The organism is Pseudomonas sp. IT-P2, from assembly GCF_949767575.1.
Taxonomy (GTDB): domain Bacteria; phylum Pseudomonadota; class Gammaproteobacteria; order Pseudomonadales; family Pseudomonadaceae; genus Aquipseudomonas; species Aquipseudomonas pharyngis.
The window spans coordinates 1-57,545 of sequence record NZ_CATKQA010000046.1; the positions used below are offsets into that span (position 1 = coordinate 1).

General features: G+C 60.9%; 48 protein-coding genes (1 of these 48 running past the window's edge). 33 read left to right on the forward strand and 15 right to left on the reverse strand.

The window, feature by feature from the left end:
* The first annotated feature begins 162 nt into the window (after positions 1-162).
* Positions 163-2,055, forward strand: coding sequence for a penicillin-binding protein 2 (gene mrdA / locus ACM6JM_RS24050; RefSeq protein ID WP_103386724.1), 1,893 nt, complete (start codon positions 163-165; stop codon positions 2,053-2,055).
* A gap of 12 nt (positions 2,056-2,067) precedes the next feature.
* Here mrdA and ACM6JM_RS24055 read toward each other — a convergent pair whose 3' ends face one another.
* Positions 2,068-3,027, reverse strand: coding sequence for a LysR family transcriptional regulator (locus ACM6JM_RS24055; RefSeq protein WP_064381145.1), 960 nt, complete (start codon positions 3,025-3,027; stop codon positions 2,068-2,070).
* 144 nt (positions 3,028-3,171) lie between these two features.
* Between ACM6JM_RS24055 and ACM6JM_RS24060 the strand changes: the two genes are divergently transcribed.
* The 3 genes from ACM6JM_RS24060 to ACM6JM_RS24070 are packed head-to-tail and all read left to right on the forward strand — an operon-like array spanning position 3,172 to position 6,151.
* Positions 3,172-4,473 carry an MFS transporter gene (locus tag ACM6JM_RS24060; protein WP_414882623.1) on the forward strand — a complete coding sequence of 434 codons (1,302 nt, stop codon included), beginning with the start codon at positions 3,172-3,174 and terminating at the stop codon, positions 4,471-4,473.
* The gene (locus ACM6JM_RS24065) at positions 4,470-5,225 is read left to right on the forward strand and encodes a class II aldolase/adducin family protein (RefSeq protein WP_039772830.1); all 756 of its coding nucleotides are present in this window, start codon (positions 4,470-4,472) and stop codon (positions 5,223-5,225) included. Before ACM6JM_RS24060 ends, ACM6JM_RS24065 begins: the two co-directional genes overlap by 4 nt.
* Positions 5,222-6,151 carry a 2-hydroxyacid dehydrogenase gene (locus ACM6JM_RS24070; RefSeq protein WP_103386725.1) on the forward strand — a complete coding sequence of 310 codons (930 nt, stop codon included), beginning with the start codon at positions 5,222-5,224 and terminating at the stop codon, positions 6,149-6,151. Before ACM6JM_RS24065 ends, ACM6JM_RS24070 begins: the two co-directional genes overlap by 4 nt.
* On the opposite strand, the gene ACM6JM_RS24075 is transcribed toward ACM6JM_RS24070, so the two are convergent.
* Positions 6,145-7,080 carry a LysR family transcriptional regulator gene (locus tag ACM6JM_RS24075; RefSeq protein WP_103386726.1) on the reverse strand — a complete coding sequence of 312 codons (936 nt, stop codon included), beginning with the start codon at positions 7,078-7,080 and terminating at the stop codon, positions 6,145-6,147. The two genes, ACM6JM_RS24070 and ACM6JM_RS24075, sit on opposite strands and share 7 nt — an antisense overlap.
* 162 nt (positions 7,081-7,242) lie before the next feature.
* Between ACM6JM_RS24075 and ACM6JM_RS24080 the strand changes: the two genes are divergently transcribed.
* The 7 genes from ACM6JM_RS24080 (at position 7,243) to ACM6JM_RS24110 (ending at position 16,670) form a co-directional block, all read left to right on the forward strand.
* Positions 7,243-8,553 (forward strand): MFS transporter, encoded by a 1,311-nt coding sequence (locus ACM6JM_RS24080; protein WP_039772827.1) that lies wholly within the window; start codon positions 7,243-7,245, stop codon positions 8,551-8,553.
* 22 nt (positions 8,554-8,575) lie between these two features.
* Entirely contained in the window at positions 8,576-9,814 is a 1,239-nt protein-coding gene (locus ACM6JM_RS24085) for a Zn-dependent hydrolase (protein WP_039772825.1), read from the forward strand.
* Between the two features lie 3 nt (positions 9,815-9,817).
* Entirely contained in the window at positions 9,818-10,843 is a 1,026-nt protein-coding gene (locus ACM6JM_RS24090; protein ID WP_414882624.1) for a histone deacetylase family protein, read from the forward strand.
* A gap of 245 nt (positions 10,844-11,088) precedes the next feature.
* Positions 11,089-12,993: a sigma-54-dependent Fis family transcriptional regulator gene (locus tag ACM6JM_RS24095; RefSeq protein WP_039772822.1), complete on the forward strand. Its 1,905-nt coding sequence runs from the start codon at positions 11,089-11,091 to the stop codon at positions 12,991-12,993.
* Complete coding sequence (locus ACM6JM_RS24100) at positions 12,993-14,711, forward strand: ABC transporter ATP-binding protein (RefSeq protein WP_039772820.1); 1,719 nt, start codon at positions 12,993-12,995, stop codon at positions 14,709-14,711. The genes ACM6JM_RS24095 and ACM6JM_RS24100 overlap by 1 nt, the downstream gene beginning before the upstream one ends.
* Positions 14,701-15,378, forward strand: a complete 678-nt coding sequence (locus ACM6JM_RS24105) for a S8 family serine peptidase (RefSeq protein WP_039772819.1) — start codon at positions 14,701-14,703, stop codon at positions 15,376-15,378. The genes ACM6JM_RS24100 and ACM6JM_RS24105 overlap by 11 nt, the downstream gene beginning before the upstream one ends.
* A complete protein-coding gene (locus ACM6JM_RS24110) occupies positions 15,375-16,670 on the forward strand; it encodes an FAD-dependent monooxygenase (protein WP_103386728.1) in 1,296 nt (431 codons plus the stop codon). The genes ACM6JM_RS24105 and ACM6JM_RS24110 overlap by 4 nt, the downstream gene beginning before the upstream one ends.
* Before the next feature lie 16 nt (positions 16,671-16,686).
* On the opposite strand, the gene ACM6JM_RS24115 is transcribed toward ACM6JM_RS24110, so the two are convergent.
* Positions 16,687-18,177, reverse strand: a complete 1,491-nt coding sequence (locus tag ACM6JM_RS24115) for an aldehyde dehydrogenase family protein (protein WP_039772817.1) — start codon at positions 18,175-18,177, stop codon at positions 16,687-16,689.
* Between the two features lie 319 nt (positions 18,178-18,496).
* On the opposite strand from ACM6JM_RS24115, the gene ACM6JM_RS24120 reads away from it, so the two are divergent.
* From ACM6JM_RS24120 to peaD, 5 genes are all read left to right on the forward strand, one after another.
* Entirely contained in the window at positions 18,497-18,730 is a 234-nt protein-coding gene (locus ACM6JM_RS24120) for a hypothetical protein (RefSeq protein ID WP_414882625.1), read from the forward strand.
* 604 nt (positions 18,731-19,334) lie between these two features.
* Positions 19,335-20,915 (forward strand): quinohemoprotein amine dehydrogenase subunit alpha, encoded by a 1,581-nt coding sequence (gene peaA, locus ACM6JM_RS24125; RefSeq protein WP_039772813.1) that lies wholly within the window; start codon positions 19,335-19,337, stop codon positions 20,913-20,915.
* Between the two features lie 82 nt (positions 20,916-20,997).
* On the forward strand, positions 20,998-22,428 hold the full coding sequence (peaB, locus tag ACM6JM_RS24130; protein WP_039772812.1) for a quinohemoprotein amine dehydrogenase maturation protein: 1,431 nt from the start codon (positions 20,998-21,000) through the stop codon (positions 22,426-22,428).
* A 1-nt stretch (position 22,429) separates the two neighbouring features.
* Complete coding sequence (gene qhpC / locus ACM6JM_RS24135; RefSeq protein ID WP_008016081.1) at positions 22,430-22,753, forward strand: quinohemoprotein amine dehydrogenase subunit gamma; 324 nt, start codon at positions 22,430-22,432, stop codon at positions 22,751-22,753.
* Between the two features lie 23 nt (positions 22,754-22,776).
* Positions 22,777-23,895 carry a quinohemoprotein amine dehydrogenase subunit beta gene (gene peaD / locus ACM6JM_RS24140; protein WP_039772811.1) on the forward strand — a complete coding sequence of 373 codons (1,119 nt, stop codon included), beginning with the start codon at positions 22,777-22,779 and terminating at the stop codon, positions 23,893-23,895.
* A 67-nt stretch (positions 23,896-23,962) separates the two neighbouring features.
* Here the strand turns inward: peaD and ACM6JM_RS24145 are convergent, their stop codons facing one another.
* Positions 23,963-24,367, reverse strand: a complete 405-nt coding sequence (locus ACM6JM_RS24145) for a lysozyme inhibitor LprI family protein (protein WP_103386731.1) — start codon at positions 24,365-24,367, stop codon at positions 23,963-23,965.
* 55 nt (positions 24,368-24,422) lie between these two features.
* Entirely contained in the window at positions 24,423-25,343 is a 921-nt protein-coding gene (locus ACM6JM_RS24150; RefSeq protein ID WP_074689268.1) for an ADP-ribosylglycohydrolase family protein, read from the reverse strand.
* A 196-nt stretch (positions 25,344-25,539) separates the two neighbouring features.
* Between ACM6JM_RS24150 and ACM6JM_RS24155 the strand changes: the two genes are divergently transcribed.
* Both ACM6JM_RS24155 and ACM6JM_RS24160 read left to right on the forward strand, forming a co-directional pair.
* Positions 25,540-26,028 (forward strand): SRPBCC family protein, encoded by a 489-nt coding sequence (locus tag ACM6JM_RS24155; protein WP_414882626.1) that lies wholly within the window; start codon positions 25,540-25,542, stop codon positions 26,026-26,028.
* Entirely contained in the window at positions 26,021-26,836 is an 816-nt protein-coding gene (locus tag ACM6JM_RS24160) for an aminoglycoside phosphotransferase family protein (RefSeq protein WP_080770672.1), read from the forward strand. Before ACM6JM_RS24155 ends, ACM6JM_RS24160 begins: the two co-directional genes overlap by 8 nt.
* 290 nt (positions 26,837-27,126) lie before the next feature.
* Here ACM6JM_RS24160 and acnA read toward each other — a convergent pair whose 3' ends face one another.
* Entirely contained in the window at positions 27,127-29,868 is a 2,742-nt protein-coding gene (gene acnA, locus ACM6JM_RS24165) for an aconitate hydratase AcnA (RefSeq protein ID WP_414882627.1), read from the reverse strand.
* Positions 29,869-30,089: 221 nt separating this feature from the next.
* Between acnA and rlmM the strand changes: the two genes are divergently transcribed.
* Together rlmM and tusA are read left to right on the forward strand one after the other, a co-directional pair.
* Positions 30,090-31,163: a 23S rRNA (cytidine(2498)-2'-O)-methyltransferase RlmM gene (rlmM, locus tag ACM6JM_RS24170; protein WP_103386734.1), complete on the forward strand. Its 1,074-nt coding sequence runs from the start codon at positions 30,090-30,092 to the stop codon at positions 31,161-31,163.
* A 65-nt stretch (positions 31,164-31,228) separates the two neighbouring features.
* The gene (tusA, locus tag ACM6JM_RS24175; protein WP_007953079.1) at positions 31,229-31,480 is read left to right on the forward strand and encodes a sulfurtransferase TusA; all 252 of its coding nucleotides are present in this window, start codon (positions 31,229-31,231) and stop codon (positions 31,478-31,480) included.
* Between the two features lie 50 nt (positions 31,481-31,530).
* Here tusA and ACM6JM_RS24180 read toward each other — a convergent pair whose 3' ends face one another.
* Positions 31,531-32,940 (reverse strand): MATE family efflux transporter, encoded by a 1,410-nt coding sequence (locus ACM6JM_RS24180; protein WP_414882628.1) that lies wholly within the window; start codon positions 32,938-32,940, stop codon positions 31,531-31,533.
* 179 nt (positions 32,941-33,119) lie between these two features.
* On the opposite strand from ACM6JM_RS24180, the gene pdxB reads away from it, so the two are divergent.
* On the forward strand, positions 33,120-34,262 hold the full coding sequence (pdxB, locus tag ACM6JM_RS24185) for a 4-phosphoerythronate dehydrogenase PdxB (RefSeq protein WP_414882629.1): 1,143 nt from the start codon (positions 33,120-33,122) through the stop codon (positions 34,260-34,262).
* Between the two features lie 57 nt (positions 34,263-34,319).
* Here the strand turns inward: pdxB and ACM6JM_RS24190 are convergent, their stop codons facing one another.
* Positions 34,320-34,499: a PA1571 family protein gene (locus ACM6JM_RS24190; protein WP_039772803.1), complete on the reverse strand. Its 180-nt coding sequence runs from the start codon at positions 34,497-34,499 to the stop codon at positions 34,320-34,322.
* Between the two features lie 259 nt (positions 34,500-34,758).
* On the opposite strand from ACM6JM_RS24190, the gene ACM6JM_RS24195 reads away from it, so the two are divergent.
* Positions 34,759-36,552, forward strand: coding sequence for an ABC transporter transmembrane domain-containing protein (locus ACM6JM_RS24195; RefSeq protein WP_414882630.1), 1,794 nt, complete (start codon positions 34,759-34,761; stop codon positions 36,550-36,552).
* Positions 36,553-36,645: 93 nt separating this feature from the next.
* Here the strand turns inward: ACM6JM_RS24195 and ACM6JM_RS24200 are convergent, their stop codons facing one another.
* On the reverse strand, positions 36,646-38,574 hold the full coding sequence (locus ACM6JM_RS24200; protein WP_074689255.1) for a transglycosylase SLT domain-containing protein: 1,929 nt from the start codon (positions 38,572-38,574) through the stop codon (positions 36,646-36,648).
* A gap of 214 nt (positions 38,575-38,788) precedes the next feature.
* Between ACM6JM_RS24200 and ACM6JM_RS24205 the strand changes: the two genes are divergently transcribed.
* Complete coding sequence (locus ACM6JM_RS24205; protein WP_103386737.1) at positions 38,789-40,711, forward strand: ATP-binding cassette domain-containing protein; 1,923 nt, start codon at positions 38,789-38,791, stop codon at positions 40,709-40,711.
* 75 nt (positions 40,712-40,786) lie between these two features.
* Here ACM6JM_RS24205 and ACM6JM_RS24210 read toward each other — a convergent pair whose 3' ends face one another.
* Positions 40,787-41,224: a universal stress protein gene (locus tag ACM6JM_RS24210; RefSeq protein WP_011335197.1), complete on the reverse strand. Its 438-nt coding sequence runs from the start codon at positions 41,222-41,224 to the stop codon at positions 40,787-40,789.
* Positions 41,225-41,327: 103 nt separating this feature from the next.
* On the opposite strand from ACM6JM_RS24210, the gene ACM6JM_RS24215 reads away from it, so the two are divergent.
* From ACM6JM_RS24215 to ACM6JM_RS24245, 7 genes are all read left to right on the forward strand, one after another.
* The gene (locus ACM6JM_RS24215; RefSeq protein ID WP_085667447.1) at positions 41,328-41,765 is read left to right on the forward strand and encodes a hypothetical protein; all 438 of its coding nucleotides are present in this window, start codon (positions 41,328-41,330) and stop codon (positions 41,763-41,765) included.
* A gap of 540 nt (positions 41,766-42,305) precedes the next feature.
* Positions 42,306-44,453 (forward strand): fatty acid oxidation complex subunit alpha FadB, encoded by a 2,148-nt coding sequence (gene fadB, locus ACM6JM_RS24220; RefSeq protein WP_074689251.1) that lies wholly within the window; start codon positions 42,306-42,308, stop codon positions 44,451-44,453.
* Between the two features lie 29 nt (positions 44,454-44,482).
* Positions 44,483-45,658, forward strand: a complete 1,176-nt coding sequence (gene fadA, locus ACM6JM_RS24225; RefSeq protein ID WP_007953060.1) for an acetyl-CoA C-acyltransferase FadA — start codon at positions 44,483-44,485, stop codon at positions 45,656-45,658.
* 98 nt (positions 45,659-45,756) lie between these two features.
* Positions 45,757-45,993: a DUF1653 domain-containing protein gene (locus tag ACM6JM_RS24230; RefSeq protein WP_007953059.1), complete on the forward strand. Its 237-nt coding sequence runs from the start codon at positions 45,757-45,759 to the stop codon at positions 45,991-45,993.
* 114 nt (positions 45,994-46,107) lie between these two features.
* Complete coding sequence (gene topA / locus ACM6JM_RS24235; protein ID WP_074689247.1) at positions 46,108-48,738, forward strand: type I DNA topoisomerase; 2,631 nt, start codon at positions 46,108-46,110, stop codon at positions 48,736-48,738.
* Positions 48,739-48,912: 174 nt separating this feature from the next.
* The gene (locus ACM6JM_RS24240; RefSeq protein WP_039772797.1) at positions 48,913-49,437 is read left to right on the forward strand and encodes a DUF6586 family protein; all 525 of its coding nucleotides are present in this window, start codon (positions 48,913-48,915) and stop codon (positions 49,435-49,437) included.
* 106 nt (positions 49,438-49,543) lie between these two features.
* The gene (locus ACM6JM_RS24245) at positions 49,544-49,777 is read left to right on the forward strand and encodes a hypothetical protein (protein ID WP_007953047.1); all 234 of its coding nucleotides are present in this window, start codon (positions 49,544-49,546) and stop codon (positions 49,775-49,777) included.
* An 86-nt stretch (positions 49,778-49,863) separates the two neighbouring features.
* Here the strand turns inward: ACM6JM_RS24245 and sulA are convergent, their stop codons facing one another.
* Positions 49,864-50,337: an SOS-induced cell division inhibitor SulA gene (gene sulA / locus ACM6JM_RS24250; protein ID WP_039772796.1), complete on the reverse strand. Its 474-nt coding sequence runs from the start codon at positions 50,335-50,337 to the stop codon at positions 49,864-49,866.
* Positions 50,338-50,347: 10 nt separating this feature from the next.
* Positions 50,348-50,956 (reverse strand): transcriptional repressor LexA, encoded by a 609-nt coding sequence (lexA, locus tag ACM6JM_RS24255; RefSeq protein WP_414882631.1) that lies wholly within the window; start codon positions 50,954-50,956, stop codon positions 50,348-50,350.
* Positions 50,957-51,186: 230 nt separating this feature from the next.
* Between lexA and ACM6JM_RS24260 the strand changes: the two genes are divergently transcribed.
* From ACM6JM_RS24260 to ACM6JM_RS24270, 3 genes are all read left to right on the forward strand, one after another.
* Positions 51,187-51,894 (forward strand): TetR/AcrR family transcriptional regulator, encoded by a 708-nt coding sequence (locus tag ACM6JM_RS24260; protein ID WP_007953037.1) that lies wholly within the window; start codon positions 51,187-51,189, stop codon positions 51,892-51,894.
* A gap of 158 nt (positions 51,895-52,052) precedes the next feature.
* Complete coding sequence (nagZ, locus tag ACM6JM_RS24265; RefSeq protein ID WP_414882632.1) at positions 52,053-53,063, forward strand: beta-N-acetylhexosaminidase; 1,011 nt, start codon at positions 52,053-52,055, stop codon at positions 53,061-53,063.
* A gap of 12 nt (positions 53,064-53,075) precedes the next feature.
* Positions 53,076-53,813, forward strand: a complete 738-nt coding sequence (locus tag ACM6JM_RS24270; RefSeq protein ID WP_007953033.1) for an S-methyl-5'-thioinosine phosphorylase — start codon at positions 53,076-53,078, stop codon at positions 53,811-53,813.
* Positions 53,814-53,928: 115 nt separating this feature from the next.
* Here the strand turns inward: ACM6JM_RS24270 and ACM6JM_RS24275 are convergent, their stop codons facing one another.
* The 3 genes in view from ACM6JM_RS24275 to mfd are tightly spaced (at most 11 nt apart) and all read right to left on the reverse strand, a layout consistent with a single transcriptional unit that may run on beyond the window.
* Entirely contained in the window at positions 53,929-56,619 is a 2,691-nt protein-coding gene (locus tag ACM6JM_RS24275; protein ID WP_414882633.1) for an SNF2-related protein, read from the reverse strand.
* 11 nt (positions 56,620-56,630) lie between these two features.
* The gene (locus ACM6JM_RS24280) at positions 56,631-57,197 is read right to left on the reverse strand and encodes a CsiV family protein (protein WP_074689243.1); all 567 of its coding nucleotides are present in this window, start codon (positions 57,195-57,197) and stop codon (positions 56,631-56,633) included.
* Between the two features lie 10 nt (positions 57,198-57,207).
* Positions 57,208-57,545, reverse strand: the 3' end of a protein-coding gene (gene mfd, locus ACM6JM_RS24285) for a transcription-repair coupling factor (protein ID WP_074689241.1). Its footprint extends 3,112 nt past the window's final position; 338 of the gene's 3,450 nt are visible here — the last part of the coding sequence; its start codon lies beyond the right edge, outside the window; it ends in the stop codon at positions 57,208-57,210.

Genomic DNA, 57,545 nt, shown 5'->3' on the forward strand with positions numbered 1-57,545 from the left:
GCCTGGAGGAAGCTGAAGCTCCAACCGTTACGATCACAACCATTGGGGAAATCCCTCTGAAATGACCGCCCGGTTTTTGGTATGGTGCAGCTCGTTTTTTAACGGACTGATGTCACGCCCAAGGATCGGCGCTCATTTTTTTGTCAAAGAGTGGCTGCAGAAATGCCCGAACCCATCCCAATCAAAGATCACGAAAAAGAGACGCGGCTGGTCAACAAACGCCTGATCGCCTGTGCCTTGTTTGTGTTCGCCATTAGTTGCGCCCTGGTGGTGCGCCTGTACATCCTGCAAGTCGTCGAGTTCGACTACCACTCGACCATCTCCGAAAACAATCGCGTCCATGTCCTGCCGATCCCGCCGACACGCGGCCTGATCTACGATCGCAATGGTGTGTTGCTGGCCGACAACCGTCCCAGCTACAACCTGACGATCACAAGAGAGCGCGCGACTGACGTCAACCAGGAACTGGATGAAGTCATCAACCTCCTGCACCTGCCCGCCGAAGACCGCACAGTCTTCGATAAGGCCATGAAGCAGTCGCGTCACCCGTTTACACCCGTAACGCTGTTCTATGAGCTGACCGAAGAACAGATCGCCGTGCTGGCAGTTAACGAGTTCCGTCTGCCAGGCCTGGATGTCGAGCCACAATTCGTCCGTAACTACCCTTTGGGTGCGCACTTTGCACACTCGATCGGCTACGTCGGCCGTATAAACGAAAAAGAATCCAAAACCCTCGATTCCGTCGAATACCGTGGTACCCAATCCATCGGCAAGACCGGGATCGAACGCTTTTACGAGCCACAACTGCACGGCCACGTCGGTTACGAGGAAGTAGAGACCAACGCTCAGGGCCGCGTACTGCGCGTGCTGAAACACACCGATCCGATACCAGGCAAAAACATCGTCCTGAGTCTCGACGTCAAACTCCAGGAAGCCGCCGAAGCCGCACTGGGCGACCGTCGCGGCTCAGTGGTTGCGCTGGACCCATCGACCGGCGAAGTGCTGGCCATGGTCAGCAACCCGAGCTTCGACCCCAATCTGTTCGTGACCGGCATCAGCTCCAAGGAATATTCCGCGCTGCGCGATTCCATCGACCGCCCGCTGTTCAACCGCGTTTTGCGCGGTCTGTATGCGCCCGGTTCGACGATCAAGCCAGAGGTGGCGATTGCCGGTCTCGATGCCGGCGTGGTCACGCCTCAGACCCGCGTCTTCGATCCTGGCTACTACCAACTCCCGGACTTCGACCACAAATACCGCAACTGGAACCACAGCGGCGATGGCTGGGTGGACATGGACGCGGCGATCATGCGCTCCAACGACACCTACTTCTACGACCTGGCGCACAAGCTCGGCATCGATCGCCTTCACGACTACATGGCGATGTTCGGCCTTGGCGAGAAAGTCTCGCTCGACATGTTCGAGGAGTCACCGGGCTTGATGCCGTCCCAGGCGTGGAAGCGCGCCACCCGGCGTCAGGCCTGGTTCCCCGGCGAAACCGTGATCCTCGGTATCGGACAGGGCTACATGCAGGTCACGCCGCTGCAACTCGCTCAAGCCACCGCACTGATCGCCAACAAGGGCGTCTGGAACCGTCCGCACCTGGCCAAGACCGTCGACGGTGTGGCCCCGGTTGACGAGCACCCGATGCCAAACATCCTGCTCAAGGATCCGCGTGACTGGGAGCAGGTCAACCACGGCATGCAGATGGTGATGCACGATGCCCGCGGCATTGCTCGTGCGGCAGCGGCCGGTGCGCAATATCGCATCGCCGGCAAGAGTGGTACGGCGCAGGTGGTGGCGATTAAGCAGGGCGAGCGCTACAACCGCGAGAAAACCCTTGAGCGCCATCGCGACAACGCCTTGTTCGTCGGCTTTGCTCCGGCCGAGCATCCGAAGATCGCGATTTCGGTGATGATCGAAAACGGCGAGGCTGGTGGCCGAGTCGCAGGTCCGGTGGTGCGGCAGATCATGGACGCCTGGCTACTCGACCAGGACGGTCACCTCAAGCCGCAATACGCGGCGCCGACCAAAGCGCCGGGCGATCCTCACGTGTAACCCGCTAAAGCTTCACAGCACAGGCTCACGCAAGCTGAGCATGTGCTGGAAGCTGTCGAGGAATACCGTTTCCGCCTGAGTCATCTTCTGCTCGCGGTTCCACAGCAGCTGAATATCGAAATCCACCACCCCATCCTCCGGCGGCAAGCGCCACAGCAAACCCTGTTCGACATCCCGTCGCACCAGGTGAATCGGCAAGCAACCAATCCCGAACCCTGCACAGATCAGGCGATAAATCTCTTCGAAACTGGTGGAGGAAGCAACGATCTTGCCGGTAAACCCCTGCTGGTCACGAAACAGCGTCAATGGCGAAAGATTGCCGCCGAGCTGATCGCTGGTGAAGCTGACGAAGTTCTCCGCCGCCAGTTGCTCCAGCGTCAGATTCTGTTGTCCGAACAGTCGATGCCGTTGCCCGCAAAAGTAGGCGTAGCGCTCTCGGAACAGTACCCGCTGCTCCAGCCGAGGCTGTGGTAGACGACACAGTCCGACTCCGACCGTAGCGGTCTTTTGCAGCAATGAACTGATGATGTTCGAGCTGCCCATCACCTCGACTTCCAACTCGATTTTCGGGTGAGTTTCGTGGAAATCCGCAAGAAACTCATCGTAATGCCGCGCCTGCACGCCACTGACAGTCAGGATGCGGATCTTGCCGACAACGTCGTCATGGCGGTTCTCGACCACCGTGCCCAAACGGGAAATATCGCCGTAGATATCCGCCGCAATCCGCAGGACTTCTTCCCCGGTTTCCGTCAGATCAAAGCGCCGTCCACTGCGCGCAATCAACACACAATCCAATTGTTCTTCTAGACGTTTCAACGCCTGACTGACCGCCGACTGGGTGATGTGCAATCGCGCTGCGGCGCGACTCATGCTGCCTTCCTGCCCGATCACCAGATACGTGCGAAGCAGGTTCCAATCCAGCCGGTCATTGAGAAAACGCCTGCCAATCCAGGGATTTGCGGAGGAAGTCATGTAGTAGCCACGCTAATAGTAAAGATAAGTTTTTGAAAATTGACTAATCCTTTCACGGAAGCGATAAAGCCCACAAGCGCCACAGAGCGCGACCGTCAGCCGCTTCGACACCTGCCCAAAACTATAAATACACAGGGTTCTTGCATGCACACCACCGCTCAGCCGCGTCGCGCCGCGGCCGCTGCCTTCATTGGCACGACCATCGAGTTCTACGATTTCTACATCTACGCCACCGCCGCCGCACTGGTGCTCGGGCAAGTGTTCTTTCCCAGCAGCGACCCGGTGACCAGCACCCTCGCCGCATTCGGCAGTTTCGCCGTCGGCTTCATCGCCCGCCCGATGGCCGGGATGGTGTTCGGGCATTTGGGCGATCGTCTGGGTCGCAAGAAAATGCTGTTGGTGACCATGGCGCTGATGGGCCTGGCCACCGCCGGCATCGGTCTGCTACCGAGCTACGCCAGCGTCGGCATCTGGGCGCCCATCGGACTGATCGTGTTGCGCCTGATTCAGGGCATTTCCGTCGGCGGCGAGTGGGGCGGGGCAGTGTTGATGGCCAGTGAGCACGCCCCGGCCAAGCGTAAAACCTTCTATGCCTCCTTTGCACAACTCGGCAGCCCGGCGGGTTTGCTGCTGGCGTTGATCGCGTTTCGACTGGTGACGTCGCTGTCACCGGAAGACTTCCTCGCCTGGGGCTGGCGTCTGCCGTTTCTCGCCAGCGGCGTGTTGATGATGGTCGGCCTGATGATCCGCTCCGGGGTGCATGAGTCGCCGGAATTCGCCAAGGTCAAGGACAACAACGAAACCGCGAAATACCCAGTGAAAGACGTAATCCATCAATGCTGGCGGCAGATCCTTTTTGCTGCCGCCGCCGTCACCATCGGCTCGGCCGGGTTCTTCTTCACCAACACCTTCATGATCACCTACGTCACCCAATATCAGGGCATCCCGCGCGCAACCATTCTCGACTGCCTGTTCCTGGTGACGGTCATTCAACTGCTCTCGCAACCGTTGTCGGCACTGCTCGCCGAGCGCATCGGCGAAGGCCGATTTCTGATGTTGGTGGCGTTGCTGTGCATGGGCACGCCGTACCCGATGTTCCTGCTGGTCGGCACTCAAAACATTCTGTTGATGACCCTCGGTATCGCCGTCGCGGTGGTGATTCTCTCGGCTTTGTACGCGGTGATCGCCGGGTACATGACCCAGGCCTTCCCGGTGCACCTGCGTTACTCGGGTATTTCCATCGCTTACCAGTTGAGTTGCGCAGTGGCCGGCGGCACCACGCCGCTGATCGGCACGCTGCTGGCCAGCAAGTTCTCCGGGCAGTGGCTGCCATTGGCGGTGTTCTTCACGCTGCTGTCGGCCCTGTCTCTGATCGGTGTCTGTGGCCTCGCACGTCTGCGGGCCAACCCGGTCGTCCTTCATACCAGCAAAGAGGTGTATTCGTGAGTAAGCCCGCCCACATTGACCCGATCGAATGGCAAGCCCGTTGCGAGCTCGCGGCGTTGTACCGATTGATCGCGCACTTTCGCATGACCGACCTTATCGACACCCACATCACCCTGCGGATTCCGGGGCCTGAGCATCATTTCCTGATCAACCGCTACGGGGTGATTTTCGACCGCATGCGTGCCTCCGATCTGGTGCGCATCGATCAGGACGGGCGCATCGTCGATCCTGAATACGCCGGGCATCGGGTCAACGCCGCCGGCTTCGTGATCCATTCGGCGATCCACATGGCGCGGCCGGATCTGAACTGCGTGATCCACACCCACACGGCCGCCGGCATGGCCGTCGCCGCGCAGAAACAAGGCCTGCTGCCGATCAGTCAGCACGCACTGAAGTTCTACGGAAAACTTGCTTACCACACCTACGAAGGCATCGCGCTGTCGCTGGATGAACGTGAGCGTTTGATCGCCGATCTCGGCCCGCACCGAGCGATGATCCTGCGCAACCACGGCCTGCTGGTCGGTGGTTCCGGCGTGGCCCAGGCATTCCAGGAAATCCACTTTCTGGAGCGCGCCTGCCAAGCCCAGGTGCAAGCGCTGGCCGGCGGTTGCGAGCTGCATTTCCCGTCGCCGGAAGTCTGCGCCCACACCGCCGAACAGTTCGACCGCGATGATCAGGACAACATCATCGACTTGGCCTGGGAGGCCGCACTGACCCTGATCGAATCCCAGCGCGAGTCCTATCTGTCATGAATACCGTTGCACTGATGTCCCGCGATACGCTGTTGCTCAAACAATTGCAGGAGGCCTTTGCCCGCCGTGCGCCGCAGCTTTCAGCGGTGCTGGCCGACGATCCCCGGGCGGCGAATGCGCAGATCGCGGCGTGCTGGTTTCCGCTGCCGGACAGCCTCGCCGCGTTGCCCAATCTGCAAGTGATTCACTCGGTCGCCGCCGGCATCGATCACCTGGAGCACGATCCGTCGTGCCCGGATCTGCCGGTGTGCAGGGTGGTTGATCCCGGCCATCGCCAAGGCATGACCGAGTATGTGCGCTGGGCGGTGATTCATTTTCATCGCGGCTTCGATCAAGTGCTGGAGCAACAGCGCCAACAGCATTGGGAGCGACCGCTGCAACGCCCGGCCCATGAGTTTCGGATCGGTGTGATGGGTCTCGGCTCGCTCGGCAGCGCGATCGCCCAAGACCTGGCGAGCGCCGGTTACGAGGTGCGTGGCTGGGCGCGCAGCAGCAAGGATTTGCCGGGCGTGCAGACCTTCGCCGGCAGCGATGGCTTCAACCCGTTCCTCGACGGCGTGGAGTTGCTGATCAATCTGTTGCCGCTCACCCACGAGACGCGCGGCATCCTCAATCGCGAGACGTTAGAACGGCTGGCCAACGGCGCGGCGCTGGTCAACGTCGGGCGCGGCGGGCACCTGAACATCGACGATCTGCAACAGGCACTGGCCCGTGGAAAACTGCGCGGTGCACTGCTGGATGTCTTCGAGCAGGAACCGCTGCCCGTCGAGCATTCGCTGTGGAAAACTCCGGGTGTAACCGTCACCCCGCACATGGCTTCGGCAGCTTCGCACGACTGCATCGCCGAACAGATCGCCGAGAACTTTCGCCGTTTGAACGTCGGCGAACCGCTGCTCAACAGCGCGGATCGCCTGCTCGGTTACTGATCCGCCAGGCAGGCCTGCAAGCGTTCGATGAACAGCGTTTCGGCGCGACTCATGCGCTGGTCGCGGTTCCACAGCAGATGAATGTCGACATCGGCAATCCCCTCGTGGGGCGGCAGGTGCCAGAGCAATCCGGCCTCGACGTCCGCCGCCACCACGTGCTCCGGCAAACAACCGATACCGAACCCGGCGATCACCAGTCGCCGCACTTCCTCAAGGCTTGGCGATGAGGCGACGATGCGTCCGCTGAAGCCTTGCTGATCACGAAAAATCGTCAGCGGCGAAAGCATCCCGCCAATCTGGTCGCTGGTGAAACTGACGAAGTTTTCCCGCTGCAAATCGCCTTCGCCGATGTCCTGTCGGCCAAACAGCGCGTGGTGTTTGCCACAGAAAAACGCATAGCGTTGACGCAGAAACAGACGCTGTTCCAGACGCGGTTGCGGGCGGCGATTGAGGCTCAGACCAAGGGTCGCGGTTTTCTCCTGAAGCGCGCTGACGATGTCCGAACTGCGCATCACATCGACCTCCAGATCCACCCGTGGATACTGCCGATGAAAGTCAGCGAGGAAGTCATCGAAGCGCTCGGAAAAGATCCGGCTGATGATCAGCAGTCGCACTTTGCCGATCACTTCGTCGGCCGGTTGCTCCAGCAGGCTGCTGACCTGGGACATCTGCCCGTAGATCTCGCCGGCCAGTTCGAAGATCTGCTCGCCGACTTCGGTGAGGGCAAAGCGCGGGCCGCGTCGGGCGATCAGCTGGCGACCCAGTTGCTCCTCCAGACGCTTGAGTGCCTGGCTCACCGCCGGTTGGGTCAGGTGCAGACGCGCGGCGGCGCGGCTGATGCTCAGCTCCTGGCCGATTACCCGGAAGGTACGCAGCAGGTTCCAGTCGAGGCGGTCGTTGAGCAGGCGCTGGACGTCGCGTTCGGCCATGGGATTTCTCGATTATAAGGTTGGGTAATACTCGGAATAATAAATAGAAAATTGACTAATCATAGCCCCGGGACGATAAATCACCCCACGACAGGTGCCGCCAGAGCGCCTTGGATTTACGTTTTCCTCCTGCCAAAAAAACAATCAAAGGAGCCCGACCCCATGAAGCCCCACGCTTCGAACCAGCCGCGCCGTGCGGCGGCCGCAGCCTTCATCGGCACCATGATCGAGTGGTATGACTTTTACATCTACGCCACCGCCGCCGCGCTGGTGTTCGGCGCGCTGTTCTTTCCCTCCGACGATCCGCTGTTCAGCACCATGGCGGCGTTCGGCACCTTCGCCGTGGGCTTCTTTGCCCGGCCGTTGGGCGGGATCATTTTCGGTCATATCGGCGACCGTATCGGTCGCAAGAAATCCCTGATCATCACACTGTTGATGATGGGCGTAGTGACGGTGTGCATCGGCCTGTTGCCGACCTACGCGCAGATCGGCGCAACCGCGCCGGTGTTGCTGATTCTGTTGCGCATCGTCCAGGGCATTGCCGTCGGTGGCGAGTGGGGCGGGGCGGTGTTGATGGCCGGCGAGCATGCGCCGAAGGGCCGGCGCAATTTCTTCGCCTCGTTCGCGCAACTGGGCAGTCCGGCGGGTTTGATCCTGTCACTGCTGGCCTTCAGTGCCGTGACCCGTTTGCCGGAAGAAGACCTGATGAGCTGGGGGTGGCGCCTGCCGTTCCTCGCCAGTGCGCTGTTGCTGCTGGTTGGCCTGGCGATTCGCCTGGGTGTGAATGAGTCGCCGGAGTTCCTCGCCAGCCGCGAGCAGGCCAGCAAGCAAATCAAGAAAGAACAGGCGCCGGTCATGGAAGTCCTGCGCACCGCATGGCGCCCACTGTTGCTGTGCATCGGCGCCAACACGCTGGGCATCGCCGGGGTGTATTTCACCAACACCTTCATGATCGCCTACACCACTCAGCAACTGGCACTGCCACGTTCGCTGATTCTCGAATGCCTGTTTTTCGTTGCGATCATCCAGTTCTGCATCCAGCCGCTGGCCGCGTGGACGGCGGAGAAGATCGGCGCGACACGTTTCCTGTGTCTGGTGTCGCTGCTGGCGATGGTCTCGCCGTACCCGATGTTCGTGCTGGTCAGTTCGGCCCAGGCGCCGCTGATCATCCTCGGCATCGCGCTGGCGGTGGTGTGCATGGCGTCGTTCTACGCAGTGATCGCCGGGTACGTCAGCGGCATGTTCGAGACTCGCGTGCGCTACACCGCGATCTCGCTGGCCTATCAGATTTGCGGCGCGGTGGCCGGTGGGTTGACGCCACTGATCGGCACGATGCTCGCGCACAAGTTCACCGGGCAGTGGTGGCCGATGGCGGTGTTCTACAGCCTGATCGCCGGCATTTCGCTGATCTGTGTGCTGTCCCTCGCCCGGCGTCACGCCAGCGCCCGTCGCGCGGAACTGGCCCGTGCCTGACCCGGAATTTCAGGAGAACCTCATGTTGAAAATCAATGGCGAACGCCTGTGGGCGAGCCTGATGGCCATGGCCGAAATCGGTGCGACAGCCCGCGGCGGCAGCTGCCGTCTGGCATTGAGCGACGAAGACAAGGCCGGTCGCGAACTGTTCGCCCGCTGGTGCCGCGAAGCCGGCATGACCCTGAGCGTGGATGCCATCGGCAACCTGTTCGCCCGTCGCGCCGGCACCGATCCGGACGCCGCGCCGGTGATGATGGGCAGCCACCTCGACACCCAGCCCGAAGGCGGGCGTTTCGACGGCGTCTACGGCGTACTCGCCGGTCTGGAAGTGGTACGTTGCCTCAACGACCAGAACATCCAGACCCGCAAACCGCTGGAAGTGGCGGTGTGGACCAACGAAGAAGGTGCGCGCTTCACCCCGGCCATGTTCGGCTCGGCGGTGTTCACCGGGATCATGGATTTGGACGCTGCGCTGGCGGTACGTGATGTCGATGGCATCAGCGTTGCCGAAGCGTTGCAGCGTAGCGGTTACGCCGGTGAACGTCCGTTGGGCGGCGCGGTGGATGCGTATTTTGAGGCGCACATCGAGCAAGGCCCGATCCTTGAAGACAACGCCAAAAGCATCGGCGTGGTCACGGGTGGTCAGGCGATCCGCTGGCTCGATGTGCGTGTCGAAGGCATGGCCGCTCACGCCGGCACCACGCCGATGCCGCTGCGCAAAGATGCGCTGTACGGCGTGGCGCGGATGATTCAGGCGATTGAAGGCTTGGCCACGGATTTTGCCCCCGAAGGCCTGACCACGGTCGGCGAGTTGAGTATCAACAAGTCCTCGCGCAATACCATTCCGGGGCTGGTGAATTTCACCGTCGATCTGCGTCATCACCGTGACGAAGCGATTGCCGCGATGGAACAACAAGTCCGCGCCCGGTTGCAGGCGATTGCCGATGGCCGGGGCTTGAACCTGACGATCACCCCGCACTGGATCAGCCCGGCCACGCCGTTCGACGCCGAATGCGTGGCAGCCGTGCAAGAAGCGGTGGATGCGCTGGGCTACGCTCAGCAGTCGATTGTCAGCGGCGCCGGGCATGACGCGATTCATCTCGCACGCTACTGCCCGACGGCGATGGTGTTCATCCCGTGCGTCGGCGGCTTGAGTCACAACGAAGCCGAGGACGTGTTGCCCGAAGATGTGAAGCAGGGCACCGACGTATTGCTCAACGCCGTGCTGGCCCGCGCCGGTCTAATCGAACAGGGAGTCTGAATCATGCGCAGTTTTTTCCATGCCGAACAATTGCTCCACCATCCACGCAGCTATTACTCGCGCGGGCAGATGCGTACGCCGCAGGAAGTCCCCGAGCGTGCGCAGCGTCTGGTGCAGGCCGCCCACGGTTTGGGCTTCAGTGTCGAGCAACCCGCCGATGCCGGTCTCGCGCCGCTGCTGGCGGTGCATGGCGCACCGTATCTCACGTTCCTTCAGGAAGCGCACGCACGCTGGAAAGAAATCCCCGAAGACTGGGGCGACGAGGTGATGTCGAACATCTTCGTCCGCGAACCCAACGCCTTGCGCGGCATCCTCGCCCAGGCGGCACGGTATCTGGCGGACGGCAGTTGCCCGGTGGGCGAGCAGACCTGGCGCTCGGCCTACTGGTCGGCGCAAAGCGCAGTGGCTGGGGCTCAGGCCTTGATCGATGGCGAGCCGGCGGCGTACGCGCTGTGCCGTCCGCCGGGGCATCACGCCCGGGCCGAAGCGGCGGGCGGTTTCTGCTACGTCAACAACGCGGCGGTGGCGGCGCAGGTGCTGCGGGACAAGTTTGAAAAAGTCGCCGTGCTCGACACCGACATGCACCACGGTCAAGGCATCCAGGAGATTTTCTACGACCGTGATGATGTGCTTTACGTCTCGGTGCATGGCGATCCGACCAACTTCTATCCGGGCGTCGCCGGGTTCGCCGACGAACGTGGCAGCGGCGCGGGGGAGGGCTTCAACCTCAACCTGCCGATGGCTCATGGATCAAGCGAAGCGGATTTCCTCGGGCAACTGGAAGTCGCATTGAACGCGGTACGCGAGTTCGGCGCCGAGGTGCTGGTGCTGTCGCTGGGCTTCGATATCTATGAGCTGGACCCGCAAAGCAAAGTCGCCGTGACCCGTGAAGGCTTTGCGGTACTGGGCGAGCGGATCCGCAGCCTGGGCCTGCCATGCCTGATCGTGCAGGAGGGCGGTTATCACCTGGAAAGTCTCGAAGACAATGCCCGAGCGTTTTTCGTGAATGCAGAGGTGTGGCAGATCTGAAATTGATGTGATCCGACGGCCGCCATCGCTGGCAAGCCAGCTCCCACAGTACTGTGGTTGACTGCGGAATTTGCGGCCACGCCAAACCCTGTGGGAGCTGGCTTGCCAGCGATGAACGATAACGCAATCCACCTGCTGGAACACAAGCGCCCTACGGTGCTTGCCATCGCCCTGACGTTAACGTAAACATTGGCGTCAGGGCGCTGATGTAAAAAAGCGCAAAGCGGACCGCTCCGGAGCGCTTGATGACTCTTATAAAAACAACCGATCCCAAGTCTCACCACGAAGCCCGGCTGGCCCGGGAAAAACTCCATCTCGAAGGGCAAGTCCCGGATGGCGTGTTGCGTGCGGAGATCGATGCTTCGTGGCGGCGCAGCCTGAGCCACGGCGTGCATTTCAATGGCAAGCATGAGCTGGCGCTGGAATCGGGCGCGAGCCTCGATGTGCTGCTGGCGAGCAATCGCCTGCTGATCGATGCGGCGATACCGGCCATCGATTACCTCGCCGAGCGCCAAGGCAAGGAAGGCCTGATCATCCTCGCCAATTCCGACGCCACCATTCTTGCGGTCGAGGGACGTGCCGACCGGCTCAAGGGCAGCGGCCTGCAGGACATCACCCTCGGCGCCTGCTGGAGCGAAGCCGCCCGTGGCACCAACGCCCTCGGCACGGCACTGGTCGAAGCGCGGCCCACCCTGATCGATTGCGGCGAACATTACCTCGACCGCCTCACCGATTTTTCCTGCACCTCGGTGCCGATCCATTGCCCTCAGGGCGAGATTCTTGGTGTCCTCGACCTGACCCGCGAAGGTCCCCTCGGCCGCGTTCACGACAGCACCGCGCTGCTGAGCATGGCGGTCAGCCAGATCGAGAGCCGGGTGTTCAACAACAGTTTTCCCGATCAGATCGTCCTCGCCTTCCACAGTCGCCGGCAGTATCTTGAATCGCCGTGGCAAGGGCTGCTGGCGGTGAGTCTCGGCGGACAGATTCTGGCGGTCAGCGCCCAGGCCTGCCAGTTGCTGCGGGCCGAGCGTTCGGCGCTGGTCGGGCGGCGTTGCGAAGAGTTTCTCGGGGTCGATGGCGTGCAATTGCTGACCCGCCTGCAACAAGGCGGCGTCGGTAGTGTGCAAACCGCCAAGGGCGAATTTTTCTACAAGACCCTGCGGGCCCCGGCGCGCTCGGTCAACCTGGGCGGCCCACCGCGCAGCGTGGCGAAAACCGCCACGGCGCAACCGGATCTGGAAGCACTGGCCGGCAACAACACCCGCTACGCCCGCGCCTTGCGCATGGCTCGCCAAGGTCTCGCCAATGAGTTGCCGGTGCTGTTGCTCGGCGAAACCGGCACCGGTAAAGAAGTGATCGCCCGCGCGTTGCACCTGGCCGGTAGCCGCAGCGACAAACCTTTTGTGGCTGTGAACTGCGCGGCGATTCCCGAAGGCCTGATCGAGTCGGAACTGTTCGGCTACCGCGAAGGCGCCTTCACCGGATCGCGCCGTGGCGGCATGATCGGGCGCTTGCAACAGGCCCACGGCGGCACACTGTTCCTCGATGAAATCGGCGACATGCCGCTGGCCTTGCAGGCGCGTTTACTGCGGGTTTTGCAGGACCGCAAAGTCGCGCCGCTGGGTGCCGGGGAAGAACAGGACATCGACGTCGCACTGATCTGCGCCACCCACCGCGACCTCAAGCGTCAGGTCGAAGACAAGCAATTTCGCGAGGATCTGTTCTATCGGGTCAACGGCATCAGCGTGATGCTCCCGGCCCTGCGCGAGCGTGATGATTTCAGCGCGCTGGTCACCCGGCTGCTGGGCAAACTCGACGCACCGAACGCCGTGCTGCACGACGACCTCAATCGCCTGCTCGGCGCTTATCACTGGCCGGGCAACATCCGCCAACTGGAAATGGTGCTGCGCACCGCGCTGGCGATGCGCGAGCCGGGGGAAACCGTGCTGACCCTCGATCACCTGCCCGACAGCATGCTCGACGAACTCTCCGCTACCGAGAAACCCCAGACCGGCAGCATTCGCGAGAACGAACTGGAGATGATCCGCCAGTCCCTCGACACCCATCAGGGCAACGTCTCGGCCGCGGCCGACGCCCTCGGCATCAGCCGCGCGACCCTGTACCGCAAACTCAAACAGTTGCGCTCGTGATGCAGCGCCTGTTCGTGCGGCTGATCGACAGCCAGAACCCCGCCGCACTGCAAGCGGCGTTGCGCTGGCTGTACGGTTTCGTGCGGCCGCAGCGGCTGGCGATTGCCGGCCTGCTTGGTCTGTCGGTGTGCGCATCGTCGCTGGTGCTGGTGCAGCCGTGGCTGGTCAAGCTGCTGATCGACGACGGGCTGCTGGCGCGCAACTTTCCGATGCTGGTACTGATCGCGGTGTTGATGATCATCGCGGGACTGCTCGGCACCGCGTTGTCGGGGATCAATCGCTATCTGCACACGCGCCTGTCCGGGCGGATTCTGTTTGCCCTGCGTGATGACCTTTACCGGCATTTGCAGAAACTGTCGCCGAGCTTCTACGGCCAGCGGCGGATCGGCGATCTGATGTCGCGGCTCGACGGCGATGTGGCCGAGATTCAGCGATTTGCCGTGGACTCGTTGTTCTCGGCGGTGTCGAGTGTGATCGGCCTGGTGGTGGCGATCGCGATGCTGTTCACGTTGTCCTGGAAACTGTCATTGCTGGCGCTGGTGCTGATCCCGCTCGACGTGCTGTGGCTACGCTGGATGCGGCGCAAGGTCGAGCGCGATGTGCGGCAGTTGCGCGAGCGTTCGGCGGACATGTCGTCGTTCATGGTCGAGACCCTGCCGGTGATGAAATTCATCCAGTCCGCCGGCCAGCAGCAGCGTGAAGCGCAGCGTCTGGAAAGCCTCGGGCAGGGCTACATGAACCAGTTGCTGCGCCTGCAAGTCACCGAGTTTTTCACTCAGGCCATGCCCGGTACGTTGACCTCGCTGTCCCGTGCCTGCGCTTTTTTAATTGGCGGTTATTGGGTGGTGCAGGGCACCTGGCAACTCGGTGCGCTGATCGCGTTTTCCACTTATCTGGGGATGGCGGTCGGGCCGGTGCAAAGTTTGTTGGGGTTGTACGTGGCGATCCAGCGCATGACCGTCAGCCTCGGTCGGGTCATGGAGTTGCGCGGCGAAGAACCCACGGTGTTTTCACCAGCCGCGCCGAAGCCGTTTCCGTCTTCGGGCGAGCTGCGTTTCGACGCGGTGCACTTCAGTCATCCGGGTCGTCCGAGTACGTTGAACGGTATTGAGGCGACGATTCCCTACGGTTTGAAAGTCGCCTTGAGCGGCGGCTCCGGTGTCGGCAAATCGACGCTGATCGATCTGCTGCAACGGCATCACGATCCGCAGGCCGGGCGGGTGCTGCTCGGCGAAGTGGATCTGCGTGAACTGGAGTTGTTCGAACTGCGCCGACGCATCGCCGTGGTCAGTCAGGACATCGTGCTGTTTCGCGGCAGCCTCGCCGACAACCTGGCTTACGCGGTGCCAGACGCCAGCCGCGAAGCCATCGCCGAAGTCGCACGGCTGGCGCAACTCGACAGTCTGATCGCGTCGTTGCCCGAAGGCCTCGACAGCCCGTTGGGCGAGCGCGGTCAGCAATTGTCCGGCGGGCAGAAACAGCGGATCGCGATCGCCCGGGCGCTGTTGCAGGACCCTCTGATTCTGGTGCTCGACGAGGCCACGTCGGCAGTGGACGAAACCACCGAGCGCGAGGTGATCGAAGCCATCGACCGGTTGTTTGCCGGACGCACGCGGATTCTGATCAGCCATCGTCCGTCGACCCTGGCCGATGCCGATCTGCGCTTCGAATTGCTCGACGGTGTGCTTATTTCTAAAACGGTGCTGCATGAAGTCTGAGTTGCGGATTGGTGTGGTCGACAGTGGGCACTCGGCGGCGCAACGGGTGCAGGTGATTACCGGGCGGCGATTCTCGTTGCTGGAGGATGGTCTGGCTGAATCCGATTTGCGCGACGATCCCCTCGGGCATGGCAGCGCGGTGATCGAAGCGATCAGTCGTCGGGCACCGGCCGCACAGATTTGCGTGGCCCAAGTGTTCGATCAGCGCGGCGTTACCAGCGCCTTGCAGATCGCCTCAGCCATCGACTGGCTGGTGGCGCAGGACGTGCGGCTGATCAATCTGAGCCTCGGCCTGCGCCAGGATCGCAGCCTGTTGCGCGAGGCCTGCGCGGCTGCGGTGGCCCAAGGAGTGTTGCTGTGTGCATCGAGCCCGGCGCAGGGCGCCGCGGTGTTTCCGGCGAGTTATCCGCAGGTACTGCGGGTGACCGGCGATGCCCGTTGCACCGATGAGCAATGGTCATGGCTCGACAGTGCGCAGGCGGATTTTGCCGCGTGTGTGCGGGGCACTTATCCGGGGCAGTCCGGGGCCAGTCTGGGGTGTGCAGCGTTGAGCGGGCATATCGCCGGCTATCTGCTGGAGCATCCGCAGGCGAGCAATGCCGAAGTTATCGACTGGCTGAAACAGCACGCTCGTTATCGCGGCCCTGAACGGCGTTTCGGCCCATGACTTCGATCCTGATTCTCGGTGCCGGACCGGCCGGTGCGGCGGTCGCACTGGGGCTGCGACGACTGGGTTACGCCGTGACGCTGGTTAGCGAATGGCGGCGGTTTGCGGCGCTCGAAGGCGTATCGCAACGGGTGCTGGAGGCGTTGCGTGGGGCCGGGTTGAATCACGGGGTGGCGAACGCCACGTTGCCGTCCCAGCGACAGGTTGCATGGAACGGTCAGCAGCATGCGCAGAACATCGAGTTTCTGCTGGATCGTCCGACCTTTGATCGCGGCTTGCGTGAAGACTTGCGGGTGGCCGGGGTCGAGGTGATTGAAGGGCGAGTCCTGAATGTTCATTCTTCGGCTGAGGGGCATCGGGTTGAACTCGATGGCGGTCAGACGCTGACGGCGGATTTTTTGGTCGAGGCCCGGGGGCGACAGGCACCGGCGTCCGGCAAAGGTCTGCGCGGGCCGGAGACGGTCAGCCTGCTCAATCGCTGGCAAGGCGCGCCGGGTGTGACCGCCAGCGCCGTGGAAAGCCTTGAAGACGGTTGGGCGTGGATGGCCCGACGGGACGATGGCCAATGTTATTGGCAATGGACGGTGGATGTGGCCAGCTCCCAATTGCCGGGCAAGGCGCAGTTGCTCGATTACTGCCGCGCGCGGCGTCAGGCCTCGGAATTTGCTCAAGCCTTCTTTGCCGGCGGGCAGGAATTGGAGTTGCAACTGCATGCTCGCAGCAGCACCGCGATTCTTGCGCCACAGGTCTGCGGTGATAACTGGATTCGCGTCGGCGATGCGGCGATGGCGGTGGACCCGCTGTCCGGCAACGGGATTTTTCAGTCGCTGTCCTCGGCGTTGCAGGCGCCGGTGGTGATCAACACTTTCTTGCGTAAACCTGAGCGGGCGGCGTTGGCGCAACGTTTTCACCGGCAGCGTGTGGAGCAGTTGTTCCTGCGTTTTGCGCGGATCGGTCGGGACTTCTATGCCGATGAACAGCGCTGGCTCGATCGGCCGTTCTGGCAGGCGCGGCGGCATTGGCCCGATGCTGAAGTGGCCCATGCGGCGGCGGATTTTGCCGCGTTGCGGATCGAGCGGATGCCGGTGTTGCGTGACGGGTTTGTCGATGAAGCCGAGGTGGTGATCACGGCGGATCAGCCGCTGGGGATCTGGCATGTGCAAGGTGTCGAGCTGGCTCCGCTGGTGCGGCGGCTGCGCGATGAGCCGGCGGATCAGGTGTTGGCGGGATTGACGCTTGAGCAGGGGCGAGCCGTTCGCGGGTGGCTGTTGGCTCAGGGTTTCAAACCCTGAGCCGCAAGCGCAGTCATTACAACTTGATCAACACCGACTTCAGCTCGGTGTAATGCTCAATCGCCGCATACCCCATCTCGCGCCCGACCCCGGACATCTTGTAGCCGCCAAACGGCAATGCCGGGTCCAGCGCGCTGTGACAGTTGACCCACACCGACCCTGACTTGATCCGTGGAATCATCCGGTGCACCGCTGCCAGATCGTTCGACCAGATGCTGGCGCCCAACCCGTAAGGGCTGTCATTGGCCATGCGCAGCGCATCGGCCTCGTCATCGAACGGAATCGCCACCAGCACCGGCCCGAAGATCTCTTCCTGAACCAGTGAATGCCGCTGATCGACATCGACAATCACCGTCGGCTTGACGAAGAACCCCGGCCCGAACTGCTCGCCACCGCAGGCGATGGTCGCGCCGCTTTCCCGGCCCATTTCGATGTAGTTGTAGACCCGCTCCTGCTGACGCGCGGAAATCAGCGGGCCCATATCGATGCTCGGGTCGAGACCGTTGCCGAGTTTCATCGCATTGGCGATGTCGCTGATGTCGGCCACCACATTGTCGAAATGCTTGCGCTGCACATACAGCCGCGAACCGGCACAGCAGACCTGGCCCTGGTTGAAGAAAATCGCACTGGCAGCTCCCGCCGCAGCGGTTTTCAAATCGGCGTCGGCCATGACGATGGTCGGTGATTTGCCGCCCAGCTCCAGGGTGACCCGGGTCATTGAGTCCATGGCGATCTTGCCGATTTGCTTGCCCACGGCGGTGGAGCCGGTGAAGGTCAGTTTGTCGACCAGCGGGTTGTGAGTCAGGGCGGATCCGGCGGTGATGCCGGTGCCGGTGACGACGTTGAACACGCCTTCCGGGTAACCCGCCTCCAGCACCAGCTCCGCCAGTTTCAGCGCGGTCAGCGGGGTTTCGTCGGCCGGTTTGAGCACCACGGTGCAACCGGTGGCCAGCGCCGGGCCGAGCTTCCAGCAGGCCAGCAGCAACGGGAAGTTCCAGGCGACGATGGCGCCGACCACGCCTACCGCTTCGCGGCGAATGAAACTATGGAACTGATCGCCGGGCATCAGCGGCAACGAAACGTCGACGCTGGAACCTTCGATCTTGGTCGCCCAGCCGGCCATGTAGCGCAGGAAGTCGATGGCCAGTTGCACGTCCATCACCTGCGCCACCGCCGCGCTCTTGCCGTTGTTCAGGCATTCCAGTTGCGCCAGCAGCTCGGCGTCGCGCTGCATCAGGTCAGCGAGTTTCCACAGCAGGTTCTGCCGTTCGCGCGGACGGGTGCGGCTCCAGGCCGAACCATCGAAGGCTTGCCGGGCGGCGAGCACCGCGCGATCGACATCTTCCGGCGTGGCGCGCGGTACCACGCACAGCACCTCACCGGTGGCCGGGTTGTGCAGCGGCATGGTCTGGCCGTCGGTGGCTTCGACCCAGTCGCCGCCGATCAGCATGCGTGGCGGGCGCTGGATGAAGGCCGAAGTGGCAGGGAGCAGATAGGGCAGGGGCATGGCGAAACCTCTTGTTGTTCGATGGGATCGAGAGGGGCTTTCGCAATGGTTGTGCCAAATGCTCGAAGGTGGCGCACAGCCCGGTTGTACGGGCGGAAGGAGGAAGAGTTTGAGTGGCAATGAGGGTGAATTTGTCTCAAAACGCGACACCCGTTGAGATGCAGGATACGCGTCCTACAAAGCCAACGCCGCTGTGACGGGGCTTGAGCAAAATCGGGCCGTTTCAGGTGTAGGAAAAGCCGCGCGTCTGACAGTTTTTACTGACTGGTGGAGGCATGAAGTACGAGCTAAGTTGCCTGGTGTATAGGGTTTTCCTGCCATGGATTTGGCGGGTCAGTGTCTTCACAGGGATGTCGATGAACAACTTAACCATTCGATGGCTAACCAATTTTACGATGGGCGTGGGGACTGGATTCTGGTGACAGGGATTGCGGCGCTGTTGATTGGCGACTTGACCGATGTCGATACGATTCGGGCAGGTGCGTGGATGGCTTCAACCAGTTTTTTCGTAATCGTTACCTCATTCGGTGTTGCCATGATGGAGGGGAAATGATGGCGGCTTTAATTGTGGGGCTGTGGTGTATGGGCGTCAGTATGCTGCTCATGTATGCGTATCACCGGGATCGTCGAATTCAAGCGGCCCAGCGTGATTCCGCGGCATTGGCAGCCAAGGCCGGCGTCCACTGTGAATGCTCGATGGTTTGCAACCATTGTGGGCGTTACAAGGTTCACCCGGACAATTCCGTTCGCTAGGCGCGGGTAATCAAGCCAGTACAAGAGCCCCGTCATTGGCGGGGCTTGTTTTCGTGTGGGTTCGGCAGGCGTCACTCTCCTGGAGGTTTTTCATGGGGGATGCTGTCAGCTCCGGGTCATCTGTCGCGCGACGCAATGTCGCTGACGCCGCAACAACTATGCTTGTCTCAGACTGCAACAGCTGTCGCGAAATTGGACGCCGGCAAGCACCGCCGGCACCGCCACTTCGCCTTGATCTTCACGTAACTGCTTGATTGAAAAGCTTATCGGCAAGCTGGCACGCTCCGTGTATTGCTCACAGCAGACGTTTCGCTTGCCTCCGTTCGTGCATCGCCACGAACGGCAGAAACCATAAAAACGATAAGCCACAACAATAAGAAAGCACCGTGCGAGGTTCGACGTTGATGAAGAGAAAACTCCGATCAGGCATGAGCGCCAGCCTGCTGGCCGTGGCCGCTTGCGTGGCCCTGCATTCGCCGTACAGCCTGGCAGCCCGCGATGCCCAGACCATCCTCAAGGAAACCTGCCAGGGCTGTCACACCCCTGAAGCCGGCGACCAGTTGAGCCGCATCAGCCACCAGCGCAAGACCCCGGAAGGCTGGTTGATGAGCATCGCCCGGATGCAGACCATGCACGGTTTGCAGATCAGCGATGACGACCGTCGCACGCTGGTCAAATACCTCGCCGACACCCAAGGCCTGGCGCCCAGCGAAACCGATGGCGTGCGTTACGCGCTGGAGCGGCGGTTGAACACCGTCGAGCAGTTCGACGAGAAAACCGCGCAGATGTGCGGACGCTGCCACTCCGGTGCGCGGATCGCCCTGCAACGGCGTCCGGCTCAGGAATGGGAACGTCTGGTGAATTTCCACCTCGGTCAATGGCCGTCGCTGGAATATCAGGCCATGTCCCGCGATCGTGACTGGTTCGATATTGCCCGCAAGGAAATGGTCCCGCTGCTGGCCAAGCGTTATCCGCTGGATAACCCGGCGTGGCAGTCCTGGATCAAAACCGCACCGAAAGCCGAAGCTTTGGTCGGCGACTGGAGTTTCAGCGGTCACTTGCCAGGCAAGGGTGAACTGGCCGGCACCATGAGCGTCACCGCCGATGGCAGTGACACCTTCAAGGTCGTCGTCAAAGGTCAGTACGCCGACGGCAGCCCGTTCAACGGCGACGGCAGCGCGATCCTCTACAGCGGCTACGAATGGCGCGGCAACGTGACCGTCGATGGCGTGACCATGCGTCAGGTGTTCGCCGCACAAGGCAACGCCATGCAGGGCCGGATGTTCGAGGCCGAGCACGATGAGCGCGGTCTGGACTTTGTCGCCGCCAAACAGGGTTCGCAGCGCTTGCTGGCGGTGCAGCCAGGTTATGTGAAGGCCGGCGGCGAAACCGAAGTGACCCTGATCGGCAGCGGTCTGAGCGGCAAGCCGAACTTCGGCAAAGGCGTGGACGTGGTCGAAGTGGTCGAGCAGAACGCCGACCGAATCAAGGTCAAAGTCAAAGCGGCAGTCAATGCCCAGCCGGGTCTGCGCGCGGTCAGCGTCGGCAGCCTGAAAGGCCCGAGCCTGTCTGTGTACAGCAAGATTGCCTCGGTCAAAGTGGTGCCGGAGTTCTCGGTGGCACGGATCGGCGAGGGCGGCGGTTCGACGCCGAAAGTCCAGGGCCGTTTCGACGCCGAAGCCTGGGGCAAGGGTGCCGACGGCAAGCCGTATCGTATCGGCGTGTTCCCGGCGCAATGGAAAGTCGAAGCCTTCGACGAGCGCGCCAAAGAGGACGAGGACGTCAAATTCGCCGGCACCATGCAGGCTGACGCGGGCGTTTTCACCCCGGGCGATGCCGGGCCGAATCCGGCACGCAAGATGTCCACCAACAATGCCGGCAACCTCAAGGTGATCGCCGCCGTCGACGACGCGGGGAAATCCCTGACCGGCGAAGGCCACCTGATCGTCACCGTGCAACGCTGGAACAATCCACCCATTCCTTGAGTTGTCCTGGGCCACCGCGATTCAGACACTTTTCGGAATGACCGCAAGTCCCGCCAGGCGGGGCTTGCACAGGAGGTTTGCAATGGGCGCTATCTTGAATCTGGTCGAACGTAATCTGCACGAAGTGCACGTCGACGCCGACCGCATGCTGTTCCACATCCCCAGCAGTTCGCTGTTTGCCAGCGATGAACTGACCGGCACCATCATCGATGCATTGCGCGGCCCCGGCTGCTCCTCGGAAGACCTGATCCAGCGCCTCGGCGCGCGGTTCAACGGCGAGGAAATCAACGAGACCCTGCGCGAGCTGATTTCGCTGGAACTGGTCAGCGACGGCTCGCCGCTGACGCCGGACATCGCGGTCAAACGCGTCGAGCGCACCGCGATCAACACCGTGGTGCTCAACGTCAACACCGGCTGCAACCTGAGCTGCACCTACTGCTACAAGGAAGACCTCGACAAGCCGTCCGCCGGCAAGAAGATGGACGTCGAAACCGCCATCGCGTCAGTGGAAATGCTGCTGCGTGAGTCCCCCAACGAAGAACGTTTCACCGTGGTGTTTTTCGGCGGTGAGCCGCTGAGCAACCGCAAGCTGATCGAGTACATGGTCGATTACTGTGAGAAGCGTTTTGCCGAGGCCGGCAAGTTCGTCGAATTCGTGATGACCACCAATGCCACGCTGCTCACCGAAGACACCGTGGACTACCTGAATGCCCACCGCTTCGGCTTGTCAGTGAGCATCGACGGACCGAAAACCGTGCACGACCGCAATCGCATCACAGTGGGCGGGCAGGGCACCTATGACGTGGTGCGGCGCAAGGCCGAAATGTTGCTGTCGCGTTACAACAGCCGTCCGGTCGGCGCACGGGTGACCCTGACTACCGGCGTCACCGACGTTGAAACCATTTGGGATCACCTGTTCAACGAGTTGGGGTTTGCCGAGGTCGGATTTGCTCCGGTGACGTCCGGTGATATCAGCAGCTTCAACCTGACCACTGACGAATTGATCGAAGTGTTCGCCAGCATGAAACGCCTCGGCCGGCGTTATCTGGAGGCTGCGCTGGAGCACCGCAATATCGGTTTCTCCAACCTGCATCAGTTGATCACCGACATCCACGAAGGCCACAAAAAAGCCCTGCCGTGCGGTGCCGGATTGAAGATGCTGGCGGTCGATCACAAGGGCGAACTGAACCTGTGCCATCGCTTCACCGGCTCGTCGCTGCCGACCTTCGGCAACGTCCACAGTGGCGTTAAACAGGTTGAACTGAACGACTTTCTGTCCCAGCGCCTGGATCGCACCAACACCGGTTGCCATGACTGTCAGATCCGCAACCTGTGTTCCGGCGGCTGCTACCACGAGAGCTATGCCCGCTACGGCGATCCGGCCCACCCGACTTATCACTACTGCGAACTGATGCGTGACTGGGTCGACTTCGGCATCGAGGTCTACACCCGGATCATGGCCAACAACCCTGCGTTCATCAGCAGCTACATCACTCCGCGCAAGGCTCACTGATATGAAACATCTCAAGGCAATCAATAACAAAGCATTGAAGCTGGATCAGGCCGCGGACGAGAACCGCATCGAAGAAGTGGTGGCGATGAGCTCCGTCGCGGGCTGTGCCTCGACCACCGACCCGGGTTGGGAAATCGATGCGTTCGGCGGGGTGTCGTCGCTGTGCCAGCCGATGGAAGCTGACCTGTATGGCTGCTCCGATCCGTGCTGGTGGCCGGCCCAGGTGCCGGACATGATGAGCACCTACCCGGACTGGAACAAGGATGCCCAGGCGTCCAACGACAACTGGCGCAACCTCGGCACTGTCTTCCCGAAAGACAAGTGATCCATAAGAAGAAGGATTCCAGCATGCACAACATCAAAGCCTGCGGCCTTGCCGCACTCGCGGTTCTGAGCGCCTGTTCGCTCCCGGTTCTGGCCGATGAAAACACCGCGCTGCAAGACGGTCACGAGTACATGTTGACCACCAACTACCCGAACAACCTGCACGTCATCGACCTGGCGACCGACAGCCTGTACAAGACCTGCAAGATGCCCGATGCCTTTGGCCCCGGCACTGTGCAGCTTTCGCCGGATCGCAAGACCGCGTACGTGCTGAACAACCATTACGCCGATGTCTACGGTGTTGAACTGGACAGTTGCAAGCAGGTGTTCCACGCCAGCATTACCCAGCAGCCGGGGGAGAAAGCGCGGTCGATGTTCGCCTTCACCGTCAGCCATGACGGCAAGGAGCTGTACACCATCGCCAACCCGACCCAGATGCTCAACGACCGCTACGAGGTCAAACAACCGCGTCTGGACGTCTACGCCACCGACGCCGGGATGGACGCCAAACCGGTGCGCAGCTTCCCGGCGCCACGGCAGTTGACGATCATGCAGAGCGGCGATGACGGCACGCTCTATGTGGCTGGCGCTGATGTTTACAAGGTCGATGTGAAGAGCGGCAAGTTCGACGTGCTGATCCCCAGTCGCCACTGGAAACGTCCGAACTACAGCGCGCCGGACGTGCTTTACGTGTGGAATCAGCAGACTTACCGCCACGACTTTTCGCTGCTGTACACCGCCGCCAAGTTTAAGGACAAGAAACAGGATCCGGCCACCGCTGAATATTTGTACGGCTTGTTCAGCGTCGATCTGAAAACCGGCAAGACCGAGACCACCGATTTCGGCCCGCTGACCGAGATCTACTTCAGCGGCATGCGCTCGCCGAAGGATCCGAACCTGATGTTCGGCGTGCTCAATCGTCTGGCCAAGTACGACATCAAGCAGAAAAAGCTGATTCAGGCGGCGACACTGGATCATTCCTACTACTGCATTTCGTTCAACAAGGACGGGAGCAGGATCTATCTGGCCGGGACGTTCAACGACGTGGCGATCTTTGATGCCGAGACCATGAAACAGACTGGCAGCATCAAGTTGCCGGGTGGGGATATGGCGATTACTACGGCGCAGATTTTTGTTCGGTAATTAGCGGCGTCAGGGATGATGCCTTCGCGGGCTTGCCCGCGAAGAGGCCTTCAAAAACTCTGGAAAATCAGGCCCCGGGCACCGGGCAGCTCATGTCACCCTCCTCACACTTCAAGTATTGCTTGAGCGCCTCGGTTCGCGTCTTTGTCACCGAGGCGATGCAATTGTTGTAGATCAACGGATAAACACTCCCGCCTGCCACCCCGGATGCCGAAAACTTGCACTCGGCATCGCGAAACCCGATCCAGGCCCGCTGCGCGCTCACCAGCAGTTTTTTGCCATCAGGGTTGTCCTTCAACCGGGCGGTAATCTGCTGATAAACCGAGTTCAACTCCTTGTCCGCCGCCTTGTTTTCCTGCGCGGCGCACTGATTCATCGTCGCCTGATCGCTGGCATTGGCGCAGTCCACGGCGGCGTGGACGACGGAAGTGAAAAGAAAGGGTGTCAGGGCCAGAAGCAGGCGTGGGGACATGAGTCATCTCGCTTTGATGAATGAACGTGCCGGGCAGTTTAGCGACTTCGTGGCGCTAACAAGGTGTGCGATGTCTGGATGCGTTGAGCAACCGTTCGGCAGTCGCCGCAATTTCCTCTCCGTCATGCAGTTTTTCCAGCCATCCGAACGGGATTCCCTGCACGCCGTAATGGGCTCCGGCCAACTGACCGACAATGGCGGCCGTGGTGTCTGCGTCATCGCCCAAGTTGGCCGCTTGCAGGACGGCGGCGGCAAAGCTGTTGGTGTGCTGGAAGCACCATAACGCCGCTTCCAGGGATTCGACGCAGTAGCCGCTGCCGCGGATTTCGCGCTCGGTCTTGTGCAGGTAGTTACCCCGGGCAATCGCCGCCACCTTGGGCTGGTGGAAGGATGTTTGGGGCAGAGTGCGCAGTTGCGCTTTCGATGCGCCTTCCAGGGCCTTGCAGAGCAGTTCGGCAAACAGTTGGCAACATTCGATGGCCTCGGGCGCCGCGTGGGTGGTGCGTGAACTGTCAGCGGCGAATCGCCTGATTTGCCGGGCATCGGGGAAATAGAACAGAACCACAGGCACCAGTCGCATCAACGAGCCATTGCCGGCACTGTGCGGGTCAGTAGAGCCGGCAAACGGCTCTCCGGTTTGTTGATAGCGATCCAGAGCCTGACTCACGGTCATGCCGATATCGAAGCATTCGCCAGTCGAACTCAGATAACCCCACTGCCACCAGTTCAGATAGCGGCCCATCTGGTCAGCGGCATCGAAAGCATTTTTGTTCAGCAGGCTTTCTGCCAGACACAACGCCATCGAGGTGTCGTCGGTCCATTGTCCGGGCTTCAAGTGAAAGGGCCCGCCACCGACCATGTCGGTCAGGGGCTGGAAGCTGCCGCGAGGCTGGAATTCGACGGTGGTTCCCACGGCATCGCCGCAGGCCAGGCCGAGCAGGGCGCCACGGTAACGTTCGGGGAGGGAGGGCTGCATGATGACGTCCTTGTGTCGTTCAATTCGCTGGGAACGTTAGCAGTTTCGCCGCGCTGATCCGTGCGCATTCTGACGAACCGGTGCCCCAAAATACTGCCGGATATTTCAATCAGACCCGCCCTTTGCAGTGGATCGATACAACTTCGGATTGGACATGTGGTCATACAAGCCTACTGTTCAAAACAGGAGGTGACGTATGAAACCAGTACCCAACAGCTTTGAACGCAAGATCATGCTCAGGTCGCCGCGCTCCCATGTCTGGCGCGCCCTGGTCGATGCCGAGGCGTTCGGCCAGTGGTTCGGCGTTGCGCTGGAGGGCCGGCGGTTTATCGCGGGCGAATGGACGCAGGGGCAGGTGACGTACCCCGGTTATGAACATGTGCTCTGGAACGTGCTGGTGGAGCGGGTCGAGCCGCAGCAGCTGTTCTCCTTCCGCTGGCATCCCTATGCGGTAAATCCGAAAATCGACTACTCGCAGGAACCGACCACCCTGGTCAGATTCGAACTGCAGGACTACGAGAACGGCACGCTGCTGAAAGTCTCCGAGTCAGGTTTTGCACACATTCCCGACGTGCGTCAGAAAGAGGCGTACTACATGGACAGTCGGGGCTGGGAGGAACAGTTGAGTCGGCTTGAGCACTTCCTCGCGGAGAGCGACCGGGCCCGTAAGCGTGAAGGTGGCTGATCCCGACCTGTTTACGCCGTGGCTGGAACGCTGGGCGCTGACGCCAGACGGTGAGCCAATCATCACTCCGGGCAGCCGCCTGTTACCTGTGCGTCAGGGCAATACTCCGGCGATGCTGAAAGTCGCGGTGGACGAGGAGGAAAAGTACGGCAACCTGCTGATGACCTGGTGGGGCGGCGACGGTGCCGCCCGGGTGCTCGCCCATCACGACGAGAGCCTGTTGCTGGAGCGGGCGATGGGCCAGCGTTCGCTGATGCACATGGCGCTCAACGGCGAAGACGACGAAGCCACACGGATCATGTGTCGAGCGCTGGCGCACCTGCACGCACCGCGACCGACGCAGCCACCGCCGTTGGTGGAGCTGGCGCCATGGTTTGCATCATTAACAATGGCCGCGGCCCGATACGGCGGCCAATACGCCGAATGCCTGCAAATCGCCGATACCTTGCTCGCCGAACCGCACGACGTGGTGGTGCTGCACGGCGACATGCACCACGACAACGTCCTCGATTTCGGCCCACGGGGCTGGCTGGCCATCGACCCCAAGCGGGTGCGGGGCGAGCGTGGTTATGACTACGCCAACCTGATCTGCAACCCGGAACTGCCGACGGCCACCGATCCGGAGCGCTTTCAGCGGCAAGTCGAGGTGATCTGCGCAACAGCGGGCATCGAGCGAAGCCGCTTGCTGCAATGGGTATTGGCCTTTGCCGGACTGTCTGCCGCATGGTTCATGGAGGATGACGAGCAAAAAGCCGCCGCCGGGCAGCTGAAAGTCGCCCAACTGGCGGCTTCCGCGCTCAATGCCTGACACGCCTAAGGGTTTTCGGAAGGCGCGCTATGGCGAATGTCTTACACGCGCTGGTAGCTTTTTCGACTATTGCCGATTGGATCCAGAGCGTAATCTAGCCTCATCAACTGAAGCACAGGGAGTGTTTCAGGATCACGGATGATCGACCATTAGCAAGGATCGCTGCCGACAGGGAGTCGATAATGGTCTTGGGAAAAACCCGCTTCGGCGGGTTTTTTTTCGTCTGCAGAAAAGTGCCGTGCTCAAACAGAAACACCGCCGATCTGGCGGTGTTTCTGCATCTGCAGATCTTACGAGGCGATCAACTGGCGCAACACGTAATGCAGAATCCCGCCGGACTTGAAGTACTCCACCTCGTTCAAGGTGTCGATGCGGCACAGCACTTCGATTTTCTCCTGCCGTCCGTCTTCCCGGGTGATGACCAGGGTCAGGTTCATCCGTGGCGTCAGCTCGACACCGCTCAGGCCCTGGATATCCAGGGTTTCCTTGCCGGTCAGGTTCAGGCTCTTGCGGTTCTGATCCAGTTTGAACTGCAACGGCAACACGCCCATGCCCACCAGGTTGGAGCGGTGGATGCGCTCGAAGCTTTCGGCGATCACCGCTTTCACGCCCAGCAGATTGGTACCCTTGGCCGCCCAGTCGCGGCTGGAACCCGTGCCGTATTCTTGCCCGGCAATCACCACCAGCGGCGTGCCCGAGGCCTGATAGCGCATGGCCGCGTCGTAGATCGCCAGTTTTTCGCCGGTCGGAATGTAGATCGTGTTGCCACCTTCTTCGCCGCCGAGCATTTCGTTGCGGATACGGATGTTGGCAAACGTGCCGCGCATCATCACTTCGTGGTTGCCCCGGCGCGAGCCGTAGGAGTTGAAGTCCCGTGGCTCGACGCCTTGCTCGCGCAGGTAACGTCCGGCCGGGCTGTCGACCTTGATGTTGCCGGCGGGGGAGATGTGGTCGGTGGTCACCGAATCGCCCAATAGCGCCAGCACTCGCGCACCTTTCACATCGGCGATCACCGGCAATGGCCCGGCAATGTCATCGAAGAACGGCGGATGCTGGATGTAGGTCGAATCCGCCTGCCAGACGTAGGTCGCGGCTTGCGGGACTTCGATGGCTTGCCACTGTTCGTCACCGGCAAACACTTCGGCGTATTCCTTGTGGAACATCGCCGTGTTGACCTGATTCACCGCGTCAGCGATCTCCTTGCTGCTCGGCCAGATGTCACGCAGGTAAACCGGATTGCCCTGCTGGTCATTGCCCAGCGGTTCGCTGCTGATATCGGTGCGCACAGTGCCGGCCAGGGCGTAGGCGACCACCAGTGGCGGTGACGCCAGCCAGTTGGTTTTCACCAGCGGATGCACCCGGCCTTCAAAGTTGCGGTTGCCGGACAGCACCGAAGCCACGGTCAGGTCGGCTTTCTGGATGGCTTTTTCGATCGGCTCCGGCAGCGGCCCGGAGTTGCCGATGCAAGTGGTGCAGCCGTAACCGACCAGCGAAAAACCGAGCTGGTCGAGGTACTGCGTCAATCCGGCGGCCTTGTAGTAATCGGTGACGACTTTCGAACCCGGAGCCAGCGAACTCTTCACCCACGGCTTGCGGGTCAGGCCCTTTTCCACGGCTTTTTTCGCCAGCAGGCCGGCAGCCATCATTACGCTGGGGTTGGAGGTGTTGGTGCAGGAGGTGATCGCGGCAATCACCACCGCGCCGTTTTTCAGGCGATAGGTGTGGCCGTCGTGCTCATAATCCGTTTCGCCGACCAGATCGGCACTGCCCACCGCCGCGCCACCGCCGCCCTCGCTCTCCAGGCGTCCTTCTTCCTTGCTGGTGGGTTTGAACTGCAATTCGAGGAAGTCGCTGAACGCCTGACCGACATTCGGCAGCGAGACTCGGTCCTGCGGGCGTTTCGGCCCGGCGAGGCTGGCTTCGACGCTGCCCATGTCCAGCGCCAGGCTGTCGGTGAACACCGGTTCCTGACCGGGCAGGCGCCACAGACCCTGTGCCTTGGTGTAGGCCTCGACCAGTTTCACCACTTCAGGCGGACGGCCGGACAGGCGCAGGTAGTCGAGGGTCACGTCATCCACCGGGAAGAAGCCGCAGGTCGCGCCATATTCCGGGGCCATGTTGGCGATGGTTGCGCGGTCGGCCAGCGGCAGGTCGGCGAGACCGTCGCCATAGAACTCGACGAATTTGCCGACCACGCCTTTCTTGCGCAGCATCTGGGTGACGGTCAGCACCAGGTCGGTGGCGGTGATGCCTTCCTTGAGTTTGCCGGTAAGTTTGAAACCGATGACTTCGGGAATCAGCATCGACACCGGTTGCCCGAGCATCGCCGCTTCCGCCTCGATCCCGCCGACGCCCCAGCCCAGAACGCCGAGGCCGTTGATCATGGTGGTGTGGGAGTCGGTGCCGACCAGGGTGTCGGGGAACGCATAAGTGCGGCCGTCTTCGTCCTTGGTCCACACCGTGCGACCGAGGTATTCGAGGTTGACCTGGTGGCAGATCCCGGTGCCCGGCGGCACCACGCTGAAGTTATCGAAGGCGCTTTGGCCCCAGCGCAGAAAGGCGTAGCGTTCGCCGTTGCGCTGCATTTCGATGTCGACGTTCTGTTCGAAGGCGCTGGCGCTGGCGAACTTGTCGACCATCACCGAGTGGTCGATCACCAGATCCACCGGTGACAGCGGGTTGATCCGCTGCGGATCACCACCGGCCTTGGCCATGGCGGCGCGCATGGCGGCCAGATCGACCACGGCGGGTACGCCGGTGAAGTCCTGCATCAGCACGCGGGCAGGGCGGTACTGGATTTCCCGGTCGGAGCGGCGCTCCTTGAGCCATGCGGCAAGCGCCTTGAGGTCGGCGCCGGTGACGGTTTTTTCATCCTCCCAGCGCAGCAGGTTTTCCAGCAGGACTTTCAGCGACATCGGCAACCTGTCGAGATCGCCCAAGTTCTTGGCGGCATCCGGCAGGCTGAAATAGTGGTAAGTCTTGTCGTCTATCTTCAGGGTTTTAAGGGTGTTCAGGCTATCAAGGGACGGCATTACGATCACTCCTTTGAGTCCGCACGGCTACGGACTGAGGGGACGGGCAGAGCTATCAACGTAGCCCTGTTTTCAGTAGCTGGCTAATAACTGGACTCTATGGGCAAGTCCAAGGTTCCGACATGGGCTATCATGCGCCGGTTTTCGTGACAGGCTTTGCTTCAACGCAGGTCTGGGCATCGCGCAGGGGATGAATGATCGCCCTCTGCCCAGGAGTAAGAATGAACACCCTATTCATGCATTGCCGGCCAGGCTTCGAAGGCGAAGTCTGCTCGGAGATTTCCGACCTCGCCGCCCGACTGAACGTGGCCGGCTACGCCAAGGCCAAACCAGCCACCGCCTGCGCCGAGTTTGTCTGCACCGAAGAAGACGGCGCCGAACGCCTGATGCGCGGTCAGCGTTTCGCCGAGCTGATCTTCCCGCGCCAATGGGCGCGCGGGTTTTTCATCGATCTGCCGGAAAACGATCGTATCAGCGTGATCCTCGCGCACATGGCCCAATTCCCGGTCTGTGGCAGCCTGTGGCTGGAAGTCGTCGACACCAACGATGGCAAGGAGCTGTCGAACTTCTGCAAGAAGTTCGAAGGCCCACTGCGCAAGGCGCTGACCGGCGCCGGCAAACTGGTGGAGGACGCCAGCAAGCCGCGTCTGCTGCTGACCTTCAAGAGCGGCCGTGAGGTGTTTCTCGGTCTGGCCGATGCCGGCAACTCGGCAATGTGGCCGATGGGCATTCCGCGTCTGAAGTTCCCACGCGAGGCGCCGAGCCGTTCGACCCTGAAGCTGGAAGAGGCCTGGCACCATTTCATCCCCCGCGACCAGTGGGAAGATCGCCTGCACAGTGACATGACCGGCGTCGACCTCGGCGCGGCGCCGGGCGGCTGGACCTGGCAACTGGTCAATCGCGGCATGCTGGTGACCGCCATCGACAACGGCCCGATGGCCGAAAGCCTGATGGACACCGGTCTGGTGCAGCATTTGATGGCTGACGGTTTCACCTTCAAACCCAAGCAACCGGTGGACTGGATGGTCTGCGACATCGTCGAGAAACCGGCGCGCAACGCCGCGATGCTCGAAGAGTGGATCGGCGAGGGTCATTGCCGGGAAGCGGTGGTCAACCTGAAGTTGCCGATGAAGCAGCGTTACGCCGAAGTGAAGCGCCTGCTCGAACGCATCGCCGACGGTTTCAAGGCCCGTGGGATCAAGGTCGACATCGGCTGCAAGCAGCTGTACCACGACCGCGAGGAAGTGACCTGCCATCTGCGCCGCCATGACGTGAAGAAAGCCAAAGCCCGCTGAGCGCGCGACAGGTGACCGAACACCCGGCATTGGGCGACAATGCCGGCCAGTTTCAGGAGTGAATCATGAGTGAAATGATCGATACGCCGGTCGACGGCACCCTCGACGCCACGGGCCTCAACTGCCCGGAGCCGGTGATGATGCTGCACCAGCACATCCGCGACCTGGTGCCCGGTGGCCTGCTCAAGGTGATCGCCACCGACCCGTCGACCCGCCGCGACATCCCCAAGTTCTGCGTGTTTCTCGACCATGAACTGGTGGGGCAGCACGAAGAAGCCGGGACCTATCTGTACTGGATCCGCAAGAAGTCCGGTTGATCGCAAGGCAAAAAAAAGACCTGCAAACGCAGGTCTTTTTTTATGGCCGGTCAGCCCATCGAGCGGCTGATGTGAATGCGTTTGCGTGCGCTGCGCGTCAGGCGGATCGACAGCATCAGCGCCGCGCAGCTGAGGCCGACGATCAAACCTTCCCACAAGCCGCTCGGGCCGCGTGGCTCGCCGAGCCAGTCGGTCAGGCCGAGGGCGTAACCCACCGGCAGACCGATGCCCCAATAGGCGAACAGGGTCAGGATCATCGTCACGCGAGTGTCCTGATAACCGCGCAGGGCGCCGGCGGCGGTGACCTGGATCGCGTCGGAGAACTGGAACAGCGCCGAGTACACGATCAGCATCGCGGCGATGTGAATCACCATCGGATCGGAGGTGTAGATCGCAGCAATATGTTCGCGCATCAGCAGCATCATGCTCGCTGAGAGGCAGGCGTAAGCCAGCGCAGTGCCCATGCCGACACCCGCCGCGAATCGCGCTTCACGGGGTTCTTCACGGCCGAGGGCCTGGCCGACCCGCACGGTCACTGCCATGCCCAGCGAGTACGGAATCATGAACACCAGCGAGCTGACGTTCAGCGCGATCTGGTGCCCAGCCACCACGGTGGCGCCGAGGCTGCCGATCAGCAGCGCGATCACCGCGAAAATGCTCGACTCGGCAAACACCGCGACGCCGATCGGCAGACCGATGGCCAGCAAACGCTTGATCACCGCCCATTGCGGCCAGTCGAAACGGCTGAACAGTTCGCTCGACTTGTAGGCCGGCGCCCAGCGCTCATAACCGGCCAGGCCCAGCGCCATCACCCACATCACGATCGCCGTGGCCCAGCCGCAACCGACGCCGCCCATGGCCGGCACGCCGAAGTGGCCATAAATGAACACGTAGTTCAGTGGAATGTTCAGCGCCAGACCGCACAGGCCAAGCACCATCGCCGGGCGGGTGCGACCGAGGCCGTCACTGGTGCAGCGCAGCACGTGATAGAAGGCCACCGCTGGCAGACCGCTGGCAATGCCGTGCAGGTACTGCATGCACGGGCCGATCAGTTCCGGATCGACTTTCATCAGATGCAGGATCGGTTCGGCGCTGAACAGCATGGAGGTTGCCATCAGGCCCACCACCAGTGCCAGCCACAGGGCCTGGCGCACGATCGGGCCGATTTCACTGTGGGTGCCGGCGCCGAAGCGCTGGGCGACTTTCGGCGTGGTGGCCAGCAAAGTGCCGGTCATCAGCAGGAACACCGGCACCCAGATCGAGTTGCCCAGCGCCACGGCCGCCAGATCCTTGGGTCCGACGCGCCCGGCCATCACCGCATCGACGAAGCCCATGGCGGTGGTCGCCAGTTGCGCGATCATGATCGGCAGGGCCAGGCCGAGCAGGTTTTTCAGCTCCAGGCGAACCCGGGCAGGGCGGTTGAGGGAAACGGCGGCAGGGCGGTCAGTCACGGAATTCACAGGCAAAGCGTCCACAGGGGTTGATGCGCAAGGCCGGGCATTCTACGCCGCTGACGTTGTGGTCAGGAAAAATCCTCTGTTGCGGATTTGTAATCGCCGCGTCCCATCAAGAAATCACAGCCTGCTGGCTCATCGCAGTCCCAGCGCCTACACTGCCGATCCGCCCAAGGAGCCCCGCCATGCTGATTGTTGCCGACGAAAATATCCCGCTGCTCGATGCTTTTTTTGCCGGTTTCGGCGAGATCCGCCGGGTACCGGGCCGTTCCATCGACCGGGCCACGGTCGAACACGCCGACGTGCTGCTGGTGCGCTCGGTGACCCACGTCAACCGCGCACTGCTCGAAGGCAGCAAGGTGCGTTTTGTCGGCACCTGCACCATCGGCACCGATCATCTGGATCTCGACTATTTCAACGAGGCCGGCATCACCTGGTCCAGCGCCCCCGGCTGCAATGCCCGGGGTGTGGTTGATTACGTGCTCGGCAGCCTGATGACCCTGGCCGAAATCGAAGGCGTCGATTTAAGCGAACGCACTTATGGCGTGATCGGTGCCGGTGAAGTCGGCGGCCGCCTGATCAAGGTACTGAAAGGCTTGGGCTGGAACGTGAAAGTCTGCGACCCGCCACGTCAGGCGGCCGAGGGCGGCGACTATGTCAGCCTGGAGCAGATCATCGCGCAGTGCGATGTGATCAGCCTGCATACCCCGCTGACCCGCAGCGGCGACGGCGCGACCTGGCATTTGTTCGACGAGCAGCGTTTGCAGCAGCTCAAGCCCGGCGCCTGGCTGATCAACGCGGCGCGCGGTCCGGTAGTGGATAACACCGCGTTGCGCGAGGTGCTGCTGGAGCGAGAAGACCTGCAAGCGGTGCTCGATGTCTGGGAGGCCGAACCGCAAGTCGATGTGGCGCTGGCTGAACTCTGTGTACTGGCAACGCCGCACATCGCCGGTTATAGCCTCGATGGCAAACAGCGCGGCACGGCGCAGATCTATCAGGCGTACTGCGAATTTATCGGTGAGCACGCCAGCATTCAGCTCGGTGATTTGCTGCCGGCACCGTGGTTGTCGGAAGTTTCCCTGCATGCCGACAGCGATCCGGCCTGGGCGCTGGCGATGTTGTGCCGCGGTGTGTACGACCCGCGCCGGGACGACGCGGATTTCCGTCGCACGCTGCTGGGCAGTGTCGGTGAGCAACGCGCCGCGTTTGATCTGCTGCGCAAACAGTATCCGTCGCGACGCGAGATCGAAGGCTTGAAGGTGCGGATCGAGGGGGATTCGCCCGTCTTGCGCCAGATCGTGACCGCGCTGGGGGCTGTGGCGGTATAAACAGCGGGCAGAAAAAACCCGGCCTGCAGGGGCCGGGTCAGGAAGACGGTGGCGATATCACTTTTGTTCGGCAGGCTTGACCAATCGCTGTTCCAGTTCGCGGCAAGCGTCCTGGATCATGTCTTCAGTGATCTCAATTTCACGCCCGTTTTCGTCGATGATCGAGCAACCCAGAGGTTGGCCGGGCTTGGTGCGGATCACTTCAATCTTGTCATCGCTGCTGTGTTGCAAGGACATGGCCTGTCTCCTCATCAGGTTGTGTGCCTAGATTAAAACCGTCAGGTGACCAGGCTGTGACAACTCCCTGCGGTCGATCCGGAACGGCATCTCCACTCAAACAGAAATGACCGTCTGTCTCAACCCGGACCTTAGACCAATAGCGTCTAGGGGGTAGTCTTGCCGGTCATAATTAACCTGACTCATTGTGATTTGCAGAGTTCCACCCCATTTGACTCTGTAGGCTGGCCCTATCCATCAGCACACGACGTGAATCTGAATGATCCCGATGCTTTCCTCGCGCCACCGCCGGGCCTTGCGCCTGACCAGTTCTTTCCTTGCCCCTTATCGCTGGCCGGCCTTTGGTGCGCTACTGGCACTGATCGTCACGGCCGGCATCACCCTGTCGATGGGGCAGGGCATCAAGCTACTGGTCGATCAAGGGTTCATGACCCAGTCGCCGCACCTGCTCAATCAATCCATCGGCCTGTTCATGCTGTTGGTGGTTGGCCTGGCGGTCGGCACCTTTGCGCGGTTTTATCTGGTGTCCTGGATCGGTGAGCGCGTGGTGGCAGACATTCGCCGGCAGGTGTTCAACCATCTGGTGTACCTGCACCCCGGATTCTACGAAGACAATCGCAGCTCGGAAATCCAGTCACGATTGACCGCTGACACCACATTGCTGCAATCGGTGATCGGCTCGTCGCTGTCGCTGTTCCTGCGTAATCTGCTGATGGTCATTGGCGGTGTCGTGTTGCTGTTCATCACCAACCCCAAACTCACCAGCATCGTGGTGATCGCACTGCCGCTGGTGATTGCGCCGATCCTGATTTTCGGCCGTCGCGTGCGCAACCTCTCCCGGCTGAGTCAGGACCGGATCGCTGACATTGGCAGCTACGTCTCGGAAACCCTCGGCCAGATCAAGACCGTACAGGCCTACAACCATCAGGTGCAGGACGAACAGCGTTTCGCCAGCACTGTCGAGCAAGCCTTCGAGACTGCGCGCAAACGGATTTTCCAGCGGGCCTGGCTGATCACGCTGGTGATCGTGCTGGTGCTCGGCGCCGTCGCGGTGATGTTGTGGGTCGGCGGCATGGACGTGATTGCCGGGCGGATTTCTGCCGGTGAACTGGCGGCGTTCGTGTTTTACAGCCTGATTGTTGGCAGTGCGTTTGGCACGTTGAGCGAAGTGATTGGCGAGTTGCAGCGAGCGGCCGGCGCCGCGGAGCGAATTGCGGAACTGCTGCGTTCGGAGAACATTATTCAGCCACCGACCACAGGGTTGGTGACGTTGCCGGGGCGGGTCAAAGGCGAGCTGGAATTACAGGATGTGCGTTTTTCCTACCCTTCGCGTCCCGAAAGTCTTGCCGTCGATGGCTTGAGTCTGACGATCAACGCCGGAGAAACCCTCGCGCTTGTAGGACCGTCCGGCGCGGGCAAGTCCACGGTGTATGACTTGCTGCTGCGTTTCTACGATCCCCGGGAAGGGCGGATCCTGATCGATGGCGTACCGTTGACGAGCCTCGATCCGCTGGATTTGCGCCGCTGCTTCGCGCTGGTCTCGCAAACCCCGGCGCTGTTCTTCGGCAGTGTCGAAGAGAACATTCGCTACGGCTGCCCGACCGCCACGCTGGAGCAGGTGCGGGAGGCGGCCAGAATCGCCCACGCCCACGACTTCATCGAACAGATGCCCGACGGTTACCAGACCCATCTGGGCGACGGTGGCCTTGGTCTGTCAGGCGGACAACGCCAGCGCCTGGCCATTGCCCGGGCGTTGCTGGTCGACGCGCCGATCCTGCTGCTCGACGAAGCCACCAGCGCCCTCGACGCCCAGAGTGAACACCTGATCCAACAAGCTCTTCCGAGCCTGATGCAAAACCGCACCACGCTGGTCATCGCCCACCGTTTGGCCACTGTGAAAAACGCCGACCGGATTGCGGTGATGGATCAGGGCAAACTGGTTGCGATTGGCACGCATCAGGAGCTGATTGCGAGCAATCCGCTGTATGCGCGGCTGGCGGCGTTGCAGTTCAGTGATGGTCATCAGGCTTTGACCGACCAAGTAACCGACTGAGTAACCGACCTAGTAGAGCGCCATAAAAAATGCCCGCATCTCTCGATGCGGGCATTTTTGTTTACGTCGATCTATCGGCGATACGCGCCCCGATCACTGATCGTCGAAATACCGCTCATGCCAATCCACCAGCGGTTGCGGCGAGTTGAGTTTCTGGCCGTAGATCACCGAGTAGGACAGCACGTTCTGCACGTACTGGCGGGTTTCGTCGAACGGGATGCTTTCCACCCACACGTCGAAGCTCAGGTGGTCGGCGCCGCGCAGCCATTGGCGCACGCGGCCGGGGCCGGCGTTGTAGGCGGCGGAGGCGAGTACGCGGTTGCCGTTGAACTGGCTGTGCACCTGGCTCAGATAGGCGGCGCCGAGCTGGATGTTTTTATCCGGATCCAACACTTGCTGCGGCGAGGCCAGCGGAATGCTGAACTTGCGCGCGGTTTCCTTGGCGGTGCCGGGCATCAGTTGCATCAGGCCGCTGGCGCCGACGCTGGAGCGGGCGTCGTCCATGAACGCACTTTCCTGACGGGTGATGGCGAACACCCAGCTCGAATGCAGGCCGCGTACCTTGGCTTCGCGCACCAGGGTGTCGCGGTGGGCCATCGGGAAACGGATGTCCAGATCGTCCCAGTACTGCGCCTGGCTGATGGTGCGGATCGCCGGGAAATACCATTTCAAGTCGTAGGCCAGTTTCGCCTGGGCGACCATTTCGTCGCGGCTGAAATGCCGGCTGACGTGATACCACTCGCGGCGACCGTCGACGATCTGCCCACGGGCGTGGAACTCCAGCGCACGACGCACGCCAGGGGTGTTGCGCACCTTGTTGATCAGCGCCTGACTGAGCACCAGCGGCTTGTTGTTCAGCGAGTACGGCGATTGCGAGCGGTCAGCGGCGAGGAAGCCGTAGAAATCACGTTCCCGCGACAGATTCTTGTACAGCGTCTGCGCTTCCGGGTTCTGCGGTTGCGCCAGTTCCAGACTACGGGCCTGCCAGTAGCGCCAGCGGTTGGTGGTGGCCAGGTCCTGTGGCAAACGGCGGGTCAGTTGGTAGGCGTCATCCCAGCGCGCCAGACGCAACAACAGACGCAGGCGCCATTCGGATACAGTGTTGTCGCGCAGTTCCGGATCGTATTTGGTCATCACGTCCAGCGCGCGGCTGTCGAAGCGGCGGGCCAGCGTCAGGCCGATTTCCCGGGCGATCGCGACTTTTTCATCCCGGGAGAAATGCATGCTGCTGGCATAACCGTCGAGCAGGGCCATGGCCTTGTCCGGGTCCTGACGCGCGAGGCGGCGCAGGCCGAGGCTGACCACGTCCGACATCGGTTCATCGGCCGGCGTGAAGCGCGACGGCTGGTTGAGCAATTCCGGTTTCTGCGCCACGTCCACCAGCAGGCGGCCGCGCGGGGCGAGGGTGGTCAGGCCATTGACCAGGCTGTTGGCCAGTGGGTAGTTGCGGTGCTGGGCGGCGAGTTTGGCGCGTTCCCAGCGTTTCTGTTCGGTCAACTGACCTTCGGCGGCCCACATGCCGAACAGCGCATCACAGGCGGCGGGCTGGGATTTGCCGGTCAGCCAGAGTTTCTCGGCGTTGGCGTAGCCCTCGGCCTTCTTGTTGTGGCTGATCTGGTACTGCGCGTTGAGGCAGTCCAGTTCGGTGAAATTCAGTTTGGGGTCGTAATACTTGACGAACGTCGCCCAGTCGCCGCGATCGGCCAGCCAGCGCAGCCAGCGCAGTTTCATCCAGTTGGCCTGGGGCAGGTCACCGTGTTCGGCGAGGAATTTTTCGATCTCCGCGTTGCTGGCGGTTTTCAGCCGGGCGGTCAGCTCGTCGTAGGCGAGGTACGGCTCCAGCGGATAATCGGCGAGTGCCTGGCTGTAACGGAAATACGGGCCGCTGTCGCCTTTGGCCAGGGCGCGCTTGGCTTCATCGTAATACTGGCGTTGGGTGGACAGGTCCACCGCCTGGGCGGATTGAACGGCAGCGGCGGAAAGCAGCAAACATGACAAAACACTGAAGAGGCGACTGCGCATGAGACATCCGGGCAGAGAAATCATGACAAGTGCCGGCTCAAACCGGCACTGAATTGCCTGTAGCTTAGCCTTTTGCCAGCAAGGGGCGAAAGCTTTGCCGACCTTGCAGCACAAGTTCGCAACAATTGTTGTGCAGAGTGCGTCAGCGGCGAAATTGCCGGCCTGTTCGGGTCTTGATTCAGGTAGAATGCGCGCCCGGTTTTTGGAGAAGCTCATGACCCTGCTCAAATTCAGCGATGTGTCCCTTGCATTCGGCGCGATGCCGTTGTTGGACAAGGTGTCCTGGCAGATCGCCCGTGGTGAGCGGGTGTGCATCATCGGCCGCAACGGCACTGGCAAATCCAGCATGATGAAACTGGTCAAGGGCGACCAGAAGCCTGATGACGGCTCGGTGTGGCGTGCCCCCGGTCTGAAAATCGGTGAATTGCCGCAAGAATTGCCGGTGGCCGACGAGCGGACTGTGTTCGACGTGGTTGCCGAAGGCCTCGATGGTGTAGGTGCGTTGCTTGCCGAATACCATCACCTGAGCCAGAACATCGTCACCGACGCCGATCTGGACAAGCTGATGCACGTCCAGCACGACCTCGAAGCCCGCGATGGCTGGCGCTTGCAGACCCTGGTCGACAGCACCCTGAGCCGCCTGCAACTGCCGGCCGACAAGACCCTCGCCGAACTGTCCGGCGGCTGGCGTCGTCGTGTGCTGCTGGCGCAGGCGCTGGTGTCCGAGCCGGATCTGCTACTGCTCGACGAGCCGACCAACCACCTGGACATCGGTGCGATTGCCTGGCTTGAAGAAGCGCTGAAGGATTTTCAGGGCGCCGTGCTGTTCATCACGCACGACCGTTCCTTCCTGCAAAACCTTGCCACCCGCATCCTCGAACTGGATCGCGGTGGCCTGATCGACTGGAACGGCGACTACGCCAGTTTCCTCGTTCACAAAGAAGCCGCACTGGCCGCCGAAGAAACCGCCAACGCGCTGTTCGACAAGCGTCTGGCCCAGGAAGAAGTTTGGATTCGCCAGGGCATCAAGGCCCGCCGCACCCGTAACGAAGGCCGCGTCCGTGCCCTGAAAGCATTGCGTGTTGAGCGCAGCGAGCGTCGCGAGCGCACCGGCAAGGCCAACATCCAGCTGGAAACAGCGGAGAAGTCCGGCAAGCAGGTGATGGTGCTGGATAACGTGAGCTTCGCGCATCCGGGCGGTCCGTTCCTGATACGCGATTTCTCCATGGTGCTGCAACGCGGCGACCGGATCGGCCTGCTCGGCGCCAACGGTACCGGCAAGACTACCCTGCTGAAACTGATGCTCAGCGGTCTGCAACCGACCAGCGGCAAAGTGGAAGAGGGCACCAAGATCGACGTGGCCTACTTCGACCAGTTGCGTCATCAGCTGGATCTGGAAAAAACCGTGATCGATAACGTCGCCGAAGGTCGCGACTTCATCGATATCGACGGCCAGAGCCGCCACGTGCTGAGCTATCTCGGCGACTTCCTGTTCAGCCCGCAGCGTGCCCGCACGCCGGTAAAGGCGTTGTCCGGCGGCGAGCGTGCGCGTCTGCTGCTGGCCAAACTGTTCAGCAAGCCGGCGAACTTGCTGGTACTCGACGAGCCGACCAACGACCTCGACGTGGAAACCCTTGAGCTGCTCGAGGAAGTGCTGCTGACCTTCAACGGCACTGTGCTGATGGTCAGCCACGACCGGGCATTCCTCGACAACGTGGTCACCAGCACCCTGGTCTTCGAAGGTGAAGGCAAGGTTCGCGAATACGTCGGCGGCTATCAGGACTGGATCCGCCAGGGCGGCTCGCCGCGTCTGCTGGGCGTGACGGAAAGCAAATCCGGCAAGGCTGACCTGAACTCGGCGGTGGTCACTGCTGAGCCGGCTCCGGTCGCCGCGCCTGTTGCTGCGGCCCCGGCTGCGAAGAAGAAACTGAGCTACAAGCTTCAACGCGAGCTGGAAGCCCTGCCGGGCGATATCGACGCCAAAGAGCAGCAGATTGCTGCTGTCGAGGCTGAAATGGCCGAGACCGGTTTCTATCAGCGTCCGCCGGCCGAGACGGCCAAGGTCATTGCTTCTCTGGAGCAATTGCAGGCGGAGCTGGATGCCTTGGTTGAGCGTTGGGCCGAGCTGGACGCCTGATTGATTCCAGGCATGAAAAAGCCCGGTGTCCAGTTATGGGCGCCGGGCTTTTCAGCTTTTCATAAGTGACTGGTATCAGCGTTTGACCAGGTGCACCGCCAGCACATCGCACGGTGCGCCGTGCAGCACGTCATTGGCGGTCGAGCCCAGCAACAACGCCAGACCATGCCGGCCATGGCTGCCGACCACGATCAGGTCGCACTGCTGTTCCTTGGCAAAATGGTGGATTTCCTGACGTGGCTGGCCGTAGGTCAAGTGGCAGTTGGCGCCTTCGAGCTCGGTGTACTTGTGCTTCAGGCGTTCGAGACGTTCCTTGGCCTGATCGAACTGCTGTTGTTGCAGTTGTGACAGATCCATTGGCACGTCACCGCCGAAGGCCATGGCCATCGGTTCAACGATATGCACCAGCGACAGCTTGGCGCCATTGCTCACCGACAGCTCTCGGGCGCGGTGGATCACAGGGTCGCACTCTTCGGTCAGATCTACGGCGACCAGGATATGGTGGTAGGGCATGAGGTGCTCCTCGTGAGGGATCAATATTGGTAAGTATGGCTGGTTTCAAGCGCATTGGTTCCAAAGTGACGCAATGGGCTCATCAGGATTCGGGAGTAGAGATATGACGGTCTGGCTGGTGGTGTCAATCCTGCTGGTGGTGTTGAGTCCGCTGGCGTGGTTGCGCCCGTCCCGTGCACAGAGTGGCCGGATAGCCTTGCGCACGGAGGCCCGGCGTATCGGGCTGGCCATGCAGCTGGCACCTCAAGAGTGGCCGCACTGGATGTCTCAGGAGCCGCCGAACCCGTGTGCGCAATACCATCGGCCACGTCGTGGCAAACAGCCGGCGTGCTGGACGTACTGGCAGAAATCCCCGGGGATCTGGGTCAACCAGTGGCAGGAAGTCTGTGAGGATCCACTGCTGCTGAATCATTTCGAAAAATTGCCGGGCAACGTTTTCAAGGTCGAGGCGGATAAGCAGATGATCGCCCTCTATTGGGGCGAGAAGGGTGATGCGTCGGTTTTGCTGGAGATTGATGCCACGCTGAAAGCGCTGGCATGACTTGCGGACATTTCGCGCTGCAACGGTGCGAAACGTCCGGCAGACACGCAATAAAAAGCCCGACATGATTCATCGGGCGGGGTTGGCCAGGCAGGCCGGAAATTCTTTTTGGCGTTGAAACGGAGTCATCCGGTGAGCAAATCTGCGCCTGTTTTCCTTAGTAGTCCAGCCAGCGTAGCCTGTTAAACAAGGCTTGCGGTGAATTAGGGCGACTTTTCTAACTATTAATCTTATGAATGCCCTCACATGCAAGCGTGTGTGGCCGGGCTGCGTCCTACAGAAATGACCGCAAAGTCGCATTTCAACCCGTATTTTGGGCGATTGACAATTGTCGGAAATTCCGTGAAGGTGGCGTACCCAAATCAAACGGGCGTATGAATTGAGCGTTTGTATTGCAGACTGCTCCTACAGAATCCCGACTATCGCGTTGGCGGGTGTGCCGGGTGGATGGGTGTCAGCATCGACGAAAAAACGTCCTGCCGAGCCATTTGCCTGCGTCCGACGTGTACTGTTCAGCTTCCATATCGTGGAGATCAGTTGATGATTTACGAAGGTAAAGCCATCACGGTTAAAGCTCTTGAAAGTGGCATCGTCGAATTGAAATTCGACCTCAAGGGTGAGTCCGTCAACAAGTTCAACCGTCTTACCCTGAACGAACTGCGTCAGGCCGTAGACACCATCAAGGCAGATGCTTCGATCAAGGGCGTGATCGTCAGCAGTGGCAAGGACGTGTTCATCGTCGGCGCCGACATCACCGAATTTGTCGACAACTTCAAGCTGCCGGATGCCGAGCTGGTTGCTGGCAATCTCGAAGCCAACAAGATCTTCAGCGATTTCGAAGACCTCAACGTTCCGACCGTCGCCGCAATCAATGGCATTGCTCTGGGTGGCGGTCTGGAAATGTGCCTGGCAGCGGACTACCGCGTCATGTCGACCAAGGCCAAGATCGGTCTGCCGGAAGTCAAGCTGGGCATCTACCCAGGCTTCGGTGGTACCGTGCGTCTGCCGCGTCTGATCGGTGCCGACAACGCCATCGAGTGGATTGCCGCCGGCAAGGAAAACCGTCCTGAAGACGCGCTGAAAGTCGGCGCCGTCGATGCCGTGGTTGCTCCCGAGAAGCTGCAGGATGCCGCCCTTGAACTGATCAAGCGCGCCATCTCCGGCGAGTTCGACTACAAGGCCAAGCGTCAGCCGAAGCTGGAAAAGCTCAAGCTGAACGCCATTGAACAAATGATGGCTTTCGAAACCGCCAAAGGTTTCGTGGCTGGCCAGGCCGGTCCGAACTACCCGGCCCCGGTCGAAGCGATCAAGACCATCCAGAAAGCCGCGAACTTCGGTCGCGACAAGGCGCTGGAAGTCGAAGCTGCAGGTTTCGTGAAACTGGCCAAGACCTCTGCCGCGCAGAGCTTGATCGGCCTGTTCCTGAACGATCAGGAACTGAAGAAAAAGGCCAAGGCCTACGACGAAATAGCCAAGGACGTGAAGCAGGCTGCCGTACTGGGCGCCGGCATCATGGGTGGCGGTATCGCCTATCAGTCGGCTTCCAAAGGTACGCCGATCCTGATGAAGGACATCAACGAGCACGGCATCGAGCAAGGTCTGGCGGAAGCCGCCAAGCTGCTGGTCGGTCGCGTTGATAAAGGCCGCATGACTGCCGCGAAAATGGCTGAAGTGCTCAACGGCATTCGTCCTACGCTGTCGTACGGTGATTTCGGTCACGTCGACCTGGTCGTTGAAGCCGTGGTCGAGAACCCGAAGGTCAAGCAAGCCGTTCTGGCGGAAGTCGAAGACAAGGTCAAAGAGGACACCATCCTCGCGTCCAACACCTCGACCATTTCCATCAGCCTGCTGGCCAAGGCCCTCAAGCGTCCGGAAAACTTCGTCGGCATGCACTTCTTCAACCCGGTGCACATGATGCCGCTGGTGGAAGTAATCCGTGGCGAGAAATCCAGCGAGCAGGCCATCGCCACCACCGTTGCCTACGCCAAGAAAATGGGCAAGAACCCGATCGTCGTCAATGACTGCCCGGGCTTCCTGGTCAACCGCGTCCTGTTCCCGTACTTCGGCGGTTTCGCCAAGCTGGTCAGCGCCGGCGTGGACTTCGTCCGTATCGACAAGATCATGGAAAAATTCGGCTGGCCGATGGGCCCGGCGTACCTGATGGACGTGGTCGGTATCGACACCGGTCACCACGGTCGTGACGTAATGGCTGAAGGCTTCCCTGACCGCATGAAGGACGATCGTCGTTCGGCCATCGACGTGCTTTACGAAGCCAAGCGTCTCGGTCAAAAGAACGGTAAGGGCTTCTATGCCTACGAAGCCGACAAGAAAGGCAAGCAGAAGAAAGTCGCCGATCCGTCGGTACTGGAAGTGCTCAAGCCGATCGTCTACGAGCAGCGCGAAGTCACTGACGAAGACATCATCAATTGGATGATGATCCCGCTGTGCCTGGAAACCGTGCGTTGCCTGGAAGACGGCATCGTCGAAACCGCCGCCGAAGCCGACATGGGTCTGGTCTACGGTATTGGTTTCCCTCCATTCCGTGGCGGTGCGCTGCGCTACATCGATTCGATCGGTGTTGCCGAGTTCGTTGCCCTGGCCGACCAGTACGCTGATTTGGGCGCGCTGTACCACCCGACCGCGAAGCTGCGCGAAATGGCCAAGAACGGCCAGAGCTTCTTCGGTTAAGCGCCCCCAACTAGAGTGAGAGTGAACTTATGAGCTTGAATCCTAGAGACGTCGTGATTGTCGACTTCGGTCGTACTCCGATGGGCCGCTCCAAGGGCGGCATGCACCGCAACACCCGCGCCGAAGACATGTCGGCGCACCTGATCAGCAAACTGCTGGAACGCAACACCAAGGTCGATCCTGCCGAAGTCGAGGACGTGATCTGGGGCTGTGTGAACCAGACCCTGGAACAAGGCTGGAACATCGCGCGTATGGCGTCGCTGATGACCCAGATCCCGCACACTTCGGCCGGCCAGACTGTCAGCCGTCTGTGCGGCTCGTCGATGAGCGCGCTGCACACCGCTGCGCAAGCGATCATGACCGGCAACGGTGACGTGTTCGTGGTTGGTGGCGTCGAGCATATGGGTCACGTAAGCATGATGCACGGTGTCGATCCGAACCCGCACATGTCCCTGTACGCGGCGAAAGCCTCGGGCATGATGGGCCTGACCGCTGAAATGCTGGGCAAAATGCACGGCATCACTCGCGAACAGCAGGACGCCTTTGGCGTGCGTTCCCACCAGTTGGCCCACAAGGCGACTGTGGAAGGCAAGTTCAAGGACGAAATCATCCCGATGCAGGGTTACGACGAGAACGGTTTCCTGAAAACCTTCGACTACGACGAAACCATTCGTCCGGAAACCACCCTGGAAAGTCTGGCGGCTTTGAAGCCGGCGTTCAATCCAAAGGGCGGCACCGTGACGGCCGGTACTTCGTCGCAGATCACCGATGGTGCTTCGTGCATGATCGTGATGTCGGCGCAGCGTGCACAGGACCTGGGCATCCAGCCTCTGGCCGTGATTCGCTCGATGGCGGTAGCGGGTGTGGACCCGGCCATCATGGGCTATGGTCCGGTACCGGCTACTCAGAAAGCACTGAAGCGTGCCGGCCTGGGTATCAACGATATCGACTTCTTCGAGCTCAACGAAGCGTTCGCCGCACAGGCCCTGCCAGTGCTGAAAGACCTGAAAGTGCTCGACAAGATGAATGAGAAGGTTAACCTGCACGGCGGCGCGATCGCCCTGGGTCACCCGTTCGGTTGCTCCGGTGCCCGTATTTCCGGCACTTTGCTGAACGTGATGAAGCAGAATGGCGGCACCTTCGGGGTGGCCACCATGTGCATTGGCCTCGGCCAAGGCATCTCCACCGTCTTCGAACGCGTTTAAGCGTCTCGTCGATGGAAGCCGGGGCCAAGTGCCCCGGTTTTTGTTTTTGCGGATTTATTTTGTTTTTATTTTGAAAAAATTTGAGTGAGGGCCGAAGCATGCCGATACAACCTGGGCTCTACCAACATTACAAAGGTCCCCAGTACCGCGTATTCAGTGTCGCGCGGCATTCCGAGACCGAAGAAGAAGTGGTCTTTTACCAAGCCCTGTATGGCGATTACGGCTTTTGGGTACGTCCCTTGAGCATGTTCCTGGAGTCCGTCGAGGTTGACGGCGAGCAGGTCCCACGCTTTGCTTTGGTGCAAGCCGAACCGAGCCTTTTTTCGAAGCCGTAAGGCGAGTGCGCGCAAAACCCTGCGCTTGACCTCACCTTGTAGCCACTATATATAGCGGTGCCGCGTCAGGCGCCAACCGCCTTTCACTTCTAGAATTCAGGAATTTTCTGATCCATGGGCAAATCGCTGGTCATTGTGGAATCCCCGGCTAAGGCCAAGACCATCAACAAGTATCTGGGCAACCAATACGTGGTGAAGTCGAGTATCGGCCATATCCGAGACCTGCCCACCAGCGGTTCGGCTAGCGCCAGCAAGGAGCCAGCCGCCAAGCGCGGGAAAGCTGCTGCGGGCGAAGCGCCAGCGCTGTCGCCGAAAGAGAAGGCGCGCAAGCAGCTGGTCTCGCGGATGGGAGTCGATCCTGAACACGGCTGGAAAGCCAAGTACGAGATCCTCCCGGGCAAGGAAAAGGTCATCGAAGAGCTGCGCCGGCTCGCCAAGGATGCTGACACCATCTATCTCGCAACCGACTTGGACCGCGAGGGGGAAGCCATTGCCTGGCACCTGCGCGAAGCCATCGGTGGTGACGACAGCCGCTACAAGCGCGTGGTGTTCAACGAAATCACCAAGAAGGCGATTCAGGAAGCCTTCTCGGAGCCGGGCGAGCTCGACATCGATCGAGTGAACGCGCAGCAGGCCCGTCGCTTCCTCGACCGCGTCGTCGGCTATATGGTCTCGCCGCTGTTGTGGGCGAAGATCGCCCGTGGCTTGTCCGCCGGTCGCGTGCAATCGGTTGCCGTGAAACTGGTGGTAGAGCGTGAGCGTGAGATTCGTGCGTTCAACCCGGAAGAGTACTGGGAAGTGCACGCCGATCTCGGCACCGCCAAAGGCTCGACCGTGCGTTTCGAAGTCGCTCGCGAAAAAGGCGAGGCCTTCAAGCCGCTGAACGAAGCGCAGGCGAAGGCCGCGCTGGAGAAACTCAAATCCTCCAGCTACAGCATCGTCAAACGTGAAGACAAGCCGACCAGTAGCAAGCCGTCGGCACCGTTCATCACCTCCACACTGCAACAGGCCGCGAGCAACCGCCTGGGCTTCGGTGTGAAGAAAACCATGATGATGGCCCAGCGTCTGTACGAAGCCGGCTACATCACTTATATGCGTACCGACTCGACCAACCTCTCGGCGGATGCCGTGGCGATGGCGCGCGATTACATCGAAACCGAATTCGGCAAGAAGTACCTGCCGGAGTCGCCAAACGTCTACAGCAGCAAGGAAGGCGCACAAGAGGCTCACGAAGCGATTCGTCCTTCCGACGCCAACACCACGCCAAGCAAGCTGGCCGGCATGGAGCGTGACGCTGAGCGCCTCTACGAGCTGATCTGGCGCCAGTTCCTGGCTTGCCAGATGCTGCCGGCGCAATACCTGTCGACCACCGTCAGCGTCGCTGCCGGTGACTTCGAGCTGCGCGCCAAGGGCCGCATCCTGAAGTTCGACGGTTACACCCGCGTGCTGCCGCAAATCACCAAGCCTGGCGATGACGACGTTCTGCCGGACATGGCGCAGGGCGACGCGATGAAGCTGATCAAGCTTGATCCGTCCCAGCACTTCACCAAGCCACCGGCCCGTTATTCGGAAGCCAGCCTGGTGAAGGAAATGGAAAAGCGCGGCATCGGCCGTCCTTCGACCTATGCGGCGATCATCTCGACCATTCAGGATCGCGGCTACGTGACCCTGCACAACCGTCGTTTCTATTCGGAAAAGATGGGCGACATCGTTACCGAACGTCTGTCGGAAAGCTTCTCGAACCTCATGGACTACGGCTTCACCGCCGGCATGGAAGAGAACCTCGATGACGTGGCCCAGGGCGAACGCGACTGGAAAAACGTGCTGGACGAGTTCTACGGCGACTTCAAGAAAAAACTCGAAGTGGCGGAGAATCCGGAAGCCGGCATGCGTGCCAACCAGCCGGTAATGACCGATATTCCTTGCACCACCTGCGGCCGTCCAATGCAGATTCGTACTGCCTCGACTGGCGTGTTCCTCGGCTGCTCGGGCTACAGCCTGCCGCCGAAAGAACGCTGCAAGGCCACCGTCAACCTGGTGCCGGGCGATGAAATCGCGGCGGACGACGAGGGCGAGTCGGAATCCCTGGTACTGCGCGGCAAGCATCGCTGCCCGATCTGCAGCACGGCGATGGACGCCTACCTGCTCGACGAGAAGCGCAAGCTGCACATCTGCGGTAACAATCCGGATTGCGCCGGCTACGAAATCGAAGAAGGCAGCTATCGCATAAAGGGCTACGAAGGTCCGAGCCTGGAATGCGATAAGTGCGGCAGCGAGATGCAGCTCAAGACCGGCCGTTTCGGCAAATTCTTCGGTTGCACCAACCCGACGTGCAAGAACACCCGCAAGCTGCTGAAGAGCGGCGATGCGGCGCCGCCGAAGATGGATCCGGTGAAGATGCCGGAGCTGAAATGCGAAAAGGTCAACGACACCTACATCCTGCGTGACGGTGCGTCCGGCCTGTTTCTGGCGGCCAGTCAGTTCCCGAAAAACCGCGAGACCCGTGCTCCGCTGGTGATCGAGATTCTGCCGCACAAGGACGAAATCGATCCGAAGTATCATTTCCTGTGCGAAGCGCCGCAGAAGGATCCGGATGGCTTGCCAGCCGTGATCCGCTACAGCCGCAAGACCAAGGAGCAATACGTTCAGACCGAAGTCGACGGCAAACCGACTGGCTGGAAAGCGTTCTTCGACGGTGGCAAGTGGACGGTCGAGGACAAGCGTCCGGCGAAAGCCAAGGCTTGAGCTGACTCCGACCTTGCGATGGGCTGATGTTATCGGCCCAACACGACAAAAGGCCGCATGACAACCTTCGGGTTTTCATGTGGCCTTTTTGTTTAAAGCTTGCGATCGCATCGGCTGATCCATGACACTGTCCGGCCTGTGTGAAGCAATTATTTCGTTGTGGAGAGTGCCGACATGGCCCACGAACTCTATACCCGTACCAATCAGAAGATCTATTTCGCGGGTTTGTCGCTGGAAGCGCTGGCCAGGGCCGAAGAGGGGCGGGCGATGAACTCGCTGGCGCTGATTCAGGCCGGGCGCGAATCCGCACTGTTTCATCTCTACGGTGCGTTGTTGGGGCTGTGTCATGAAATCGCCGGCTTCTATCGTCTGCCGCAAGCCAATGCGTCGCAAGCGGAAACCTTGCTGACCCGCGAAGTGCTGGAATCGATTGCCATTCCTGAGCTGGCGGAGATGATTGAGCTGGCGGGCAATCCGGAGACCTGGCTGGCTAAATTGCTGGCCGCGCACTCGGCGCTGTTTCAGCCGCCACGCGTTCCACATAAGCCGAAGGGCGATGTGACGCAGCCATTGATTCAGGCAGTGAATCTGGATGAAGAAGAGGTGGTTGAAGAGTTGAGCCGTGAAGAGCTCGAGAGCTGGCGGCAGAACCTCAAGGGGCTGGCTATCCGTTTCCGTGAAGGCTTGAACGAGTGCTGAGGAGCTGTGTACTGGCGGCGACGAGAGGCGTGCTGCTGGTCAAGATCCCGAGCGAAGCCTGAATGATGTCTATATAATCCCTGCCTTTCGTGGAGATCAGACCTATATGCCAACGTCCTTTCTAGAAATTGTCGAGCTACCAGACGGCCGAATCGAACTGCGCAGGGCCGAGGACGAGGGTTCTCTGGTGACTCTGGATTTCTCCGAGGATGCCAAGGCGTTTCTGCAGGGCCAGCACGTTGAAATTGCCAAAGCGATGTTGAGTGTCGGCGTGCAAATGGCGGGGCGTATGGTTGAGGGAGAATTCGATAAGGATGAGGGGCCGCGGGTTCTTCATTGATCCGCTGTCTCCCAGTTACTGCTCCAGATCGGCTTCTCTATCCCTGGAGAAGCCCTGCGCTTTACGTGGCGCGCATTGTTGCTGAATCATCCCAAACGAATGTTCAGGCTTTGAGCGTCCCCGGTGCGGGCGGCGCTGATCAACTGTTGCCGTGACCCTGCGCTCAGTGGATTCAGCCACGTGACGACCGTGTGGCTGCGCCCCAGGCGTAATGCTTCGCAGGCCAATTGCTGAGCGCTTTGGGCGCCGCGCGGTTGTAACAGCAGGATCCGTTCGCGATTCAATCCAGCGTCCCGCAACCAGGTCTGGGTCAGGCTGGCAGGCGGTGCAATCAGGGTCAGCCAGCGTGCGTCCTGATCCTCGCTCAATTCGCGAAGAATCGGTGCCAGCAGGTTCAGACAGTTCCCGGCCGCACCGCGCAGTGACAGCTCACTGAACGCTTCGGGTTCGTTATTCCACGGACGCTCGACGACATCCTTGAGGATGGGGGCGAGCGGTTGCGCCAGAAACGCTTCGAACAACGGCAGTTGTGTTTGCTGAGGTGCGTGTGGGAACTGCATAAAGCCTCCTTTAGCGGCGGATGACGCCGACACTCAAGCCTTCGATAACCAGCTCCTGGTCTTTCAGGTTGACTTCGATAGGGGCGAACTCGGGGTTTTCGGCAATCAGCCAGACTTTACTGCCGTCACGCTTGAAGCGTTTGACGGTGACTTCATCGCCGATCCGCGCAACCACGATCTGACCGTTGCGTGCCTCGCGGGTGGTGTGAACCGCCAGCAGGTCACCGTCGAAAATGCCGATGTCCTTCATGCTCATGCCATGAACGCGCAACAGATAATCGGCGCGCGGATGAAAGAAGGCCGGGTTGATGTTGCAGGACTCTTCGATGTGTTGCTGAGCGAGAATCGGCGCGCCGGCAGCCACTCGACCGATGATCGGCAGCGTGGACTCGTCGACCTTGGCTTCGAAACTTGGAATTCGAATGCCGCGAGAGGCGCCCGGAGTCATTTCGATTGCGCCTTTGCGAGCGAGCGCCTTGAGGTGCTCTTCGGCCGCGTTGGGCGATTTGAAACCCAGTTCCTGAGCGATTTCCGCACGGGTCGGCGGGTAGCCGTTGTCTTCGAGGCAGCGTTTGATAAAGGCCAGAATCTCGGCTTGGCGTGGCGTCAGCTTAAGCATATTGATCGCTCTGTCTTTTTATACAGTGACTGGGATTATATACAGTGAAGCGGTCTTGGCAATGATCGTTTTTTGCCATGCCGCCGGACGGTCAGTGACGACCCAGATTAATGTGGCGTCCTTGTTGTGGTTAAATATCTGACTGACCATTCCCAAAACGAACCGGCAGGCTTGACAAGGCACAGACTGAAACGTATGTTTCAAACAAGTGTTTGTCAGGCGGAGTAGCCATGGCCCAGTCGGAAACCGTTGAACGCATTCTTGATGCTGCAGAACAGCTGTTCGCGGAAAAAGGTTTTGCTGAAACCTCATTGCGTCTGATCACCAGCAAGGCAGGGGTCAACCTCGCTGCGGTGAACTATCACTTCGGCTCGAAGAAGGCGCTGATCCAGGCGGTTTTCTCGCGCTTTCTCGGTCCGTTCTGCATCAGCCTCGACAAAGAGCTGGAGCGCCGTCAGGCCAAACCAGAGAACAAGCCTTCGCTCGAGGAGTTGCTGGAAATCCTCGTCGAGCAAGCGCTGGTGGTACAGCCACGCAGCGGCAACGATCTGTCGATCTTCATGCGTTTGCTCGGTCTGGCCTTCAGTCAGAGCCAGGGCCACTTGCGCCGTTATCTGGAAGACATGTACGGCAAGGTATTCCGCCGCTACATGCTCTTGGTTAACGAAGCTGCCCCGCGTATTCCTCCGATCGAACTGTTCTGGCGCGTGCACTTCATGCTCGGCGCTGCGGCGTTCAGCATGTCCGGGATCAAGGCCTTGCGTGCGATTGCCGAGACCGATTTCGGCGTCAACACCTCCATCGAGCAGGTGATGCGTCTGATGGTGCCGTTCCTGGCAGCCGGCATGCGTGCCGAAACCGGCGTCACCGACACGGCAATGGCCACCGCGCAGTTGCGGCCACGGAGCAAATCCGCGCCGGCACCTGCCAAGGTTTAACCCTCCATGGGTGGGCGCGGCAGCTGACATCCGCTAAGCTAGCCGCCCATGTCGACTCTCGTCCTGAACCCGTTTCTCATTGAAATCACCGACCCGCCGGGCAATGTCCCTGGTGGTGATTTCGTGGGCGACGGGTTTTTCGTTTTCAAGGAATTTCTATGACTGCTGGCCTGCAAGGCTCGTTGATGGTGGACGTCGCCGGTACCTGGCTGACGGCCGAAGATCGCCAATTGTTGCGCCAGCCCGAAGTGGGCGGCCTGATCATCTTCGCCCGCAACATCGAGCATCCGCGCCAGGTGCGCGAGCTGAGCGCGGCGATCCGTGCCATTCGTCCGGACTTGCTGCTGGCGGTGGACCAGGAGGGCGGTCGCGTCCAGCGTCTGCGTCAGGGCTTCGTCCGTTTGCCAGCCATGCGCGCCATCGCTGATAACCCGAACGCCGAGTATCTGGCCGAGCAGTGCGGCTGGATTATGGCCACCGAAGTGCTGGCGGTCGGACTCGACCTGAGCTTCGCGCCGGTGCTGGATCTGGATTACCAGCGCAGCGCCGTGGTCGGCACCCGTTCTTTCGAAGGCAATCCGGAGCGCGCCGCACTGCTCGCAGGCGCTTTCATCAAAGGCATGAGCAGCGTGGGCATGGCCGCCACCGGCAAGCATTTCCCCGGCCATGGCTGGGCGGAAGCCGACTCCCACGTCGCGATCCCCAACGACGAGCGCAGCCTCGAAGAGATCCGCGCCAACGACCTGGTGCCGTTCGCCAGACTCAGCAAGCAACTGGCCGCGGTCATGCCGGCTCACGTGATTTATCCGCAAGTCGACACACAACCTGCCGGTTTCTCCCGGCGCTGGCTGCAGGACATTCTGCGTGGCGAGTTGCAGTTCGACGGCGTGATCTTCAGCGATGACCTGTCGATGGCCGGCGCCCACGTGGTCGGCGACGCCGCCAGCCGTATCGAAGCGGCACTGAGTGCCGGTTGCGACATGGGCCTGGTGTGCAACGACCGCGCAGCTGCCGAGCTGGCCCTGAGTGCCGCGCAGCGCATGAAGGTCAAGCCGTCGCCGCGCATCGCACGCATGCGCGGTCAGGCATTCGCCAATACCGAATACCGTCAGGATCCGCGCTGGCTGACCGCTGTCGGCGCGCTCAAAGACGCTCAACTGATCGATTAAGGATTTTTCGCTATGACGGTTTACGCAATCATCGGCGGCACCGGTCTGACCCAGCTGGAGGGCCTGAGCATTCGCCAGTCGCTGGCGGTGGATACGCCTTACGGGGCGCCATCGGCCGAAGTCCAGATTGGCGAATACGCCGGCAAGGAAGTGCTGTTCCTCGCTCGTCACGGTCACCCGCATCGCTTCCCGCCGCACAAGGTCAACTATCGCGCCAACCTGTGGGCGTTGAAGCAGGCCGGGGCCGAAGCGATCATCGCGGTCAACGCCGTGGGCGGGATTCATCCTGCAATGGGCACCGGACATTTCTGCGTGCCGCATCAGATCGTGGACTACACCAGCGGTCGCGAGCACACCTATTTCGCCGATGATCTGGAACATGTCACACACATCGACTTCAGCTTTCCCTACAGCGAACCGCTGCGTCAGCAATTGATTGCTGCGTTGGCTGCGGAAGGGTGCGAGTACAGCGATCAAGGCGTTTATGCCTGCACCCAGGGCCCGCGTCTGGAAACCGTGGCCGAGATCGTGCGACTGGAGCGTGACGGCTGCGACATCGTCGGCATGACCGGCATGCCGGAAGCGGCGCTGGCTCGCGAGCTGGATCTGGATTACGCGTGTCTGTCGCTGGTGGTGAACCCGGCTGCGGGCAAGACCACTGAAGTGATCACCATGGCCGAGATCGAGCAGGCGTTGCACGATGGCATGGGCAAGGTGAAGTCGACGTTGGCGCGCGTACTCAAGGGCTGAGTCTGGCTCGAAACCGAGTCGAGCCTTTTCGCGGGCAAGCCCGCTCCCACAGAGGTCACGCTAAACCTGTGGGAGCGGGCTTGCCCGCGAATCGATCTGATAGCCGACGAAGATCTCAGCGCTTTTCAAACTTGTCCGGCAACGGCGCAAACAGCGCCTCGATATCATCACTCTGCAGCTTCCAGTCCCCGGCCTTGCGCCCATCCAGCACGCCGGCCGCCAGGTCGGATTTTTCCCGCTGCAAGTGCTGAATCTTCTCCTCGACCGTGCCCCGGGCAATCATCTTGTAGACGAATACCGGCTTCTCCTGGCCAATGCGATACGCGCGGTCGGTTGCCTGATTCTCGGTCGCCGGGTTCCACCACGGATCGTAGTGAATCACCGTGTCCGCTTCCGTCAGGTTCAGGCCCACACCGCCGGCCTTCAGGCTGATGAGAAAGATCTGACGCTTGCCGCTCTGGAATTCCTTCACCGGTGTGCGCCGATCACGGGTCTGTCCCGTCAACAGCGCATAGGCGACGTTGCGTTTTTTCAGTTCATCCTCGATCAGTGACAGCATCGAAGTGAACTGCGAGAACAGCAGAATCCGCCGGCCTTCCTCAAACAACTCCTCGAGCATTTCCATCAGGCTGTCGAGCTTGCCTGATGTGCTGCCGCGAGCGGGCAGGGTGGCGTCATTGACCAGGCGCAAATCGCAACAGACCTGACGCAGCTTGAGCAGCGCCTCGAGAATGATGATCTGACTGCGCGCCACGCCTTTACGGGTGATTTCGTCGCGAACCTTTTTATCCATGGCCAGGCGCATGGTTTCGTACACGTCGCGCTGCGCTTCGTTGAGCTCGACCCAATGAATGATTTCGGTTTTCGGCGGCAGCTCGGTCGCAACCTGCTCCTTGGTGCGGCGCAGCAGGAACGGTTTGATCCGACCGTTGAGGTGCTGAAGTCTGACTTCGCTGGCGCGTTTTTCAATCGGCACGCGGTAATCGGCGTTGAAGCTTTTGACGTCGCCGAGCCAGCCGGGCAGCAAGAAGTGAAACAGTGACCACAGTTCACCCAGATGGTTTTCCAGCGGCGTCCCGCTCAGACATAGGCGCTGACGCGCATTGAGTTCACGGGCAGCCTGGGCGGCTTTGCTGTTCGGGTTCTTGATGTACTGCGCCTCATCCAGCACCAGCACGTGCAGCGGCTGCTGGGCCAGACGTTCGACATCCTTGGGCAGCAGCGCATAAGTGGTGAGGATCAGATCGTAATCGGCCAGATGCTCGAAGTGCTTTTTACGACTGGCGCCGTACAGCGCGACAACCTTGAGCTGTGGCGTGAAGTGCGCCGCTTCGTCGAGCCAGTTGGGAATCAGGCTGGTAGGCATTACCACCATGCTCGGGCGATCCAGGCGTCCGGCGTTCTTCTCGCTGAGAATGTGCGCCAATGTCTGTAGGGTTTTGCCCAAGCCCATGTCGTCCGCGAGAATCCCGCCGACCTCAAGTTGCCGCAGCGACTGCATCCAGCTCAAGCCTTCGAGCTGATAAGGACGCAGCGTCGCATTCAGCCCCTTCGGTGCTTTGGCGCTGTAATCGCGGATGTCGCGCAAGCGCTGGGCGAAGCTGCGAATCTGCTCGCCACCCTCCCAGAGCAGGGGAATGCCTTCCAGCGAATTCAGGCGCGTGGCGTCGGCCTTGCTCAGGCGCAGGGTGGTTTCGCCCGGCTCCTGCATATAAAACTCGCCAAGGGTCGCCAGCACCGGCTTCAGCCGGCCGAGGGGCAGGGCGACTTGCAATGGCCCGTGCTCGCTGTTGCGTTGCGGGATGTTCACCAGAATCAGTTCATCATCGCGACGGCGGGCGAGACGTTCCGGGTTGAGGATTTCCGTGTGCGAACGCATCAGGTTGAGCAGGATCGGCAGCAGGCTCAGGCGCTCACCGTTGACGATGATCCCCAGCTCCAGATCGAACCAGTCGCGTTCCGGCGTCTGCTCGACGGTGGCGTACCAGTCGTCCACGGCAGTCAGGTCGAAACCGAACTCATCATCGACCAGCAGCTCCCAGCCCTGAGTGCGCAGCTTCGGCAGATCGTTGAGGGTGAACGTCAGCCAGGCGCTGTCGTTGACCATCTCGTAGAGTTCTCCGGCGCTTTCCGGCAGGGCTTTGCTCTGCCGGGTGGCGATGCGGAAACCGAGAATTCGCAACTGCTCGCGGTAGCTTTGCTCGACGTCCGGATGGCGCTTGACCCGCAGGGTCTGCGCTTCCTGGCGAATCAGAATGTCGCTGTTCTTCTGGCCGCTGACGTATTCGTCGAGGTAACTGAAGGACAGCGCCGCGCGATGCTGGATATAACGCTGCATTTTGCCGTTACGCGGTTCGAATGCGCTGAACTCGACGCTGGCCAGCCACAGACGCGGCACCGGTTGCACGTTGTCCACCAGCACTTGCGGCGGCGCTTTCGGGCTGCGGTTTTCCAGTACGGCCTGGAGTTTTTCCAGCAGTTCGGCGTCTTTGGCGGCGGCGGGGTATTCGAGGGTTTCCTGCACTTGCAGCAACACCGCCGCGCAATGTTTGCAGTTGCTGTGTACCGGGCAGGTGCAGGTGGCGTCGACCATCAGCAGCGTGCCTTTGGCCGACTCGCGCAGATGAATCGTCTGACGGTACACATTACCGCCAGAACCTTCGCAGCTGGCGGTAATGGTCGCGTCGCCGACCTGCACGAATCGCACCCGGTTTTCCAGGGCATAGCGGCGGCCACGCTCCAGGCTTTGTTCCTTGAACCGACTGACCCAGGAGGAGGCCAGCGGTTTACTCAGAGGCGGGGACATAAGGACTTCAGTCAGTCCGGAATGGCTTCAGGCGCTTCCCGAGGCGCGGGCGCCGTCAGTGAAGTGATCTTGATCAGCAGGGCCAGGTGGCCGTTATCGAGGTAGTTGAGTTGGCCATTTTTGGTATGGCTGTCCTGTTTCAGACGCTCGCTGGCGGTGACCATGCCGTTGGCGTCGATCTGGTTGACCCAGAAATCGGCGTTCACATCGGTGAAGCGCCCGAGCTTCATTTCAATCGTGCCTTCGATCGGGAACTGGCCGAACTGCTCCTGACCTTCGCTGACCGCCACTTTGGCAGGCGTTTCGCCCAGCGTCTGCTGCCAGGCTTTGTGCATCAGCACGCTGTACTCGCCGCTGGCGGTGAGTTTGGTCACAACGTCGTTCAGCGCCGGCGTGCGTTTACTGTCATCGCCCAGCCGCTGGGCGCCCGCCGCCCAGTCTTCCGGTGCCGCGCGGCTGACAATCGCCGGGACGGCGTTCTGGCGCACCAGAATCATTTCGACCTGATACAGGTCATCGGCAAACGCCGTCGGTGCTACCAGAGTCAGTAGCAAGGTCAATGAGCGAAACAGGCGCATGCGGCGTCCTTCAAGCAGTTTTCGGGATGAGGCGCTCGAACAGCGCCTCCACAGTATTAAAGCGCTCTTCCGGGCGCTCCATCGGCACCTGGAACTTGAACATCGTGGCGCCTTCGAATTTGTAGCGTTTTGGCTGACTCTGGATCAGTTTGATCAGGGTCATCGGGTCGACCGGCGTCTGCGCCGCGAACTCGATGCGTCCGCCTTGCGGGCCGCCATCGACTTTCTTGATGCCCAACTGTTCGGCCTGCAATTTCAGCGCCGTGATGCGTACCAGATTCTTGGTCGGCTCTGGCAGCAGACCAAAACGGTCGATCATCTCCACTTGCAGATCTTTCAGGCCTTCCT

Bases quoted from the DNA above. Each gene is read 5' to 3' on its own strand.
- mrdA (WP_103386724.1), top strand. From the start codon at position 163: ATGCCCGAACCCATCCCAATCAAAGATCACGAAAAAGAGACGCGGCTG.
- ACM6JM_RS24055 (WP_064381145.1), bottom strand. From the start codon at position 3,027: ATGACTTCCTCCGCAAATCCCTGGATTGGCAGGCGTTTTCTCAATGAC.
- ACM6JM_RS24060 (WP_414882623.1), top strand. From the start codon at position 3,172: ATGCACACCACCGCTCAGCCGCGTCGCGCCGCGGCCGCTGCCTTCATT.
- ACM6JM_RS24070 (WP_103386725.1), top strand. From the start codon at position 5,222: ATGAATACCGTTGCACTGATGTCCCGCGATACGCTGTTGCTCAAACAA.
- ACM6JM_RS24075 (WP_103386726.1), bottom strand. From the start codon at position 7,080: ATGGCCGAACGCGACGTCCAGCGCCTGCTCAACGACCGCCTCGACTGG.
- ACM6JM_RS24080 (WP_039772827.1), top strand. From the start codon at position 7,243: ATGAAGCCCCACGCTTCGAACCAGCCGCGCCGTGCGGCGGCCGCAGCC.
- ACM6JM_RS24085 (WP_039772825.1), top strand. From the start codon at position 8,576: ATGTTGAAAATCAATGGCGAACGCCTGTGGGCGAGCCTGATGGCCATG.
- ACM6JM_RS24090 (WP_414882624.1), top strand. From the start codon at position 9,818: ATGCGCAGTTTTTTCCATGCCGAACAATTGCTCCACCATCCACGCAGC.
- ACM6JM_RS24095 (WP_039772822.1), top strand. From the start codon at position 11,089: ATGACTCTTATAAAAACAACCGATCCCAAGTCTCACCACGAAGCCCGG.
- ACM6JM_RS24100 (WP_039772820.1), top strand. From the start codon at position 12,993: ATGCAGCGCCTGTTCGTGCGGCTGATCGACAGCCAGAACCCCGCCGCA.
- ACM6JM_RS24105 (WP_039772819.1), top strand. From the start codon at position 14,701: ATGAAGTCTGAGTTGCGGATTGGTGTGGTCGACAGTGGGCACTCGGCG.
- ACM6JM_RS24110 (WP_103386728.1), top strand. From the start codon at position 15,375: ATGACTTCGATCCTGATTCTCGGTGCCGGACCGGCCGGTGCGGCGGTC.
- ACM6JM_RS24115 (WP_039772817.1), bottom strand. From the start codon at position 18,177: ATGCCCCTGCCCTATCTGCTCCCTGCCACTTCGGCCTTCATCCAGCGC.
- ACM6JM_RS24120 (WP_414882625.1), top strand. From the start codon at position 18,497: ATGGATTTGGCGGGTCAGTGTCTTCACAGGGATGTCGATGAACAACTT.
- peaA (WP_039772813.1), top strand. From the start codon at position 19,335: ATGAAGAGAAAACTCCGATCAGGCATGAGCGCCAGCCTGCTGGCCGTG.
- peaB (WP_039772812.1), top strand. From the start codon at position 20,998: ATGGGCGCTATCTTGAATCTGGTCGAACGTAATCTGCACGAAGTGCAC.
- qhpC (WP_008016081.1), top strand. From the start codon at position 22,430: ATGAAACATCTCAAGGCAATCAATAACAAAGCATTGAAGCTGGATCAG.
- peaD (WP_039772811.1), top strand. From the start codon at position 22,777: ATGCACAACATCAAAGCCTGCGGCCTTGCCGCACTCGCGGTTCTGAGC.
- ACM6JM_RS24145 (WP_103386731.1), bottom strand. From the start codon at position 24,367: ATGTCCCCACGCCTGCTTCTGGCCCTGACACCCTTTCTTTTCACTTCC.
- ACM6JM_RS24150 (WP_074689268.1), bottom strand. From the start codon at position 25,343: ATGCAGCCCTCCCTCCCCGAACGTTACCGTGGCGCCCTGCTCGGCCTG.
- ACM6JM_RS24155 (WP_414882626.1), top strand. From the start codon at position 25,540: ATGAAACCAGTACCCAACAGCTTTGAACGCAAGATCATGCTCAGGTCG.
- acnA (WP_414882627.1), bottom strand. From the start codon at position 29,868: ATGCCGTCCCTTGATAGCCTGAACACCCTTAAAACCCTGAAGATAGAC.
- rlmM (WP_103386734.1), top strand. From the start codon at position 30,090: ATGAACACCCTATTCATGCATTGCCGGCCAGGCTTCGAAGGCGAAGTC.
- tusA (WP_007953079.1), top strand. From the start codon at position 31,229: ATGAGTGAAATGATCGATACGCCGGTCGACGGCACCCTCGACGCCACG.
- pdxB (WP_414882629.1), top strand. From the start codon at position 33,120: ATGCTGATTGTTGCCGACGAAAATATCCCGCTGCTCGATGCTTTTTTT.
- ACM6JM_RS24190 (WP_039772803.1), bottom strand. From the start codon at position 34,499: ATGTCCTTGCAACACAGCAGCGATGACAAGATTGAAGTGATCCGCACC.
- ACM6JM_RS24195 (WP_414882630.1), top strand. From the start codon at position 34,759: ATGATCCCGATGCTTTCCTCGCGCCACCGCCGGGCCTTGCGCCTGACC.
- ACM6JM_RS24200 (WP_074689255.1), bottom strand. From the start codon at position 38,574: ATGCGCAGTCGCCTCTTCAGTGTTTTGTCATGTTTGCTGCTTTCCGCC.
- ACM6JM_RS24205 (WP_103386737.1), top strand. From the start codon at position 38,789: ATGACCCTGCTCAAATTCAGCGATGTGTCCCTTGCATTCGGCGCGATG.
- ACM6JM_RS24210 (WP_011335197.1), bottom strand. From the start codon at position 41,224: ATGCCCTACCACCATATCCTGGTCGCCGTAGATCTGACCGAAGAGTGC.
- ACM6JM_RS24215 (WP_085667447.1), top strand. From the start codon at position 41,328: ATGACGGTCTGGCTGGTGGTGTCAATCCTGCTGGTGGTGTTGAGTCCG.
- fadB (WP_074689251.1), top strand. From the start codon at position 42,306: ATGATTTACGAAGGTAAAGCCATCACGGTTAAAGCTCTTGAAAGTGGC.
- fadA (WP_007953060.1), top strand. From the start codon at position 44,483: ATGAGCTTGAATCCTAGAGACGTCGTGATTGTCGACTTCGGTCGTACT.
- ACM6JM_RS24230 (WP_007953059.1), top strand. From the start codon at position 45,757: ATGCCGATACAACCTGGGCTCTACCAACATTACAAAGGTCCCCAGTAC.
- topA (WP_074689247.1), top strand. From the start codon at position 46,108: ATGGGCAAATCGCTGGTCATTGTGGAATCCCCGGCTAAGGCCAAGACC.
- ACM6JM_RS24240 (WP_039772797.1), top strand. From the start codon at position 48,913: ATGGCCCACGAACTCTATACCCGTACCAATCAGAAGATCTATTTCGCG.
- ACM6JM_RS24245 (WP_007953047.1), top strand. From the start codon at position 49,544: ATGCCAACGTCCTTTCTAGAAATTGTCGAGCTACCAGACGGCCGAATC.
- sulA (WP_039772796.1), bottom strand. From the start codon at position 50,337: ATGCAGTTCCCACACGCACCTCAGCAAACACAACTGCCGTTGTTCGAA.
- lexA (WP_414882631.1), bottom strand. From the start codon at position 50,956: ATGCTTAAGCTGACGCCACGCCAAGCCGAGATTCTGGCCTTTATCAAA.
- ACM6JM_RS24260 (WP_007953037.1), top strand. From the start codon at position 51,187: ATGGCCCAGTCGGAAACCGTTGAACGCATTCTTGATGCTGCAGAACAG.
- nagZ (WP_414882632.1), top strand. From the start codon at position 52,053: ATGACTGCTGGCCTGCAAGGCTCGTTGATGGTGGACGTCGCCGGTACC.
- ACM6JM_RS24270 (WP_007953033.1), top strand. From the start codon at position 53,076: ATGACGGTTTACGCAATCATCGGCGGCACCGGTCTGACCCAGCTGGAG.
- ACM6JM_RS24275 (WP_414882633.1), bottom strand. From the start codon at position 56,619: ATGTCCCCGCCTCTGAGTAAACCGCTGGCCTCCTCCTGGGTCAGTCGG.
- ACM6JM_RS24280 (WP_074689243.1), bottom strand. From the start codon at position 57,197: ATGCGCCTGTTTCGCTCATTGACCTTGCTACTGACTCTGGTAGCACCG.